Below are 57,671 nucleotides of genomic sequence, written 5' to 3' on the forward strand. Positions count from 1 at the left end.
GGGCGGGGGGGGGTGCTCCCCCCCGCTGGGGCGCCCCCCGCCCGCACCACCAAACCACCCACTCCTTTGTCGGGGCGGCCGGGCCCCGCGAAAGGAGGGCAAAGCCCTCCCCCAGGCTCAGGCCGGCTGCTGGGTGCGCAGCTTCTCGCTACGCCCGCGCAACCATTCCAAAGTCAGCAACAGAATTACCGAGAACGCGATCAGCAAGGTCGCCGCCGCGGCGATGGTCGGGCTCAGGTTCTCGCGGATACCGCTGAACATCTGCCGCGGCAAGGTCGCCTGCTCCGGGCCTGCAAGGAACAGCGTCACCACCACTTCGTCGAAGGAGGTGGCAAAGGCGAACAGCGCCCCCGAGATCACCCCAGGGGCGATCAGCGGCAAGGTCACCCGACGGAAGGTCAGCAACGGCGAGGCGCCCAGACTGGCCGCCGCCCGCACCAGGTTATAGTTGAAGCCCTGCAAGGTCGCCGACACGGTGATGATGACGAACGGCACGCCCAGCACCGCATGCACCAGGATCAACGAAATGAAGCTGTTGCCCATGCCCAGCGGGGCGAAGAACAGGTAGCTGGCCACGCCGATGATCACCACCGGCACCACCATGGGCGAAATCACCAGGGCCATCACCAGCGACTTGCCGGGAAAATCACCTCGGGTCAGGCCGATGGCGGCCAGGGTGCCGAAGACCATGGCCAGCACGGTGGCTGCCGGCGCGACGATGATGCTGTTCTTCAACGCCCGCATCCATTCGGCCGAGGCGAAGAAGTCCTGGTACCACTGCAGCGAAAAGCCCTGCAGCGGGTACACCAGGAAGCTGCCGCTGTTGAAGGAAAGCGGCACGATCACTAGCACCGGAAGCACCAGGAACAACAGGATCAGGCCACAGAGGATGCGCAGGCTGTAGAACCAGACCCGCTCCACGGGCGACATGTAAGGGCTCAGCATGACAAGGGCTCCTCAGCTCAGGCGCAGGCGGCTGGCTCCGACCAGCCAGCTATAGATCAGGTACAGCAGCACGGTCGCCAGCAGCAACAGCCCGCCCAATGCGGTGGCCATGCCCCAGTTGATGCTGGTGTTGGTATAGAAGGCCACGAAGTAGCTGACCATCTGGTCGTTCGGGCTGCCCAGCAATGCCGGGGTGATGTAGTAGCCGATGGCCAAGATGAACACCAGCAGGCACCCGGCGCCGACACCCGCATAAGTCTGCGGGAAGTACACCCGCCAGAAGCTGGCGAACGGGTGGCAGCCTAGGGAGATCGCTGCACGCATGTAGCTGGGCGAAATACCCTTCATCACGCTATACAGCGGCAGAATCATGAACGGCAGCAGGATGTGGACCATCGAGATGTATACGCCGGTCCGGTTGAACACCAGCTCCAGCGGCTCATCGATGATGCCCATGGCCATCAAGGCACTGTTGATCAGGCCGCCCGACTGCAGCAGCACGATCCATGCCGCCACTCGCACCAGGATCGACGTCCAGAACGGCAACAGCACCAGGATCATCAGCAGGTTGCTCTGCCGGGTCGGCAGGTTGGCCAGCAGGTAGGCCAGCGGGTACGCCAGCACCAGACAGATCGCGGTGATCACCACGCCCATCCACAGGGTACGGGTGAAGATGTCCAGATAGATGGACTGGTCAGGGGTCGCCTTGGCTATTTCGCCCAGATCATCGATGCGGTGATCCAGCGCCGCCAGCAGGTAGAAGGGCGTGACCGTGCTGGTGTTGCGACGGATCGCCTGCCAGTAGGCAGGGTCGCCCCAGCGCTCGTCGAGCGCCTGCAAGGCGTCCTTGTAGGAAGCGGGCTCGGCCTTGAACGGCAATGCCCGGGCAGTCTTGGCTAACAGGCTGCGGTAGCCGGCCAGTTCCATGTTCAGGCGCTTGGAAAGATCGCCCAGGGTCTGCTTCTTGCGCGACTCGGCCAGGTCCTCGCTGAGCACCTTGTATACGTCCTCGCCTGGCAGGCCCTTGCCATCCCATTGGGCGATGGCCTCGACGGTGCGCGGCAGGCCAGTCACCACTTCAGGGTTGCCGACGCTCTTGTACAACAGCGCCGCGATCGGCACCAGGAACACCAGCAACAGGAACAGCGCCAGCGGCGCGATCAACGCCTGCGCTTTCCAACGGTTGACCCGCTCGGCACGTTTGAGGCGCTGCTTGAGGCTTGGACCTGCACCTTCGTTGAGGGGCACTGCAATGGCCATGGCGAACTCCGCGATATGAACTGAAAATGGGGCTGCTGCGCAGCCCATCGCCGGGGCGCCCCCCCCCCCCCGGTCGCCGGCGGGGGGGGGGGGGGGGCCCCCCGGCGGTGGGCCGCAACGCGGCCCCTACGCTGGTCGTTTACTTCTTCGCCGCCCAGGCGTTGAAGCGTTGCTCCAGCTGCTCGCTGTTGTCGGCCCAGAAGGCCACGTCGATCTGCACCTGGTTGGCGATGTTCTCAGGCGTGGTCGGCATGTCCTTTTTCACCGCGTCCGACAGCAGGCTGACCGCCTTGGCATTGGCCGGGCCGTAGGCGATGTTCTCGGAGTAGGTCTTCTGCTGCTCGGGCTGCACGCTGAAGGCGATGAATTTCTTCGCCTCCTCGACATCCTTCGCGCCTTTCGGAATGGCCCAGGCGTCGAAGTCGTAGATACCGCCGTTCCATACCACCTTGAGGTTGCTTTCCTTCTGCACTGCGGCGATCCGGCCGTTGTAGGCCGAGCTCATGACCACGTCACCCGAGGCCAGGTACTGGGGCGGCTGGGCGCCAGCTTCCCACCACTGGATGCTCGGCTTGATCTGGTCGAGCTTCTTGAAGGCGCGGTCCTGGCCCTCTTTGGTGGCCAGTACCTTGTATACGTCCTTGGGTGCCACGCCGTCGGCCATCAAGGCGAACTCGAGGGTGTACTTGGCGCCCTTGCGCAGGCCGCGCTTGCCCGGGAACTGCTTGGTGTCCCAGAAATCGGCCCAGCTGGTCGGGGCGGTCTTGAGCTTGTCGGCGTTGTAGGCCAGCACGGTGGACCAGACGAAGAAGCCTACACCGCAGGGCTGGATGGCGCCCGGCACGTAATCGGCCTCGTTACCGAACAGCGCCGGGTCGAGCTCTTCGAACATGCCTTCGTCGCAGCCGCGGGCCAGTTCCGGCGACTCCACTTCCACCAGGTTCCAGGACACGCTGTTGGTGTCGACCATGGCCTTGACCTTGGCCATTTCACCGTTGTACTCGCCGGCGACGATCTTGCCCTTGCCCGCCTTCTCCCATGGCTCGTAGAACGCCTTGACCTGGGCGGCCTTGTTGGCGCCACCGAAGGACACCACGGTGAGGTCCGCGGCCAGGGCTTGGCCGGCGGCGAACAGGCCAAGGGCCAGGGCGGTCAGTTTCAACTGCTTGTGCATTATTGTTCTCTCCACAGTTCAGGGTTGGTGAAGCAAACCTTCAATGGGCTTCGGCAATCGGATCGAGCGCGCGGGCGTGCTCCACCTCCCAGCCAAGCGGTACCACATCGCCCACGGCCAGGGCCGGGTCGAGTTCGGCGATCGGCTGCTTCACGAAGAAGTCGCCCTTGCCGCACACCTCCAGGCGTACCCGCACGTGGTCGCCCAGGTAGATGAACTCGGCGACCCGACCGGAGAAACGGTTCACGCAGCTTTCGCTGTGACCATTGAGGCGCACGCGCTCGGGGCGGATCGACAAGGTCACCGGCTCGCCGGCCTGGCCGACATTCACCGCCAGGGCCTCGACCCGCTCCCCACGGGGCAATTGGACCTGGCAGCGATCACCGTCGCGCATCAGCAAGGTGCCGTTCAAACGGTTGTTCTCGCCGATGAAGTTGGCGACGAAGGTGTTGCGGGGTTCTTCATAAAGGGTGCGCGGATCGGCGATCTGCTGGATCTCGCCCTGGTGGAACACCGCCACCCGGTCGGACATGGTCAGCGCCTCGCCCTGGTCGTGGGTTACGTAGACCACGGTCACGCCCAGGCGCTGATGGATGTGCTTGATCTCCATTTGCATGTGTTCGCGCAGCTGCTTGTCGAGGGCGCCGAGCGGCTCGTCCATCAGCACCAGCTGGGGCTCGAACACCAGGGCGCGGGCCAGGGCCACACGCTGCTGTTGGCCACCGGAAAGCTGGCCCGGGTAGCGCTTGGCGAACGCATCGAGCTGGACCATGGCCAGTACCCGCTTGACCCGCTCACTGATGTCGGTCTTGCTGAGGTTGCGCACGGTCAGGGGGAAGGCCAGGTTCTCTGCCACGGTCATATGCGGGAACAACGCGTAGTTCTGGAACACCATGCCGATGTCGCGCTTGTGCGGCGGCACGTTGTTGATCGAGCGCCCGGCCAGCTGGATCTCACCTGCGGTGGGGGTCTCGAAACCGGCGAGCATCATCAGGCTGGTGGTCTTGCCCGAGCCGGACGGGCCGAGCAAGGTGAGGAACTCGCCCTTGCGGATGTCCAGGTTGAGGTTCTTGACGATCAGCGATTCGCCGTCGTAGCTCTTCTGCACACCGCGGAAGCTGACCAGTGTCTCGCCAGCGTTCGAATTCGCCTCGCTCATGCCTGCACCTTCTTGTTGGAATGACTGCGTAGGCAAAGACTAGACAAGGCGCAAGCCCCCGGAAATCGGGGGTACTGAGAGAATGCCATCATCCGGATGGAAGATTTGCTGTAGGGATTGCCCTACAAGCGTGACGCATTCAGAACCCTCCACGCCTCCTGTAATTAAATGGACTCGCCCCGTGCTTGCGTCCGCTCAGGCGACCAGGTCGAGCCTGCTGCCGCTATCGCGGGGCAAGCCTGCTTCTACAGAGGCCATGCGGGTCATCAACCGGACAGGTCGCAACCAGAACACTCACACCAACTTATGTTCCATGGCGTACTTCACCAACTCCGCCAGCGAATTCACCTTGAGCTTCTGCATCAACCGCGCCTTGTGGGTGCTGATGGTCTTGCTCGACAGCGCCAACTGCTGGGCGATGTCGTTGACGTTGGCGCCCTGGGCCAGGCGCTCGAACACTGAGAACTCCCGCTCCGACAACAGCGTGTGCAGCGGTCGGGTCTCGGTCAGGCCGACCTCGAAGACCATGCGGTCGGCCAAAGCCGGGTCGATATAGCGCCCACCACCGGCTACCCGGCGGATGGCGGTCAGCAGCAAGGCAGGGTCGCTGTCCTTGGTGGCGTAGCCCGCGGCACCGGCCTTGAGCGCCCGAGCGGCCATCTGCGCTTCGTCGTGCATCGACAGCATCAGGATCGCCGGCGGGTTGTGCTGGGCACGGATCCGCGGGATCGCCTCCAGGCCGTTCACCCCTGGCATGGAGATGTCCAGCAACACCACCTCGCATGGTGTCTGGCGCAAGGTTTCGAGCAGCTGTTCGCCGTTGCCGGCCTCCCCCACCACCTGCATGTCCTTGGCCAGGCCGATCAACTGCTTGATGCCCTCGCGGACAATGGTGTGGTCTTCAGCCACTAGCACACGTATCACGATCGTTCTCCCCTACCCCAATGCAATGGTCACGCTCAGGCTACAACCTTCACCCGGCTCGCTGTCCAGCTCCATGCTGCCACCGAGCATCAACACACGCTCGCGTACCCCCACCAGGCCGAACGAGGTGGGCCTGGCCTGGTCTTGCGCAAACCCCACGCCATCGTCGATGACGGTCATGCGCAAATGGTCGGCTTCACAGGCCAGCTCGATCTGCACGGTATGCGCCTGGGCGTGGCGCATCACGTTGGTCAGTGCTTCCTGAAGAATGCGGAACAGCCCGGTGGCCTTGGCGTCGCTCAACGCCGGCAGATGGTCCGGCACCTGCACCAGGCATGGAATCTGGGTGCGTGCCTCGAAACGCCGCGCCTGCCATTCGATGGCCGAGGCGATACCTGCGTCGAGGATCGGCGGGCGCAAGGCGGTGGCGACATCGCGCACCAACTGGAACAGCTGGGCGATCAGGCGTTTCATGCTGGCCAGGCGCTCGTTCAGGCCGGGGTCCAGTTCGGCATAGGCCAGTTCGCACATCGAGACCTCGAGCTTGAGCACGGTGAGCATCTGCCCCAGCTCATCATGCACTTCCCGGGCGATGCGGGCCTTTTCTTCCTCGCGCACACTCTCAAGGTGTGCCGACAGTTCACGCAATTGCTCCTGGGAGCGTGCCAGTTCGAGCTCGACCCGCTTGCTCTGGGTGATGTCCCAGACAATGCCATCCCAGACCACCCGGCCGTCGGCCAGCCGCCGCGTACTGGCCTTGATGTCGGCCCAGCGCTGCTCGCCCTGGCGCGTGAGTATCCGGCCTTGCCAGGACCAATCCTGGTCGGTGGCCAGGGCCAGGTCCTGGACCCGGTGATAGTCGGCGCGATCTTGCGGATGTACCAGGTTGCGCAAGCCCATGTCCGGTTGCTGGATCTGCGCTGGCGTGTACCCCACCAGCGCCTCGCTGCCCTCACTGATGTAGGGGAACTCCAGGTCACCTTCGGCCGGGTCGCGCTCCAGGCGGAACACCAGCCCCGGCACGTTGCCGGCAATCCCCTTGAGCCGGGCATCGCTCTCGCGCAAGGCCGCCAGAGCGCGGCGGCGCTCAGTGACATCGGTAAGGAACACCACCAGGTATTCGGCGTCACGAAAGCGCAGGAAACTCAGCGACAACTCCACCGGCAGCAGGCTGCCGTCGCTGTGCAGGCACTGGGTCTCGAACTGCTCGGCACTGCCATCACCGCTGCGCACCCGCTTCCACAGCTCCAGCCAGCGGTCCATGTGCAGGTTCGGTTCGAAATCGATCAGCGGGCGGTCGAGCAGCTCACCTTCGCCACGGCCCAACATGCGTTCGGCTGCATGGTTGGCGTAACGCACATGGCTGTCCCAGTTGACCCAGAGGATGCCGACCGTGCTCTGGTCGATCGAGAACTGGCTAAGGCGCAGCGCTTCCTCCCGGGCCTGGCGTTCGGCCAGGTTCTCCCGTGCTGCCAGCAGGTTGCGCTCCAGCTGATGCTGTTGCCGGCGCTGCCACAGCAACGTAGCCAAGGCGCAGATCAGCAGCAGGCCGAACAACAGCGCAAGGTTGCGCCAGAAGCCTGCGGTATCGCTCAGGCGTGGATACTTCGGCTGCAGCCAGCGCTGGTGCAACTGCTCCAGCGACTTGGCGGGGATGGCTTGCAGGCCTTGCTCCAGGACATCGGCCAGCATCGGCCAGTCGCGCCGCGAGCCGATGCGCAGCAGTTGTGGCAAGCCGATGTCGCCGACCACGGCCAGGTCGCCGAACTCGCTCTCCCGAGACAAGCCGCTGAGCCTTGCTTCATCCAGTACTGCGTAGCTCGCCTGACCGCCCAGCACCAGCTGCAGGGCCTGGCGTTCACTGGGTACCCCTTGCAGGTTCAGGTTGCCGTAGTTGGCCCGCAGGTAATCGGCCAGGGCACTGGGCATGCGTACCGCGACGCGGTCATTGGCGCCGAGTTTTTCCAGCTCGACCGCCAGCGCCCCGGTGCGCAGCCCGACCACCAGTTGCGGCACGCGCATGTAGGGGTCGCTGAACGACCATAGGCGCAGGCCGGCCGGCGTCTGCGTAAGGCCAGGGGCAAAATCGACTTCGCCAGCGCGCAAGGCCTGTTCCAAGGTGGCCTGGTCGGGGAAGTTGCGCCAGGTGAGGTCCAGTTCCAAGGTGCGTGCGAGCTGGTTCACCAGTTCCACGTTGGCGCCATAGAACTGTTGCAGGCGCCGATCGAACTGGGCATAGGGCGCCTGTAGGACCAGGCCGACCCGCAGGCTGCGATGGCTGTCCAGCCATTGCCGCTGGCCCGGTTCGAGCACCACCGAAGGCGCAGGCTCAGGCCGGGCCAGGGCGATCAAGGGCAGCAACATCCAGCCGATAACCAACAGGCGACGCACTCGCTTCATCTATACGCTCGTCTTGGCAAGGGCGGCCATCATGCATGGCCGTCACGGACAAATACTATTAGGCTGCCGGTATCACTCTGGCCTTGGGTAGATCCATGTTCACACTTTATCGCACGACGCTGGCAGTGTTCTGCCTCGCTTCGCTCCTGCCGCTCGGCACACAGGCCGCCGACGCGCCAGCGCCCCAACCCGCCGAGGAATCGGCCACCGCCCCTGCACCCCGCCCGCCCCTGGCCGAACGCAGCCAGGAAGATGCCCAGGCGCTCGAACGTACGGTGCCCAAGGCTGAACAGCAAACCTTGCAGGCCGGCGCCGATAGCTTTCTGGCCCTATGGAAACCGGCCAATGACAGCGACCCCAAGGGGGCCGTGATCATCGTCCCGGGCGCCGGCGAGAATGCCGACTGGCCCAATGCCGTGGGCCCGTTGCGCCGCAAGTTTCCCGATGTCGGCTGGCACAGCTTGAGCGTGAGCCTTCCGGACCTGGTCGCCGACCGCCCGCAACCACGGGCCGACAGCACGCCTCCCGCCGAGCCTGACAAAGGCAAGGGCGAAGCGGCACCGGCCAAGGACACCCCGGAAGATGCCAATGCCAATGTCGCCCAGGCCACCGCACCCGATGCCGACACGGCCGAAAGCACCGACGCCAAGGAGGCCAGCGAACAGAACGACCAGGCCGATGCCGAACGCGTCTTCGCCCGCCTCGATGCCGCCGTGGCCTACGCCCAGCAGCACGACGCGCGTAGCATCGTACTGATCGGCCACGGCAGCGGGGCCTATTGGGCCGCCCGCTACCTCAGCGAACGGCAACCACCGCAGGTGCAGAAACTGGTGATGGTCGCGGCACAGACACCGGCGCGGGTCGAACACGACCTCGAGAGCCTGGCGCCGACGCTCAAGGTGCCTACTGCCGATATCTACTACAGCACCCTGCCACGCGACCGACGCGCCGCCGAGCTGCGCCTGCAGGCCAGCAAGCGGCAGAAGGACACCCCCTACCGGCAATTGTCGCTGATCGCTGCGCCGGGCAACGCAGCGGCCAAGCAGGAGCAGCTGTTCCGGCGGGTACGCGGGTGGTTGATGCCTCAGGAATGAAGGGGCCACCTCCCCCTGTAGGAGCGCATGTCGTTTGAACGCCAACAAAGGGCCCGAGCAAGCCTAGAGTCCCCGCCGTTTTCGAACCATGGCATACGCCTGGTGCAGCTCACGCGTGCGCTCGGTCGCTTCCCGCACCCGCGCCTCGCTGGCACCACTGCCGGCCAACTTGTCCGGATGGTGCTTGCTGACCAACCGCCGGTACGCCTGCTTCACCTGGTCGATGTCGGTGTCCGCCTCGATGCCGAGCAAGCGCAAGGCCGCCGAATACGTCATCACGCCACGTTCCGGAAGGGGTTTGCGCGGCTCGTATTCCAGCGCCAGCCCAAGGACCTGGGTTCGGCTCAGCCCCAGCTCGCGGCCCCACTCCAAAAGCAACTCGCGCTCGCGGGTCCCGGCCTTGCCATCGGCCCAGGCCATCCGGCAGCAGGCGCGCAAAGTGCCTTCGGCCGCATGGGGTTGCTGCCTGATCCGCTGCAGGTAACGCCCGAGCCGATCCTTGCCCGACTTGCCGCGATTGAACGCTGCAATCGCCCGCAGCTTCGCAGGCTCGGCCATAGCCAACCGAGTCATTTCCTGGCGGGCCTGCTGGATATGCCCCTCGACCACCCGGCCATCGCTTTTCGCCAGGCGCCCGAGCAGCACGAACAACAACTCCTCGTCCCGCAGCGCCGGGCGCCCGCCCAGGCGTTCGCGTACATCGTCCCAGCTCTGCAGGCGCAGGCGCCGGTCCATGGCCTGGCCAAGCAAGGCGCCAAGCAGCGCGCCGGGAATGCTGGCGATGGCGAAACCGGCGCCGGCCCCGATCACTGTGCTCGGCCACCACATCTCAGGCGCGCTCAGCGATCAGGCGCTCGACTTCGGCCAGGCGCTCGAGAGTCCCGACATCGACCCAGTGGCCCGTGTAGTGCTCGCCACTGACCTGTCCCTGGCCCATGGCCTGGCGCAGCAGGGGCGCCAGCTTGAAGGCGCCGGGTTGGCAGCCGTCGAACAACGCGGGGTCGAGTACCGAGATACCGCTGAAGGTCAGGGTGCCAGGAGCTTCGTCGCCATCCACGACCTGCTCGCCGGCCAGGCGGAAATCGCCCCGGCCATGATGGCCTGGGTTGTCCACCAGCACGAGGTGCGCAAGACCCGCCAACGGCGCGCGCAATCGGGCGAAATCGTAGTCGGTCCAGATATCGCCGTTGACCAGCAGGAACGGTGCCTCCCCGAGCAATGGCAGAGCCTTGAAGATGCCGCCACCGGTTTCCAGCGGCTCGCCTTCGGGCGAATAGCGGATGCTCAGGCCAAAGCGGGCGCCATCGCCCAGGTGGTCTTCGATCTGCTGGCCAAGCCAGGCATGGTTGATCACCACGTCGGTGAAGCCTGCACGGGCCAAGGCCCGCAGGTGGTATTCGATCAAGGGTTGGCCAGCCACCGGCACCAAAGGCTTGGGCGTGTGCAGGGTCAGGGGGCGCATGCGCTCGCCCTTGCCTGCCGCCAGGATCATCGCCTTCATGGTCGGGCTCCGGCCTGGAGCTCGGCGATCAGCTGGCCCAGCTCGGCCAGTTCAGGGCGACGGCTGATGACCTCGTCGATGTAGGCGAAGAAGCGCGGCACGTCGGACAGGTAACGCGGCTTGCCGTCACGGTGGCAGATACGGGCAAAGATACCGATCACCTTGAGGTGGCGTTGCACACCCATCAAGTCGCTGGCCCGGTGGAAGGCCTCGAAATCGGCCTGCACCGGGATACCCACCGCGCGCGCTTTTTGCCAGTAGTCGCGCAGCCAACCTTCGACGCGCGCCTGAGGCCAACTGACGAAGGCGTCCTTGAACAGGCAGGTGATGTCGTAGGTCACCGGGCCGTACACGGCGTCCTGGAAGTCCAGCACGCCCGGGTTCGGCGCGCTCTGCATCAGGTTGCGCGGCATGTAGTCGCGGTGCACCAGCACCTTGGGTTGGGCCAGGGCGCTGTCGATCAGCAGTTGGCTCACACGCTGCCAGCTCGCCTGCTGCGCCTCGGTGAACGCCAAACCCAGCTCACGCCCTACGTACCATTCCGGGAACAGTTCCACTTCGCGACGCAGCAAGGCGTTGTCGTAGCTGGGCAGCGGCGCGGTCATCGGCAGACGCTGGAAGGCCAGCAGGGCCTCGATGGCATCGGCGAACAGGGCGTCGGCATTGTCCGCATCGATGATTTCCAGGTAGGTCTTGTGCCCCAGGTCACCCAGCAGCAAGAAGCCACGCGCCAGGTCCTGGGCATGGATGGCAGGGACATGCACACCGGCGCTGGCCAGCAAGTGGTCGATATCGACGAAGGGGCGGCAGTTCTCCTGGGGAGGCGGCGCATCCATGATCACGAAGCTGCGACCATCGCCCTGCCAGCGGAAGTAACGACGGAAGCTCGCATCGCTGCTGGCGGCGGTCAGGCTGCCTTCGGGCACCTTGCCCCAGGCGTTTTCACGGTAGAGAAGGTCAAGCTGCTCAGCGAGCCAGGCGGTCAGTTGTTGCAGGCGTACATCGTGATCGGGCATTACAAGGGTCTCCGACGGCCCTAGCCGTCAAGCGGGTCATGCTTTATTATCCAGCATCTTTTTCAGACCATCGAGAGGCGTGCGGCCCCACACGCGGGCAGATGGCACGCAGGAAGCCCGGACTAATAAGATGGCATTGAAATCCCCCGCGTTTCGTAGAAAGTTTCCGTTGCTGGTGACTGGCGGTCTGCTGGCCCTGCAACCTCTGGCCACGTCATACGTGGTGGCTGCCGAGCAGTTCGACTGCCAAGTGTCCGCCTCCGGTGGCTGGGACTGCAAGCCCAAAACCACTGTCAGCAACCTGCCACCGCGCCCGGTGCATGAAGGTGCTGCGCTGAGCTCCGGCGGTGATGGCCAGGTGGCCGAAACCGATGCCGACGGCGAAGCCAAGCCGGTGCTGGTCACCGAGAGCAAGGGCCGTGGCCTGAAATCGCGCAGCGAAGACTACAGCCACCTGGACTGGGTCCCGCGTGACAAGCTCACCGCTGCCCAACTAGCCGAGACCGGCCCGTACTGCGGTGGCGCGTACATCGAGCCGTCGCGCCCAGGCATGGACGACACCACGCCCCAGGACGAGTCGCCGACCTACCTGAACGCCAAGGTTTCCCGCTACCAGCAGGAACAGCAGATCGCCACCCTCGCCGGTGACGTGGTCATGCGCCAGGGCAGCATGCAGGTCGAGGCCGACGAAGCCAACCTGTACCAGGCCGAGAACCGCGGCGAGCTCAAGGGCAACGTCAAGCTGCGCGACAAGGGTTCGCTGGTCGTCGGCGACCAGGCCGAGATCCAGCTGGACACCGGCGAGGCCAAGGTCGACAACGCCGAATACGTGATGCACCAGTCGCACATCCGCGGCAATGCGCTGTACGCCAAGCGTGGTGAAAACGCTATCATCCGCCTCAAGGACGGTACCTACACCACCTGTGAGCCGGGCAGCAACGCGTGGCAGCTCAAGGGCAACAACATCACCCTGAACCCGGCCACCGGCTTCGGCACCGCGACCAACGTCACCCTGCGGGTCAAGGATTTCCCGGTGTTCTATACACCGTACATCTACTTCCCGATCGACGACCGTCGCCAGTCCGGCTTCCTGCCGCCGTCGTTCAGCACCAGCAGCGACACCGGCTTCATGCTGGTCACGCCGTACTACTTCAACCTGGCGCCGAACTACGACGCCACCTTGTATCCGCGCTACATGGCCAAGCGCGGCTTGTTGATGGAAGGCGAATTCCGCTACCTGACCAAGTCCAGCGAAGGCCAGTTCGGTGCTGCGTACCTGAACGACAAGAACGACGATCGTAAAGAGCAGACCGACTACAAAGAAAAGCGCTGGATGTACAACTGGCAGCACAAGGGCGGGCTGGATTCGCGCTTGATGACTGAGGTGGACTACACCGATATCAGCGATCCGTTCTATTTCCAGGATCTGGAGACGGGGCAGATTGGGGTCGAGAGCCGCGACGTAGTGGATCAGCAGGGCGCTATTACCTATCGAGGTGATAGCTATCGCGCGCGGCTGAATGCACATGCGTATGAAATGGCGACCATTTCGCGCGTCACACCATACGACAAGCTTCCCCAGATCACGCTGGACGGTATGCTGCCGTACCATCCGGGCGGGTTTGATTTCACTTATCAGACAGAAGCTGTTCGCTTTGATCGTGACCTGAAGGACGACTTTGTTAAGGATGAAGATGGAAATCCCGACAGCTCTGCTGGTGCACCGGGCAAGCGTCTCGATGAAAACATCTCCGGCATTGCACGCGCAAACGGCACGCGTTTGAATTTGGCTCCCGCTATCAGCCTGCCGATGGAAGCCAGCTATGGTTTCTTAACGCCGAAGCTGAAGTACGTCTCCACACACTATGACCTAGACTTGGATAGCCAAGGGAAAGCGCAGGCCGCACGCCAGGCTTCGCAGCCTGGATATGGTAGCTACAGTAGCTCCCTGAACCGAAACGTTCCGATCTTCAGCATCGACAGCGGCCTCTATTTCGACCGCAACACCCAATGGTTCGGCAAGAATTACCGCCAAACCCTCGAGCCGCGCCTGTTCTACCTCTACGTCCCCTATGAGGACCAGAAGGACATTCCGGTCTTCGACACCAGCGAGTCCTACTTCAACTATGCCTCGCTGTTCCGTGACAACCGCTTCAGCGGCTCTGATCGCATCGGTGACGAGAACAAGCTGTCGCTGGGCGTGACCAACCGCTGGATCGAGGAAAACGGCTTCGAGCGCCAGCGCTTCAGCATCGGTCAGGCGTTCTATTTCAAAGACCGCAAGGTGCAGATGCCCGGTATCGACTATCGCGACCGCGACGACGCTCAATCGGATGTATCGCCATACGCACTCGAATACCAGTACGCCTTCAACCGCGACTGGCGCTTCAACTCCGACTACAACTGGGACCCGGACAGCCGCAGCCCACGTTCCGGCAGCGCCATGTTCCATTACCAGCCGGAAGACAATCCGAACAAGATCGTCAACCTGGGCTATCGCTACCGCAACGACTTGGTACGCTTCGACTCGCTGACCGGCCGCTGGCAGGTAGGCGGTGGCGACTACGGCACCCCAGGCAGCCCGAACTACGTGAAGGACTACTACAAGATCGAGCAGCACGACTTCTCGGTCATCTGGCCAATCGTCCCTCAGTGGAGCGTGATCGCCCGCTGGCAGCATGACTACAACCGCAACCGTACCCTGGAAGCCATGGGCGGTTTCGAGTACGACAACTGCTGCTGGAAGCTGCGCCTGATCAACCGCTACTGGCTCGACTACGACGACTTCAGCCAGGCCGTTCCGCAAAACGAGAAAGGCGACCACGGCGTCTTCCTGCAAATCGTGCTCAAAGGCCTCGGCGGCGTTGTGGGCAACAAGGTCGAGTCGTTCCTCGACGAAGGCATTCAAGGTTACCGTACACGTGAAGACCAAGCTTATTGATCGCCTGCGCCCGCTGATGCTGGGCGCCGTATTGCTGAGCAGCGCGGTGCATGCCGCTGTTCCCCTGGACCACATCGTGGCCATCGTCGACAACGACGTGGTCATGCAGAGCCAGCTGGACCAGCGCGTGCGCGAAGTGCAGCAGACCATCGCCAAGCGCGGCGGCGGCGTGCCGCCGGCCGGCGCCCTGGAACAGCAGGTGCTGGAGCGCCTGATCGTCGAGAACCTGCAGCTGCAGATCGGCGAACGCTCCGGCATTCGCATCACCGACGAGGAACTCAACCAGGCCATCGGCACCATTGCCCAGCGCAACGGCATGTCCCTGGACCAGTTCCGCGCCGCCCTGGCCCATGACGGTCTTTCGTTCGACGACGCTCGCGAGCAGGTCAAGCGCGAGATGATCATCAGCCGCGTGCGCCAGCGCCGCGTGGCCGAGCGTATCCAGGTGTCCGAGCAGGAAGTGAAGAACTTCCTCAACTCCGACCTGGGCAAGATGCAGATGTCGGAGGAATACCGCCTGGCCAACATCCTCATCCCGACCCCGGAAGGCGCCAGCTCCGATGCCATTCAGGCCGCTGCACGCCAGGTCGGCGATGTCTACCAGCAGCTTCGCCAGGGCGCCGACTTCGGCCAGATGGCCATCGCCCGCTCCGCTAGCGAAAACGCCCTGGAAGGCGGCGAGATGGGCTGGCGCAAGGCCGGCCAGCTGCCGCCTGACTTCGCCAAGATGCTCAGCAGCATGTCGGTGGGCGACATCACCCAGCCGATCCGCATCCCCAACGGCTTCATCATCCTCAAGCTCGAGGAGAAGCGCGGTGGTGGCGAGAACGTGCTGCGTGACGAAGTGCACGTACGCCACATCCTGATCAAGCCAAGCGAGATCCGCAGCGAAGCTGCGACCGAGCAACTGGCCGAACGCCTGTACGACCGCATCCAGAACGGCGAAGACTTCGCCGAGCTGGCCAAGAGCTTCTCGGAAGACCCAGGTTCCGCGCTCAATGGCGGCGACCTCAACTGGGTCGACCCGAACAGCCTGGTGCCGGAGTTCCGCGAGCAGATGGCCAATGCCCAGCAGGGCGTGGTGACCAAGCCGTTCAAGACCCAGTACGGCTGGCACGTGCTGGAAGTGCTGGGCCGCCGCGCCACCGACAGCACCGAGAAAGCACGCGAACAGCAAGCGCTGACCGTGCTGCGCAACCGCAAGTACGACGAAGAGCTGCAGACCTGGCTGCGCCAGATCCGCGACGAAGCCTACGTTGAAATCAAGCTGCCTGGCGCCGACCAGGCCGCCCAGTGAAGCCCCTGCGCTTCGCCGTCACGCCCGGCGAGCCGGCCGGCATAGGCCCTGACCTGTGCCTGCTGCTGGCCGCCGAGGCCCAGCCTTACCCCCTGATCGCCATTACCAGCCGTGACCTGCTCGCCGAGCGGGCCACGCAGCTGGGGCTGGCTGTCAGCCTGCTGCCTGTCAGCGCCGATGCCTGGCCCGACCAGCCGGCCCCCGCCGGCAGCCTGTACGTGTGGGATACGCCACTGGCGACGCCGGTGGTGCCCGGGCAACTGAACAAGGCCAATGCCGCCTTCGTCCTGGAAACCCTGACCCGGGCCGGCCAAGGCTGCCTGGACGGGCATTTCGTCGGCATGATCACCGCCCCTGTGCACAAGGGCGTGATCAACGAGAGCGGCATCGCCTTCTCCGGCCATACCGAATTCTTGGCCGACCTGACCCACACCAGCCAAGTGGTGATGATGCTGGCCACCCACGGCCTGCGCGTGGCGCTGGTGACCACTCACCTGCCCCTGCGAGACATTGCCGACGCCATTACCGCCGAACGCCTGGAGCGGGTCACGCGCATCCTGCACGCTGACCTGCAGGGCAAGTTCGGCATCGCCCAGCCCCGTATTCTCGTCTGCGGCCTCAACCCGCATGCCGGCGAAGGCGGCCACCTGGGCCGCGAAGAAATCGACATCATCGAGCCAGCACTGCAACGCCTGCGCGCCCAAGGCATGGACCTGCGCGGCCCGCTGCCGGCCGATACCCTGTTTACCCCCAAGTATCTGGAGCACTGCGATGCAGTGCTGGCGATGTACCACGACCAAGGCCTGCCCGTACTCAAGTACAAAGGCTTCGGCGCCGCCGTCAACGTGACCCTGGGCTTGCCGATCATCCGCACGTCGGTCGATCACGGCACCGCCCTCGACCTGGCCGGCACCGGCAAGGTCGACACCGGCAGCCTGCGCGTGGCCCTGCAAACCGCCTACCAGATGGCCGAGAACCGACCATGAACGAGCAATACCAACACCGGGCGCGCAAGCGCTTCGGCCAGAACTTCCTGCACGACGCCGGCATCATCGACCGCATCCTGCGGGCGATCAACGCCAAGCCCGGCGAGCACCTGCTGGAAATCGGCCCGGGCCAGGGGGCCCTCACCGAGGGCCTGCTGGGCAGCGGCGCACAGCTGGACGTCGTCGAGCTGGACAAGGACCTGGTGCCGATCCTCCAGCACAAGTTCGCCGGCCGCGACAATTTCCGTCTGCACCAAGGCGACGCCCTGAAGTTCGACTTCAACCAGCTGGGCGTGCCGGCACGCAGCCTCAAGGTGGTCGGCAACCTGCCCTACAACATCTCTACCCCGCTGATCTTCCACCTGCTGAACCATGCCGACCTGATCCGCGACATGCATTTCATGCTGCAGAAGGAAGTGGTCGAGCGCCTGGCCGCAGGCCCGGGTGGTGGCGATTGGGGCCGGCTGTCGATCATGGTGCAGTACCACTGCCGGGTCGAGCACCTGTTCAACGTAGGCCCGGGCGCCTTCAACCCACCGCCCAAGGTGGACTCGGCCATCGTACGCCTGGTACCCCACGAGACCCTGCCGCACCCGGCCAAGGATCCACGCCTGCTCGAACGCATCGTTCGAGAAGCCTTCAACCAGCGCCGCAAGACCCTGCGCAACACCCTCAAGGGCCTGCTCGACAGCCAGGCCATCGAAGCCGCCGGCGTCGACGGCAGCCTGCGCCCCGAACAGCTGGACCTCGCCGCCTTCGTGCGCCTGGCCGACCAGCTGGCCGAACAGCCCAGCGCCAGCTGAGTACGCCTGAGCGGCCCAATCGCGGGGCAAGCCCGCTCCCACGGAACGCATAACGATTTGATTTTGCGGGCTTTGTGGGAGCGGGCGGGGCCCGTGATCAGGCTGGGCCTGGTATCGCCCTAGATCGCGGGCAAGCCCGCTCCCAAAGGGCGGGATGATCTCCCAGGTCTACCGCCGCCCTCGAAAAGACGAGGAATCTGTGGGAGCCGGCTTGCCGGCGATAGGGTCGGTACAGTCTGCAAACGACTCGAAGCCCTGTACAACTGGCCTATCCCCCCGCCAATGGCCTAGACTGCAACCATTGCAGTATTTGCGTCCGCTCCTCCAAGGCCCTTGCATGTCCGACCCCCGCTATCAGATCGACGTCAGCGTCGTGACCCGCTACCTCAAAGAACAATCCGACCCCGACAACAGCCGCTTCGCCTTCGCCTACACCATCACGGTGCAGAACAATGGCACGCTCAAGGCCCGGCTGGTTTCGCGCCACTGGCTGATCACCAACGGTGACGGCGAAGTGGAGGAAGTGCGCGGTGCCGGCGTTGTCGGCCAACAGCCGCTCATCGGGCCAGGCGACAGCCATACCTACAGCAGCGGCGCGGTGCTCACCACCCGCGTCGGCACCATGCAGGGCAGTTATCAGATGCTGGCCGGAGACGGCCAGCACTTCGACGCCACCATTGCGCCATTCCGCCTGGCCGTGCCCGGAGCGCTGCACTGATGGCGGTGTACGCCGTCGGCGACCTGCAGGGCTGCCTGCAGCCGCTCAAGTGCCTGCTCGACCGCGTGCATTTCGACCCGGCCGTGGACCGCCTGTGGCTGGTGGGTGACCTGGTCAATCGCGGCCCGGAGTCGCTGGAAACCCTGCGCTTCCTTTATTCCATCCGCAACGCGCTGGTGTGCGTGCTGGGCAACCATGACCTGCACCTGCTGGCCGCTTGGCACAACGTCGAGCGCCTGAAGAAGGGCGACACCCTGCGCGAGATCATCGAAGCGCCAGACGCCGACCAGCTCTTCGACTGGCTGCGCCAGCAGAAACTACTGCACTACGACGAAACGCGTGGCGTGGCGCTGGTGCATGCCGGCATCCCTCCGCAATGGACCCTGGGCAAGGCGCTGGAGCTGGCCGCCGAAGTCGAGGAAGTACTGCGCGACGACACCCGCCTGAAGCTCTACCTGGACGGCATGTACGGCAACGAGCCGAAGAAGTGGAGCAAGCACCTGACCGGCATCGAACGCCTGCGGGTCATCACCAACTATTTCACCCGCATGCGCTTCTGCACCGCCGAAGGCAAGCTCGAGTTCAAGAGCAAGGAGGGCCTGGACAGCGCACCGAAGGGCTACAAGCCTTGGTTCGCCCACAAGGACCGCCGCTCGCGCCACGTGAAGATCATCTTCGGCCACTGGGCCGCCCTGGAGGGACGCATCAATGTCCCCGATGTGATCGGCCTGGACACCGGCTGCGTCTGGGGCGGCGCCATGACCCTGTACAACGTCGACAGCGGCCAGTACCACCGCTGCGATTGCGCCGACGACGGTACCCTGCGCCAACCGGCATAACCGACTAGACTCAACGATCAGCCCCGAAGGAAAACCACCCCCATGAGCGAATTCAAGCGCATCCCTCCCGAGCAGGCCCAGGCCCTGCGTGAGCAAGGTGCAGTGGTCGTCGACATTCGCGATCCCCAAGCGTATGCCGCAGGCCATATCAGCGGCGCCACTCATCTTGATAACCATTCGGTGGCCGAGTTCATTCGCAACGCCGACCTCGACGCACCGACCCTGGTGGTCTGCTACCACGGCAACTCCAGCCAGAGCGCGGCCGCCTACCTGGTCGGCCAGGGCTTCTCGCAGGTCTACAGCCTCGATGGCGGCTTCGAGCTGTGGCGCAGCACCTACCCGGGCGAAACCGCCCAGGGCAGCGCCGAATAATTTTTTTCATTTTCCCGCAGCCCGCGCCACGTGTGGGCTCGGGCCTTACCTGACGAACGGTCGTGAGTATCTTCTCGACCCCGCGCCCTTGACCTCTCGTATAACCAACTATCCTTAAGCCCAGGCCATCCAAAAAAGGGGAGAGCCGGTACACCGGCGTGCGGGTCATCGGTAGCGTTTCTACGGGTGTTCTGGGGGGTATACAGCAATCGGCCAGCCCGGTTGCATGCCAGCATCATGCTGACTGATCCGGCGTCGGCTCCACGTATCGAGCGAGGTGACGTCATGAGCATTTTTAGCCACTTCCAACAACGTTTCGAGTCAACCCGCCAGGAAGAACTCTCGCTGCAGGAGTACCTCGAGCTGTGCAAAGAGGATCGCAGCGCCTACGCTTCGGCGGCCGAACGCCTGTTGCTGGCCATCGGCGAACCGGAGCTGGTCGACACCTCAACGAACTCCAGGCTGTCGCGGATCTTCTCCAACAAGGTGATCCGTCGCTATCCGGCCTTTGCCGACTTCCATGGCATGGAAGAGTGCATCGACCAGATCGTGTCCTACTTCCGCCATGCCGCCCAAGGCCTGGAGGAGAAGAAACAGATCCTGTACCTGCTGGGCCCGGTGGGCGGCGGTAAATCGTCCCTGGCCGAGAAGCTCAAGCAGCTCATGGAGAAGGTGCCCTTCTACGCCATCAAAGGCTCACCGGTGTTCGAATCGCCCCTCGGGCTGTTCAATGCCGCCGAGGACGGCGCCATCCTGGAAGAAGAGTTCGGCATCCCGCGGCGCTACCTGAACACCATCATGTCGCCTTGGGCCACCAAGCGCCTGCAGGAATTCGGCGGCGACATCTCCAAGTTCCGGGTGGTCAAGCTCTACCCGTCCATCCTCAACCAGGTCGCCATCGCCAAGACCGAGCCGGGCGACGAAAACAACCAGGACATCTCGGCCCTGGTGGGCAAGGTGGATATCCGCAAGCTCGAGGAATTCCCGCAGAACGACGCCGACGCCTACAGCTATTCGGGCGCGCTGTGCCGGGCCAACCAGGGCCTGATGGAATTCGTCGAGATGTTCAAAGCGCCGATCAAGGTCCTGCACCCGTTGCTCACCGCCACCCAGGAAGGCAACTACAACAGCACCGAAGGCCTGGGCGCGATCCCTTATTCCGGCATCCTGCTGGCCCACTCCAACGAATCGGAATGGCACACCTTCCGCAACAACAAGAACAACGAGGCGTTCATCGACCGGATCTACATCGTCAAGGTGCCGTACTGCCTGCGCGTCAGCGACGAGGTGAAGATCTACGACAAGCTGCTGGTCAACAGCTCGCTGTCCAAGGCCCATTGCGCGCCGGACACCCTCAAGATGCTCGCGCAGTTCACCGTTCTGTCGCGCTTGAAGGAGCCTGAGAACTCCAACATCTATTCGAAGATGCGCGTCTATGACGGCGAGAACCTCAAGGACACCGATCCGAAGGCCAAGTCGATCCAGGAATACCGCGACGCCGCCGGTGTCGACGAGGGCATGAACGGCCTGTCGACCCGCTTCGCCTTCAAGATCCTGTCCAAGGTCTTCAACTTCGACCCGCACGAGATCGCGGCCAACCCGGTGCACCTGCTGTATGTGCTGGAGCAGCAGATCGAACAAGAGCAGTTCCCCGCCGAGGTCCGCGAGCGTTACCTGCGCTACCTCAAGGAGTACCTGGCGCCGCGCTACATCGAGTTCATCGGCAAGGAAATCCAGACCGCCTACCTGGAGTCCTATAGCGAATACGGCCAGAACATCTTCGACCGCTACGTGCTGTACGCCGATTTCTGGATCCAGGACCAGGAATACCGCGACCCGGAAACCGGCGAGATCCTCAACCGCATCGCCCTCAACGAGGAGCTGGAGAAGATCGAGAAACCGGCCGGCATCAGCAACCCGAAAGACTTCCGCAACGAGATCGTCAACTTCGTGCTGCGTGCCCGAGCCAACAACAACGGCAAGAACCCGAGCTGGCTGAGCTATGAAAAGTTGCGGGTGGTGATCGAGAAGAAAATGTTCTCCAACACCGAAGACCTGCTGCCGGTCATCAGCTTCAACGCCAAGGCCAGCAAGGAGGACCAACAGAAACACAACGACTTCGTCACCCGGATGGTCGAACGTGGCTACACCGACAAACAGGTTCGCTTGCTGTCGGAATGGTATCTGCGGGTCAGGAAATCGCAGTAAAAGCGGCAAGCTGCGAGCCGCAAGCCATGAGCCGGACGCGGTGTGCCCTGGCGCACCGCACGGCTCACGGCGGCGGCGACTGCTTTTACTTGCAGCTCGTAGCTTGAAGCTTGCAGCTGTACCCAGCTACCGGAGGGCCCATGAGCTACGTAATCGACCGACGCCTGAACGGCAAGAACAAGAGCACGGTCAATCGCCAGCGCTTCTTGCGGCGGTACCGTGAGCACATCAAGAAAGCCGTCGAAGAGGCCGTGAGCCGCCGCTCCATCATGGACATGGAGCATGGCGAGCAGATCAGCATCCCGTCTCGGGACATCGACGAGCCCGTGCTGCACCATGGTCGCGGCGGCAAGCAGACCATCATCCACCCCGGCAACAAGGAATTCACCGCCGGCGAGCACATTCCCCGCCCCCAAGGCGGTGGAGGCGGCGGCGGCCGTGGCAAGGCCGGCAATTCCGGCGAAGGCATGGACGACTTCGTGTTCCAGATCACCCAGGAGGAATTCCTCGAGTTCATGTTCGAGGACCTGGAGCTGCCCAACCTGGTGAAACGTCACCTCACCGGGGCCGACACCTTCAAGACCGTGCGTGCCGGTATCGCCAACGAAGGCAACCCGTCGCGCATCAACATCGTCCGTACCCTGCGCTCGGCCCACGCCCGGCGCATAGCCCTGACCGGCAGCAGCCGCGCCCTGTTGCGCGAAGCCCAGGCCGAGCTTGCGCGCCTGAAGGTCGAGGAGCCGGACAACTTCACCGATATCCAGGCGACCGAAGCCGAGATCGAGCGCCTGAAGGCACGTATCAACCGCCTGCCCTTCCTCGATACCTTCGACCTGAAGTACAACCTGTTGGTCAAACAGCCCAACCCGAGCTCCAAGGCGGTGATGTTCTGCTTGATGGACGTCTCGGGCTCGATGACCCAGGCCACCAAGGACATCGCCAAGCGCTTCTTCATCCTGCTGTACCTGTTCCTCAAGCGAAACTACGACCGCATCGAGGTGGTCTTCATCCGCCACCACACCAGCGCCCGAGAAGTGGACGAGGAAGAATTCTTCTATTCCCGCGAGACCGGCGGCACCATCGTGTCCAGTGCACTCAAGCTGATGCAGGAGATCATGGCCGATCGCTACCCGGCCAGTGACTGGAACATCTATGCCGCCCAGGCCTCCGATGGCGACAACTGGAACGACGATTCGCCGATCTGCCGTGAAATCCTCTCCAAGCAGATCATGCCCCATGTGCAGTACTACACTTACGTCGAGATCACCCCTCGCGAGCATCAGGCGCTGTGGTACGAATACGAGCGCATCGGCGAAGCCTTCCCCGACACCTTCGCCCAACAGCAGTTGGTATCGGCCGGTGATATCTACCCGGTCTTCCGTGAACTCTTCCAGCGCAGGTTAGCCACATGACCGCCAGAGAGCAGAGACGCCAGCCCATTTCCACCGGGTCCGAGTGGACGTTCGAGCTTATCCAGGCCTATGACCGCGAAATCAGCCGCCTGGCCGAGCGTTACGCCCTGGATACCTACCCCAACCAGATCGAAGTGATCACTGCCGAGCAGATGATGGACGCCTACGCATCCGTCGGCATGCCGCTGGGCTATCACCACTGGTCCTACGGCAAGCAATTCCTCAGCACGGAGAAGTCCTACAGCCGTGGCCAGATGGGCCTGGCCTACGAAATCGTGATCAACTCCGACCCCTGCATCGCCTACCTGATGGAAGAGAACACCATGTGCATGCAGGCACTGGTGATCGCCCATGCCTGCTACGGCCATAACAGTTTCTTCAAGGGCAACTACCTGTTCCGCACCTGGACGGACGCCAGCTCGATCATCGACTACCTGGTATTCGCCAAGCAGTACATCGCTCAATGCGAAGAGCGCCACGGCATCGATGCCGTCGAGGACCTCATCGACTCCTGCCATGCCCTGATGAACTACGGCGTGGACCGCTACAAGCGCCCCTACCCCATCTCCGCCGAGGAAGAACGCCGCCGGCAGAAGGAGCGCGAGGAACATCTGCAGCGCCAGATCAACGACCTGTGGCGTACCATTCCCAAGGGCTCGGAAAAAGGCAACGAACGCGATGATGTACGCTTCCCCGCTGAACCTCAGGAAAACATCCTGTATTTCATCGAAAAGCACGCCCCCTTGCTCGAACCCTGGCAACGGGAAGTGGTGCGCATCGTGCGCAAGATCGCCCAGTATTTCTATCCACAACGCCAGACCCAGGTGATGAACGAAGGCTGGGCCACGTTCTGGCACTACACCCTGATGAATGACCTGTACGACGAGGGCCTGGTGACCGACGGCTTCATCATGGAATTCCTGCAATCCCACACCAGCGTCGTGTACCAGCCGGGCTTCGACAGCCCCTACTACAGCGGCATCAACCCCTATGCCCTGGGCTTCGCCATGTACACCGACATCCGCCGCATGTGCGAGAACCCCACCGAAGAAGACCGACGCTGGTTCCCCGATATCGCCGGCAGCGACTGGCTTTCCACCATCAAGTTCGCCATGAGCAGCTTCAAGGACGAAAGCTTCATCCTGCAGTACCTGTCACCGAAGGTGATCCGCGACCTGAAGCTGTTCAGCATCCTGGACGATGACCAGCGCGATGACCTGCTGGTACCGGCGATCCACGACGAAGCCGGTTACCGCATCATCCGCGAACAATTGGCCGCCCAGTACAACCTGGGCAACCGCGAACCCAACGTGCAGATCTGGAGCATCGACCGCCGCGGCGACCGCTCCCTGACCCTGCGCCACCAGCAACACAACCGCAAACCGCTGGGCGACTCTACCGAGGAAGTGCTTCGGCACCTGCATCGGTTGTGGGGCTTCGATATCCACCTGGAAACCGTCCAGGGCGACCAGGTCATGAAAACCCACCACATGCCCCCGCGAGGCGAGCAGAACGAAGCGGGCGAGTACGGCCGCATGGACCTGGCCGTGGTGCATCACCTGTAGAGCAGGCAGCCCTCCATCGCCGCCGACAGGGTATCCTGTCGGCAGTAATGGAGGTTTTCACATGCAGATCTACAAAGTCGGTGGCGCCGTGCGCGACCGCTTGCTCGGGCGCCCGGTCAGCGATATCGACTGGCTGGTGGTCGGCGCCACCGTCGAACAGATGCAAGCCTTGGGCTATCGCCCGGTCGGGGCTGACTTTCCCGTATTCATTCATCCCCATACCGGCGAGGAATATGCCCTGGCGCGCACTGAGCGCAAGAGTGGACGCGGCTATGGCGGTTTCACCTTCCATGCCAGCCCCGAGGTCACCCTCGAAGAAGACCTGATTCGCCGGGACCTGACCATCAATGCCATGGCCGAAGATGAGCATGGCACCCTATGCGACCCCTACAACGGCAAGGCGGACCTCGATCAGCGCATACTTCGCCATGTTTCCCCCGCGTTCGCAGAAGATCCTCTGCGAGTCTTGCGTGTTGCCCGCTTCGCCGCGCGCTATGCACCGCTGGGGTTTCATGTCGCCGACGCCACCCTCGAGCTGATGCGCCAAATCAGTGCCTCAGGCGAGCTGCAGGCACTGACCGCCGAACGCAGCTGGAAGGAAATCGAGCGCGCGCTGATGGAAGACCAGCCCCAGGTGTTCGTCCAGGTGTTGCGCGATTGCAATGCACTCAACGAATTGATGCCGGAGCTGGACGCCCTCCTGGACAAACCCGGAGCTGACCCGTTGGCGGCATTGCAGCACGCGGCCCAGGCGCAGCTGGCATTGAGCGTGCGCTGGGCCTGCCTGCTGCATGGGCTGGATGACCTGAACCAGGTCAAGGCGCTCAACCAGCGCTTCAAGGCACCGCGGGAATGCCAGGAGCTGGCGGCGCTGGTCGCCGAGAACCAGTCGCTGTGCCATCGCGCCCAAACCCTGAGCGCTGTCGCCTTGCTGAACCTGTTGCAGAAATTCGACGTGTACCGTCGGCCACAACGCTTCGAGGATTTCATCGCAGCCTGTGAGATGGATGCGCGCGGTCGGTGGGAAAACCAGGCTTATCCACAGGCCGATTACCTACGGGGCGCGGCGTCCGTGGCCAAAGGCGTCGATGTGAAAGGTCTGGTGGACAAAGGCCTGACAGGGCAGGCACTGGGCGAGGCACTCAAGGATGAGCGCCTGAAAGCGCTCCAGGCCTACCAGGACCGCGCCTAGCACTGCGGCGCACCATCGCGGGACAAGCCCGCTCCCACAAGGCCCAAATTATTCGCTGTACCTGGGGGCAGTCCATATCTGTGGGAGATCACTCTGCCCTTCAGTGGCAAGCGCTGACCTCTGTGGGAGATTACCCAGCCCTTCGGGCTGCGCTGTCGCGCAGAGAACAAGCGGCTAGCGCCGCCCCCTGTGGGAGCGGGCTTGCCCCGCGATGGGCCAGCCCGGGCAACCACTAAATCCGGGTCAGCTGCAACCCGCGCCATTCGAACGGCACCGGCGCCAGCACCTGGTCGATGCTTGCTTCCTGCCACAGTTGCGCCATGGGTTTGCCCACACCCGGGTGCACCAGGTGCGGCGCGATCAACGACAACGGCCAGAGCACGAACGCATTTTTGAGAATCTCGGCCCTGGGCAGCACCAAGCCATCGAAAGTACCCAGCAGGTCGTCATACATCAGCACGTCGATGTCCAGCGGCAAGCCCTTGCGATCCGGCGCATAGCGGCCGTTGTCGGCTTCGATGAACTTGAGCCGGCGATCCAGTTCCAGCAGCGGCAGGTCGGTCTGCCCGGTCACCACCAGGTTGTAGAACGGCCCGCTCTTGATGCCCACCGCCTGGCTTTCGAACACCGGCGAGCAGCGCATGCCTTGCAGGAAGCCCGCCAGCGCATCGAGCCCGGCGCACAGATGCGCCTGACGGTCGATGTTGCTGCCCAGCCCCAAGTAAACCGTGCTCAAAGACATCCGCGCTCGATCTCCACGCCAACACCGCCACGGGCCGCCGGTACGGCGCCCGGCTTGGTCAGCTTCAGACGCACCCACGGAATGTTGAATTCTTCCATCAGCACCGCGACCAGGCGCTCGGCGAACGTTTCCACCAGCTCGAAGCGGGCCTGCTCGGCGAACGCCTGGACGCGTGCCGAAACACTGGCGTAGTCCAGGGCCAGTGCCAGGTCATCACCGGCAGCCGCCGGGCGGTTGTCCCAGGCGAAACTCAGGTCCAGGCGCAGGCACTGGCGAATATCCCGCTCCCAGTCATAGGCACCGATAACGGTATCGACTTCCAGGCCTTCGATGAACACTCTGTCCAAGCACTTCTCTCCACAGCACGACAAGGGCGACTGGCGCCGTTAGAATCAGGGCGTCCTCGCCCGGAATAGTTAGCATGTTTTGGTTATTGGCGCTGCTTGCCTACCTGCTCGGCTCTCTGTCCTTCGCCATCGTCCTCAGCCGCCTCAGCGGCAGCCCGGACCCGCGCTCCAGTGGCTCGGGCAACGCCGGCGCAACCAATATGCTACGCCTGGCAGGCCGCAAGCTGGCGATCCTGACCCTGCTGGGCGACCTGTGCAAGGGCTTGTTGCCCGTACTGCTGGCCCAACTGGCCGGCCTGGGCCTACAGGAGCAAGCCTGGGTCGGCCTCTGCGCGGTGATCGGCCACCTGTTCCCGCTGTACTTCTGCTTCAAGGGCGGCAAGGGCGTGGCGACCGCGGCCGGCATGCTCATGGGCCTGTACTTCCCCGCCGCGCTGCTGGCCATCGCCGCCTGGCTGCTGACCTTCTACCTCACCCGCACCAGCTCCCTGGCTGCGCTGATCGCCACCCCGCTGACCCTGCCCTTGCTAGCCTGGCGCGAGCCGGAGGCGCTGTTGCCGATCACCGTGCTCACGGTACTCATCGTCTGGCGCCATCGCAGCAATCTACGCGACCTGTTTGCCGGTCGCGAACGGCATTTCTGACCTTACAAGCCAGCGTTACACCGCTGGCAGTTGCTCCATCGGCCAGCGCGCCTGCACGGCGATGGCAAGGTCCTGGCGCTGCCCGGCCAGCAGACGCTGGCAACCGGCGTAGGCGATCATGGCGCCGTTGTCGGTGCAAAATTTCGGCCGCGCGTAGTACACGTTGCCCTTGAGGCTGGCCAGCATGCTTTCCAGCGAGGCCCGCAGGGCCTTGTTGGCGCTCACGCCGCCGGCGATGACCAAGCGCTTGAGGCCGGTCTGCTTGAGGGCGCGCTTGCACTTGATGGTCAGAGTCTCCACCACCGCCTGCTGGAATGCCAGGGACAGGTCGCAACGGGTTTGCTCGCTGTCGTCACCGGCATCGCGGCATTGCTGCCAGGTGTTCAGGGCGAAGGTCTTGAGGCCGCTGAAGCTGAATTCCAGACCGGGGCGGTCGGTCATCGGCCGCGGGAACACGAAGCGTCCGGGCACGCCCTGCTCGGCCAGGCGGGCGATTTCGGGCCCGCCTGGGTAATTCAGGCCGATCAGCTTGGCCGTCTTGTCGAATGCCTCGCCCGCCGCATCGTCCAGGCTCTCGCCCAACAATTCGTACTGGCCGATGCCGTCGACCCGCACCAGTTGGGTGTGGCCGCCGGACACCAACAAAGCGACGAACGGAAACTCCGGTGGCGTTTCCTCGAGCATGGGCGCCAGCAGGTGGCCTTCCATGTGGTGCACACCGATCGCCGGGATGTCCCAGGCGAACGCCAGTGCCTGGGCGCACGAAGCGCCGACCAGCAGGGCGCCGACCAGGCCAGGGCCGGCCGTGTAGGCAATGGCGTCGATCTCGGTGGCGACGCAGCCGGCCTCGGCCAGCACCTGGCGAATCAGGGGCAGCATGCGCTTGACGTGATCACGCGAGGCCAGCTCCGGCACGACGCCGCCATAGACGCGGTGCAGGTCGATCTGGCTGAACAGCGCGTCGGCCAGCAGGCCGCGTTCGCTGTCGTATAATGCGACGCCAGTTTCGTCGCAGGATGTTTCCAATCCCAGTACTAGCATGGGTCCGTGCCTTGTGGAGGCTGAATTCGAAGGCGCGCATGATAGTCTCCGTACCACATGCCGACCAGCGGTTTTCGATCAGAGGCTTTGCATTCCGGCCAGCTAAGGGTTAACATCCGCAACCCTTGAAAACCGACGTTCTCCAGCACACCTTTTGTTTTGCCAGGAGCACGTCTACCCCGGTAATGAATTAAGGTAGCCCTGGATGCCAGCCGTCAAAGTTAAAGAGAACGAACCCTTCGACGTAGCTCTGCGTCGTTTCAAGCGCTCCTGCGAAAAAGCCGGTGTACTGGCTGAAGTTCGTAGCCGCGAGTTTTACGAGAAGCCGACTGCCGAGCGCAAGCGCAAAGCCGCTGCCGCTGTAAAGCGTCACGCCAAGAAGGTTCAGCGCGAACAGCGCCGCGCCGTTCGTCTGTACTGATACAGGCGTTCAACGCAAAGCTTCTGCCCGCCCGGCCTCGTGCCGGGCTAATGGCAGCAGTTGTTTCAAACCTCCGGCCTCGGCCAGAGGTGCCCTTCGCAACAGCGCATGGGCAACCTGCCTGAACACGTCAGAGCTGGTCCTCGACCAGTCGTGCGCGTCCTGACTGACGAGCCATTCGTGGCTGACGAGCACACTCTTCCTCACACTTCCCGCATCAACTGCTCGCCCTCAACCGGCGCGTAGCGATTAGACTTGCCAGCTGCCAGATGATGAGACTGCCATGGCCGGGCTGATTCCCCAAAGCTTCATTGACGACCTTCTCAACCGCACCGACATCGTCGATGTGGTGAGCTCGCGCATCCAGCTCAAGAAGACCGGCAAGAACCTTTCCGCCTGCTGCCCGTTCCACAAGGAGAAAACACCCTCCTTCACCGTCAGCCCCGACAAGCAGTTCTACTACTGCTTCGGTTGCGGTGCCGGCGGCAACGCGCTCGGTTTCGTCATGGACCACGACAACCTGGACTTCCCCCAGGCGGTCGAGGAACTGGCCCGGGCCGCCGGCATGGAAGTCCCCCGAGAAGAAGGCCGCCGCGGGCAGAAGCCCCGTCAACCCACCGACTCGCCCCTCTACCCGCTGCTGGAAGCCGCCGCCGAGTTCTATCGCCAGGCCCTGCGCGGGCACCCGACCCGCAAGGCAGCGGTGGACTACCTCAAGGGCCGCGGCCTCTCCGGCGAAATCGCTCGCGACTTCGGCCTGGGCTTCGCCCCGCCGGGCTGGGACAACCTGCTCAAGCACCTGGGCGCAGACAGCCTGCAACAAAAGGTGATGATCGACGCAGGCCTGCTGATTGAAAACGCCGAGAGCGGCAAGCGCTACGACCGCTTCCGTGACCGGGTGATGTTTCCCATCCGCGACAGCCGTGGCCGGGTCATCGCATTCGGCGGACGAGTCCTGGGAGACGACAAGCCCAAGTACCTGAACTCCCCGGAAACCCCGGTGTTCCACAAGGGCCAAGAGCTCTACGGCCTGTACGAGGCGCGCAAGCATAACCGCAACCTCGACGAGATCATCGTGGTCGAGGGTTACATGGATGTCATCGCCCTGGCCCAGCAAGGCCTGCGCAATGCGGTAGCGACCTTGGGTACGGCAACCAGCGAAGAGCACCTCAAGCGTTTGTTCCGCGTGGTGCCGAGCGTGCTGTTCTGCTTCGATGGCGACCAGGCCGGCCGCAAGGCTGCCTGGCGCGCCCTGGAGTCCACGCTGGCCAGCCTGCAGGACGGCCGCCGTGCCCGCTTCCTGTTCCTGCCCGAGGGCGAGGACCCGGACAGCCTGGTCCGCGCCGAAGGCACCGATGCCTTCATGGCCCGCATCAACCAGCACGCCCAACCGCTGGCCGACTATTTCTTCGAGCAGTTGGGCAACGAAGCCGACCCGCGCTCGCTGGAAGGCAAGGCGCACATGGCGACCCTGGCCGCACCGTTGATCGAAAAGATCCCCGGCGCCAACCTGCGCCAGCTGATGCGCAACCGCCTGAAGGAAATCACCGGGCTCGACCCTCAGCAGGTCGAACAGCTGGCTCAGCACGCACCGGCACCCAGCACCCCGGATTACGACCCCGGCTATGACTACGACGCCATGGCCAGCTACACCCCTGACTACGGCGAAGCGCACCTGCACGACTATGCACCTGCCCAGCAGGAGCAGCGCCCATGGACGCCGAACAAAGGCGGCAAGAAACAATGGGATGGCAAACCCTGGGACAAGAAAGGCGGCAAGCCCTGGCAGCGTGACGGCCAGCGCGGCGAAGCGCCACCCAGGGTGCCCGCACCGGTGGAGCCGCCGACATTGTCGGCCCTGCGCACCCTGCTGCATTACCCGCTGCTGGCCGGAAAGGTGGAAGATGCCAGCCACTTCGCCGACGAAGACCACCTCTACAGCCAGCTGCTGGTGGCCTTGATCGAAGCCGCGCAGAAGAATCCTAAGCTAAGCTCAATGCAGTTGATCGCGCGTTGGCACGGCACCGAACAAGGCCGCCTGCTGCGGGCCCTGGCGGAAAAGGAATGGTTGATCGATGCCGACAACCTTGAACAACAGTTTTTCGACACTATAACTAGTTTGTCCGCCCGCCAACGCGAGCGCAGCCTGGAACATCTGCTCAGGAAAGCACGTCAAAGCGAGTTGAGCAGCGAGGAAAAATCGCAGCTCCTTGCCCTGCTGAGCCGGAATGTTCCCGCACAAACCCCGACCTCATCTGGCGCGTGAGGTCCATGCTCGGGTATAATCCTCGGCTTGTTTTTTGCCCGCCAAGACCTTCAGTGGATAGGGTGTTATGTCCGGAAAAGCGCAACAGCAATCTCGTATCAAAGAGTTGATCACCCGCGGTCGTGAGCAGGGCTACCTGACTTACGCGGAGGTCAACGACCACCTGCCTGAGGATATTTCAGATCCGGAACAGGTGGAAGACATCATCCGCATGATCAACGACATGGGGATCAACGTATTCGAGAGTGCTCCGGATGCGGATGCCCTGCTGTTGGCGGAAGCCGACACCGACGAAGCCGCAGCCGAAGAAGCTGCCGCAGCGTTGGCGGCAGTTGAAACCGATATCGGCCGCACGACCGACCCGGTGCGCATGTACATGCGCGAAATGGGTACCGTCGAGCTGCTGACCCGCGAAGGCGAGATCGAAATCGCCAAGCGCATCGAGGAAGGCATTCGCGAAGTCATGGGCGCCATCGCCCATTTCCCGGGTACTGTCGACTATATCCTCAGCGAATACGACCGCGTCACCACCGAAGGTGGCCGTCTGTCCGATGTCCTCAGCGGTTACATCGACCCTGACGACAACATCGCCGCCCCGACCGAGGAAGTGCCGATCCCTGGCGCCAAGGCCGCGGCTGCCAAGGAAGAGGAAGACGAAGAGGAAGACAGCGAAGAAAGCGGTGACGACAGCGAGGACGAGGGCGAAAGCGGCCCGGATCCGGAAGTTGCCCGTCAGCGTTTCGGCGCCGTCGCCGACCAGCTCCAGGCCACCGGCAAGATCCTGAAGAAGCACGGCCGCAGCGGCAAGGAGAGCGTCGAAGCCCTCCAAGCCCTGGCAGACCTGTTCATGCCGATCAAGCTGGTGCCCAAGCAGTTCGACGCCCTGGTCGAGCGCGTGCGCAGCGCCCTGGAGCGCCTGCGCGCTCAGGAACGCGCCATCATGCAGCTGTGCGTGCGTGATGCCCGCATGCCGCGTGCCGACTTCCTGCGCCTGTTCCCGAGCAACGAGACCGACCAGACCTGGTCCGGCGACTTGGCCAAGCGCAACACCAAGTGGGCTGCCGCCCTGGGTGAAAAGGACGCCGCCATCGTCGCCTGCCAGCAGAAGCTGATCGACCTCGAGACCGAGACCGGCCTGACCGTCGCCGAAATCAAGGAAATCAACCGTCGCATGTCGATCGGCGAGGCCAAGGCCCGCCGCGCCAAGAAGGAAATGGTCGAGGCCAACCTGCGTCTGGTGATCTCCATCGCCAAGAAATACACCAACCGTGGCCTGCAGTTCCTGGACCTGATCCAGGAGGGCAACATCGGCTTGATGAAGGCGGTGGACAAGTTCGAATACCGTCGTGGCTACAAGTTCTCGACTTATGCCACCTGGTGGATCCGCCAGGCGATCACCCGTTCGATCGCCGACCAGGCACGCACCATCCGTATCCCGGTGCACATGATCGAGACGATCAACAAGCTCAACCGTATTTCCCGCCAGATGCTGCAGGAAATGGGCCGCGAACCGACCCCGGAAGAGCTGGGCGAGCGCATGGAAATGCCTGAGGACAAGATCCGCAAGGTATTGAAGATCGCCAAGGAACCGATCTCCATGGAAACCCCGATCGGTGACGACGAAGATTCGCACCTGGGCGACTTCATCGAGGACTCGACCATGCAGTCCCCGATTGACGTGGCCACGGTCGAAAGCCTCAAGGAAGCCACCCGTGACGTGCTCTCGGGCCTGACCGCACGCGAAGCCAAGGTGCTGCGCATGCGTTTCGGCATCGACATGAACACCGATCACACCCTCGAAGAGGTCGGCAAGCAGTTCGACGTGACCCGTGAGCGGATCCGTCAGATCGAGGCCAAGGCGCTGCGCAAGCTGCGCCACCCGACGCGAAGCGAGCATCTGCGCTCCTTCCTCGACGAGTGATGACGAACCCCGGCCCAGGCCGGGGTTTTTCTTTTCAGCCATTGCGCCCTGCAACTGCAGGCGCCGCGATGATTGACCCGCAAGCCTGAATCACCCGTCGCGCTTTGCCCGTCTACACTCGTTTCATACCCCTTGAACGAGAGGCCGCTATGTCCTTTGTGCCGGCCATTCTGTTGTCGATCCTGCTCGCCTGGACCACAACGGCCGGCGCCTTGACCCTGACGGATGAAGAGAAAGCCTGGCTCGGCGCCCACCCCCAACTACGCCTGGGTATAGACGCCACCTGGCCACCTTTCGAGTTCCGCGACCAGGAGGGCCGCTACCAGGGACTGGCCGCCGATTACATCGCCCTGATCCAGGAACGCCTGGGCATCGTGCTCGAGCCTATCGAACCCAGGAGCTGGACCGAAATCCTGCAGCAAGCCAGGGAAAGCCGCCTGGACCTGCTTCCAGGCATCATGTCGACCCCGGAACGCCAGAACTACCTGTACTTCACCCGCCCCTACCTGGATTTTCCCATTGTCATTCTCGCTCATGAGGGTGGGCCGCAACCCCGCACACTCAAGGACCTGTATGGCCTCAAGGTCGCCGTGGTGGAGAACTATGCGCCCCACGAGCTGCTGCGCACGCATCACCCGGACCTGAACCTCGTCGCATTGCCCAACGTCAGCTCCTCTCTCCAGGCCCTGGCCACCGACGAGGTCGACGCCGTGGTCGGCGACCTCGCCTCGAGCATCTGGGCCCTGCGCCAGCTCAAGCTGGATGGCCTGTACGTCAGTGGCGAGACGCCCTACCGCTACCAGTTGGCGATGGCCGCACCCAGGGGCAACAAGGTCCTGGTCGGCATTCTCGACAAGGTCATGGCCGACATGAGCCCCGGCGAAATCAGCCAGATCCAGCAGCGCTGGGTCGGCAATGTCGTCGACCAACGCTCGTTCTGGAGTGACATGCTGCTCTATGGCTTGCCCGCAGTCTTGCTGCTCATGGCCATCCTCGCCGTGGTGATCCGTATCAACCGGCGGCTGAGCTCGGAAATCTCCCGGCGTATCGCCCTCGAGCAGGAACTGCGCAGCAGCGAATACCACTACCGCAGCCTGGTCGAAAGCCTGTCCGCCATCGCCTGGGAGGCCGATGCCAACGATTTTACCTACAGCTATGTCTCACCCCATGCCGAGGACCTGCTCGGCTACCCGCTGGGCGATTGGCTCAAGCCGGGGTTCTGGCGCAGCATCCTGCACCCTGAGGATGCACTCTGGGCCCAGGCCTTCTGCGACAGCGAGACCGCCGCCGGGCGCGACCACAGTCTCGACTACCGGGTGATCCGCGCCGATGGCCAGGCTCTGTGGGTGCGCAATATTGTCAGCATGATCGAACACGGGCACCGCCCGCTGCTGCGTGGCCTGATGATCGACATCAGCGAAACCAAACGCACCGAAGATGCCCTGCGCCTGTCGGAGCAGAAATTCGCCTCGGTGTTCCAACAATGCCCGGACATCCTGGTAATCGCCCGACACAGCGACGGCTGCCTGCTGGAAGTCAACGAAGCCTTCGAAGAACAGATCGGCCTGAGCCCGAGCCAGGTGATCGGTCGCACCGCCACCGAACTGGACCTCTGGGCCGTCGCGGGTGCCGGGGCCGCCCTGCTGGAGCGCCTGCAGCGTGGCGCCATCCGTAATCTGGAGACCAAATTCCGACGCAGCAACGGCCAGATGTTCACCGGCCTGATCTCCGCCGAAACGTTCGAACTCGACGGCACCCGGGCGCTGGTAGTGGCCGTGCGGGACATCAGCCAGCTGAAGGAAACCCAGCAACAACTGCAAACCTCCGAGGAGAAGTTCGCCAAGGCGTTCCACGCCTCCCCCGACGGCCTGCTGCTGTCGCGCCAGAGCGATGGCCTGTTGCTGGAGGTGAACGAAGGCTTCTGCCGCCTGACCGGCTACGACATCAACCCCGCCAGCGACCAGACCTCCCTCGACCTGGGCATTTGGGTCGACCTCAACGAACGCAAGCGCCTGGTCGACCAGCTCCAGCGTGACGGCTTCGTGCGCGACTTCAGTTGCCACATTCGCCGCAGTGACGGACAGATCCGCCTGTGCGAGCTGTCAGCCCGGCCGCTGCCGATCGCCGGCACCGACTGCATGCTCACCATCGTCCGAGACATCACCGAGCGCAACCTGATGCAGGAAAAACTGCAACTGGCTGCCACCGTGTTCGAGAACACCGCAGAAGGCGTACTGATCACCGACCCGGAGCAACGCATCAGCGCGGTGAACCGCGCCTTCAGCGAAATCACCGGCTACAGCGAAATCGAAGCCCTCGGGCAAACCCCGCGCCTGCTTGCCTCCGGCCAACACGACAGCGCGTTCTACGCCGCCATGTGGCACCAGCTCACCGCAGAAGGCCACTGGCAGGGCGAGATCTACAACAAGCGCAAGAACGGCGAGCTCTACCCTGGCTGGTTGACCATCAGCGCCGTGCGCAACCGCGAGCATGAAATCACCCACTTCGTCGCCGTGTTCGCCGACATCTCCAGCCTCAAGCTTGCCCAGGCCAAGCTCGACTACCAGGCCCACCACGACCCCCTCACCGGCTTGCCCAACCGCGCCCTGTTCGAAAACCGGCTGCTGGCCGCCCTTACCTGCCCCCAGGAAGCCAACCGTCAGGGCGCGGTTCTATTCCTCGACCTGGACCGCTTCAAGCACATCAACGACAGCCTCGGCCACCCCGTGGGCGACCTACTGCTCAAAGGCATCGCCCACCGCCTGAAGGAACAGGTGCGCGACCTCGACACCGTGGCCCGCCTGGGCGGCGACGAATTCATCATCCTCCTGCCCGGCCTGCATCGCCCCAGCGATGCCAACGCCATCGCCAACAAGTTGCTGGCCTGCTTCCATGCCCCTTTCCAGGCCGGCGAGCATGAGTTCTTCACCAGCGCGAGCATCGGCATCAGCCTTTATCCACAGGACGGCAGCGACGTCGCCAGCCTCATCCGCAACGCCGATGCGGCCATGTATCGCTCCAAGGCCAAGGGCCGCAACCGCGTCGAAGCCTATACTCGCGACCTCACCGCCCAGGCCAGCGAGCGTATCGCCCTGGAACACGAACTGCGCCGCGCCATCGAGCGCAACGAAATGAGCTTGTGCTTCCAACCCAAGTTCAGCCTCAAGACCCAGAGCCTGGTAGGCGCCGAGGCCCTGGTTCGCTGGCGCCACCCAACCTTCGGCAAGGTGCCGCCGGAACAGTTCATCCACCTGGCCGAGGAGAACGGCACCATTCTGCAACTGGGCGATTGGGTAATGGAGCAGGCCTGCCGTCAGATGTTCACCTGGAAGGCCCTCTACAAACCGTTCGGCCCCCTGTCGATCAACCTCGCCGGCGCCCAGTTACGCCAACCGAGCCTGGCCAGGCGCATCGAACACCTGCTCAAGGTATACCAACTCAAGGCCGGCGACCTGCAACTGGAAATCACCGAGAACTTCATCATGAGCCAGGCCGAGGAAGCCCTGGCCATCCTTCATCAGCTCAAGGACCTGGGCGTGCAACTGGCCATCGACGACTTCGGCACGGGCTATTCGTCGCTGAGCTACCTCAAGCGCTTGCCGCTGGACATCCTCAAGATCGACCAATCCTTCATCCGCGGCCTGCCCGACGACCCTCACGACGCCGCCATCACCCGCGCGATCATCGCCCTGGGCCGCAGCATGCAGTTGACCATCATCGCCGAGGGCGTCGAGAACCAAGACCAGCAACGCTTCCTGGCCATCGAAGGCTGCGAGCAGATCCAAGGTTACATCGTCAGCCCGCCCCTGCCCCCGGAGGAATTCGCAGCGACCTTTCTTCGTATAGCACTATCAGATCTTTCAGATGGCACCCACCTCAAACCCTCGTTATAATCCCCGCCACCTCTGGGGCCTATAGCTCAGTTGGTTAGAGCAGAGGACTCATAATCCTTTGGTCCACGGTTCGAGTCCGTGTGGGCCCACCAACCTTAAAGCCGCGCTAATGCGCGGCTTTGCCGTTTTTGCGGCCTCACATTTACGCGGATATAGCCTTTTCACAAACGGGCAAGCATCCACAATGTGTCCACGGCGGCCCGCGATCAAGCTCAAGTCAAAACGCATTCGCCGACGAAGAAAGACAACAGAGTCCTATCATCCGGAAAGCCAAACGATCGGGCTTCAAATTAGACAGTGAGCCGATTAGCCGGCATTATCGGCTCATCATATGAGCCGAATAGGCTCGCTAATCGGCTCACAGACGAAGCCCCCTTATGAACGACCCGCTCTGGATCTGGCAACGGCCCGACTGGCCACACTTCAGCTGGCAAGCAGAAGCGCTTGCACCGCTGCTGCGCGCTTGCGCTCAGGTCCAGGGACGCTTGTTAGGCATGCTCGACGCGGTGGGAGGCGACACCGAAGTGCAGAGCAGCCTGGACACCATGCTGCAAAACATCGTCACCTCTTCAGCCATCGAGGGTGAGCAACTGAATGTCGGCTCGGTGCGTTCATCACTGGCACGGCGCTTAGGGCTGAACGAAGAAGGCCGCACTACCTCACGCTCCGAAGGCTTGGCGGAACTGCTGTTCGACGCCACCTTTGCGTATCAACAACCGCTAGACGAACAGCGACTGTTCACATGGCACCGTTGGCTATTCCCCAGCGATGACCAACTGCTGACACGACCATTACACATCGGCGCACTGCGCGGCGAAGAGCCCATGCAGGTGGTTTCCGGTCGAATCGACCGCCCTACCGTCCATTTCGAAGCCCCTCCCCGCGCAGGACTGGAAACGCAACTGGCCGACTTTCTTGCCTGGTTCGAGGGCAGCCGCAGCGATGCCACCCTGGACCCCTTTCTGCGCGCCGGCATCGCTCATTTCTGGTTCGTTACCCTGCACCCCTTCGATGACGGCAATGGTCGCCTCACGCGCGCCATTACCGACCTGGCATTGGCTCAGGGCGAACAGCAGACCATTCGTTTCTACACCATGTCCTCGAGCATCCTCGACGACCGTGCCGGTTATTACCGCATCCTCGAAGCCAGCCAGAAAGGCGCCCTGGACATCACCGCGTGGCTGCAATGGTTTCTTGCGACGTTGTTCAACAGTCTGGAGCAAGCCCTTGCTCGAATAGATCGGGTACTGGTGAAAGCGCGCTTCTGGCAGGCACATCGCAACCAAGCGCTATCGGCAGAGCAAGTCAAAGTGCTCAACCGCCTACTCGATGGCGGCGAACGGGGTTTCGAGAACGGCATCAGCGCCGCTCAATACCAAACCGTGGCCAAGGTATCCAAAGCCACCGCGACCCGTCACCTGAGCGACCTACTGGAAAAGGGTTGCATTGAGCGACTGCCTGGTGGCGGGCGAAGTACGCGTTACCAGATAGCGCGCTGAATACCTGGGCCGAGCTCATCAATGGCCTGCGTACTCCCGCCGATCTGAAGCGCGCCAAACCCTTAATCGAGCGTAGTTATCTAGAACACTAAGTGCGAGCGCTTGCGCTTCAGCCACGACTTATAAATCAGAATCTCAGACGCAACACTGTCCGCCACAGATTCTTGAGCGCCGAACGAATATGCTTATCCCAATTCCGCTCCCACCAGATGTCTTCATTACGTACGACCGTTTCTAAATCACTACCGGTCACACATGCCGCATGCTGACGAAACATCATCGGAAACGCACAGTGTTGCTTGACCTTCTTCTTGATCATCACATCCACCGGCTGGCCGTCATAAGGCGCCTGCGCGACGATCTGGCAGCCCTCTCGGGAAAGAATATAGGCATGCAACGCCACGACGCGACCACGCGCGATGAAAGGAAACCAAGTCAGCCAGATCGAGCCCATGCTGTAGCCTAGGTGCAATGCCTGAAATCTACGGGTGCGCAGGAAGCAGTTGATCCAGCGGACCTGACGGGCCTTCAAGGCATAGGGCTTTACATCATCCTCGAAAATGAGGACGCGCTCCAGGCCCTCGTCCAGGGCCCGTTGCGCAAGCTGCTGGTGCGATTCGTAACAACCACGCTGCGGGTCCTGGTTTTTCTCGACGAGATGGAAGATGACAGGATTATCGATGAGTGCGGAAACGGTTTTCTCGAACAATTCACGTCGATCATTACGCGCTTTCAGCGAGATGCAATAAACCGCATCGACATCAAAATGCACCTTGCTCACTACGGCCCCTTTCAATCTCGTTCCTGCCACCTCAATGTGGCAAGCATTGGCTGCATGATACTGGGGACATGCAATATCACAAAGAATCAAAGGCACCTCGACAACAAAACTCAACCAAGCGCCATTACCAGATGCCACCACCACCGCGCGCTTGCTAGCCAGTCGAGCGACAGATAGTCTGGCGGACCCAATGCCGAGACCCACCATGTCCGACATCCGCCCCATCGCCCTCGACGAAATCGACCGCCAGTTGATCGCCCTGCTGCAGATCAACGCGCGCGAAAGCGTCGCCACCCTCGCCCGTCAATTGGGCATCGCCCGCACGACCGTGAACTCGCGCCTCGAGCGCCTGGAAAAGAGCAAGGTCATCACCGGTTATGGCGTGCGCCTGGGTCAGCGCCTGATCGGCGGCGGCCTGCAAGCGTATGTGGGCATCAAGGCACAACCTCGCTCGGGTAAAGACATCGTGCGCCGGCTTACCGCCATGGGGCAGGTGCAGCAGTTGTGTGCGGTCAGCGGCGAATTCGACTACGTCGCCTGGCTGAGCAGCGACTCGCCGGAGCAACTGGACCAACTGCTCGATCAGATCGGCAGCCTGGAAGGGGTGGAGAAGACCACCACCTCCATCATTCTCAGCAGCAAGGTAGACCGCGGGCAGCCGGGCTGAGTTTGACGCGCAGGCTCATGGCGGTCGTCAATCTGTACAGGAGACCGAACATTTAGACGACTCTCCACACACAACGACACCACTCTGCACCTTAATTACGAACACCCCACTCCCTAAAATGGCCTCCAGGCATTTCCTATACTCAGGCTCCGCCCCCTGCGCAGCCCCTGGCAAGGTCATCACATGAACAAGAACAACCGCCATCCCGCCGACGGCAAGAAACCCATCACCATCTTCGGCCCGGACTTCCCCTTCGCCTTCGATGACTGGCTGGAGCACCCCGCCGGCCTGGGCAGCATCCCGGCCGAGCGCCACGGTGAGGAGGTCGCTATCGTCGGTGGCGGCATCGCGGGCCTGGTGGCGGCCTACGAGTTGATGAAGCTGGGCCTCAAGCCCGTGGTGTACGAGGCCTCGAAGCTGGGCGGGCGCCTGCGTTCGCAGCCGTTCAACGGCACCGACGGCATCGTCGCCGAGCTGGGCGGCATGCGTTTCCCGGTCTCGTCCACAGCCTTCTACCACTATGTCGACAAGCTGGGCCTTGAGACCAAGCCATTCCCCAACCCGCTGACGCCAGCTTCGGGCAGCACCGTGATCGACCTAGAAGGCCAGACCTACTACGCCGAGAAGATCTCCGACCTGCCGGCGCTGTTCCAGGAAGTGGCCGATGCCTGGGCCGATGCCCTGGAGAGCGGCGCCCAGTTCGGCGATATCCAGCAGGCCATCCGCGACCGCGACGTGCCGCGCCTCAAGGAGCTGTGGAACACCCTGGTACCGCTGTGGGATGACCGCACCTTCTACGACTTCGTCGCTACCTCGCGCTCGTTCGCCAAGCTGAGCTTCCAGCACCGTGAAGTGTTCGGCCAGGTGGGTTTCGGCACCGGCGGCTGGGACTCGGACTTCCCCAACTCGATGCTGGAAATCTTCCGTGTGGTGATGACCAACTGCGACGACCACCAGCACCTGGTCGTCGGCGGCGTGGAGCAGGTGCCGCAGGGTATCTGGCGCCACGTGCCGGAACGCTGCGCCCACTGGCCGGCCGGCACCAGCCTCAGCTCGCTGCACGGCGGCGCACCACGTGCCGGGGTCAAGCGCATCCACCGCGCCAGCGACGGCAGCCTGGCGGTCACCGACAACTGGGGTGACACCCGCCACTATGCAGCCGTGCTCGCCACCTGCCAGACTTGGCTGCTGACCACCCAGATCGACTGCGAGGAGTCGCTGTTCTCGCAAAAGATGTGGATGGCCCTGGACCGCACCCGCTACATGCAGTCGTCCAAGACCTTCGTCATGGTCGACCGGCCGTTCTGGAAGGACAAGGACCCGGAAACCGGCCGCGACCTGATGAGCATGACGCTCACCGATCGCCTGACCCGCGGCACCTACCTGTTCGACAACGGCGACGATAAGCCTGGCGTCATCTGCCTGTCCTACGCCTGGATGAGCGACGCCCTGAAAATGCTGCCGCACCCAACCGAGAAACGCGTGCAGCTGGCCCTCGACGCCCTGAAGAAGATCTACCCGAAGACCGATATCGCCGGCCATATCATCGGCGACCCGATCACCATCTCCTGGGAAGCCGACCCGTACTTCCTCGGCGCCTTCAAGGGCGCACTGCCAGGGCACTACCGCTACAACCAGCGCATGTACGCGCATTTCATGCAGCAGGACATGCCGGCCGAGCAGCGCGGCATCTTCATCGCCGGCGACGATGTGTCCTGGACGCCGGCCTGGGTGGAAGGGGCAGTGCAGACTTCGCTCAACGCGGTGTGGGGTATCATGAACCACTTCGGTGGCAAGACCCACCCGGAGAACCCAGGCCCAGGTGACGTCTTCCACGAGATCGGGCCGATCGCCCTGCCCGACTGAAGACAAGGAGGCACCATGCGCATCGCTCTCTACCAGGGCACGCCCAGGCCACTGGACGTCGCCGGCAACCTTGAGCGCCTGCACCAGCAGGCCCAGCTGGCAGCCGGCCGCGGCGCGCAGTTGCTGGTATGCCCGGAGATGTTCCTGACCGGCTACAACATTGGCTTGCAAGCCGTGCAACGCCTGGCCGAGGCCGATGATGGCGCGTCGGCCATGGAGGTGGTGAAAATCGCCCAGGCCAACCGCATCGCTATCGTCTACGGCTACCCCGAACGGGCCGAGGATGGCGCGATCTACAACAGCGTGCAGTTGATCGACGCCCAGGGTCGCAGCCTGTGCAACTACCGCAAGACTCACCTGTTCGGCGACTTGGACCGTGCCATGTTCAGCCCCGGTCCCGACCACTTCCCGGTGGTCGAATTGGGCGGCTGGAAGCTCGGCATGCTGATCTGCTACGACATCGAGTTCCCGGAAAACGCGCGTCGCCTGGCCCTGGCCGGCGCCGAGCTTATTCTGGTGCCGACCGCGAACATGGAGCCCTACGATTTCATCTGCCAGGTCACCGTGCGGGCACGGGCGCAGGAGAACCAGTGCTACCTGGTGTACGCCAACTATTGTGGCGCTGAGGGTGAAATCCGGTATTGCGGGCAGAGCAGCATCGTCGGGCCGGATGGGGACGTGTTGGCGCTGGCTGAGCGAGATGAGAACGTGCTGCTGGCGGAGCTGGATCGAGAGCGGGTAGTGCGCGGGCGCGCGGCGTTTCCCTACCTGACGGATCTGCGGCAAGAGCTGCATTCGCGTAACGGGTGAGATCGATCCGGGCCGCTATGCGGCCCAATCGCGGGGCAAGCCCGCTCCCACAACGGGTAGCAATCTCTGTAGGAAACCCGGGCCGCTGGGCCGCCCAATCGCGGGGCAAGCCCGGACGCAATCCGTGTGGGAGCGGGCTTGTCCCGCGATTGGGCCGACAAATGCGTTAGCATTACCCCATGCCAGACACCACCCGCCACCTCACCCTCGCCAACGGCTTGCAGCTCACCCTGCGCCATGCCCCGCGCCTCAAGCGCGCAGCAGCAGCACTGCGGGTGCATGCCGGCAGCCATGACGCCCCAGCCAGGTGGCCTGGTCTGGCGCATTTCCTGGAGCACCTGTTCTTCCTCGGCAACGCCCGTTACCCCCTGGAAGACGGCCTGATGCGCTACGTTCAGGGCTTGGGCGGCCAGGTCAACGCCAGCACCCGTGAACGCACCACCGATTTCTTCTTCGAAGTCCCGCCCGCCGCACTGGCAGGAGGGTTGGAGCGCCTCTGCCAGATGCTCGCCGAGCCCGACCTGGGTATCGAACGCCAGCACCGTGAGCGGGAAGTGATCCATGCGGAGTTCATCGCCTGGTCACGCAGCCCCGAGGCCCAGCAGCAGTTCGCCCTGCTTCAGCGTGTATCCGCCCATCATCCGTTGCGCGGTTTCCAAGCTGGCAACCGGTATACCTTGCCTATCCAGGACCCGGCGTTTCAACAGGCGCTTGGACAGTTCCACCAGACGTACTACCAGGGCGGCCAGATAATCCTGAGCCTGTGCGGCCCACAACCGCTGGACGAATTGCAGGTATTGGGCACTCGTTTCGGGGGGCTGTTTCCAAGCGGCAAGCGCGCAATGGCAGCACCTGCACCACCCCTGCTCGAGGAGCCGCTGGGCGAGCCGGTGGCGTTAAACGGAAGATGGGTCCTGCTGTTCGCCCATGAGGGCCTGCCACAGCCAGCCGAGCAGGCTTTAGAACTGTTGCACGCCTGCCTCAGCGACAATCGCGCCGGCGGCTGGCTGGGCTACTTGCGCGGGCAAGGCTGGCTACGGAGCTTCAAGGCCGAGTCCCTGTACGCCCATGCCGGTCAACTGCTCTGGGCCCTGTACCTGCAACTGAGCGAAAACGCCCCACCTGAGCAGATCCAAGCTTCGTTGCACGGCTGGCTAGGCTTCCTGCGCAAGGCAGATCCGCAGGGCTTGAACGAGCTGTTCGCTCGCCTGCAATCCACCCGCGAACAAGCGGCCAGCGCCCTGCAGCTGGCGCGTCGGGACAGCATGAACCTGCCTTTCCAAGGGCTGGACGAACGAGGCTTGCAGGCATTCAGCGCATTGCTGCACAGCCTTCCAGCAATCGCGCACGGTCAATGGCAACTCCCTCCCGCCGAGCCGTTGTTCCAGCCCGCCCTTATCCAGCATGAGGAGGTACCGTTGCCCACGGGGCTGGCCATCAGTACCAGCCTGCCCGCATCGCGCCGGTTCGCCGCGCTCTACTTGCGATGGCATGTGTCGCCGACTGCAAGCCGGCGCTTGCAGCCGGTGCTCATGGACAGGCTACGGCCATTGATCGAACGCGCCGAACGCGCTTCAGTACAACTGGGCTTCACTGCCATTGGCAATCGTTGGCAGCTCACTTGCGCAGGGCTGCAGGATGCCGTGGTGCATACGCTCGATGAAGCCCTGCCGCTGCTGGAGGCCGCCGCGATGAATCCCCATGCGCTGCCCTGCGCGCCGGAGCCCAAGCTGATCCCGATCCGCATGCTCCTCAAGGCCTTGCCCGAGATCGTTCAGGACATGACCCAGCCCGCCCCTGCAAAAGCGCATCTGCCGGGCGAGGTATGGCAAATCGCTCGTCGGTACGGGTTACTGGTGGGCTTCGACAAGGCTGCACAGTCGGCCTTGGGAGCGACCTTGAAAACATTGCCGGGCCTGCCGAGCAACCCTGCATCCCCCAAACCCTTCAAGGGTCGCACGTGGCAGCGAATAGAGGCCCACGGCAATGAACACGCTCTGCTGCTGTTCTGCCCCGTGCCCGCGCCATCGCAAGCCGCAGGCCGGCTGCTCGCCCATCTGCTGCAAGGGCCCTTCTACCAACGCCTGCGCGTCGAGCTGCAGCTCGGTTACGCCGTGTTCAGCGCCTTTCGTCAGGTCGAAGGGGTCGGCGGTCTGCTCTTCGGCGTTCAGTCACCCAGCGCCAGCCACGGGCAGATCCTTGGCCATCTGCTGCAACTGATGGCAGAGGCACTGCCGTTGGCCACCGAAGCGCGCCAGGCGCTGGCCACGCAATTCGAGGAAAGCGCCATGGACAACGCCGAGGTCGCCGAATGGGCATGGCAGACATACCTGGCGACACAAACCGATGACCTAGATCTCACGCGGCGGTCTATCCTGAACACAACGCAAGCACAGCTGGATGGCCTCCGGCACGCCCTGCTCGCGGCCGAGCATGGCTGGCTGTGCCTGGCCAATGGCCCGGCACCCGATGAGCGCTGGCACTGATACTCCTAGGGATTGTTACGGAGACTGCAATGGCACTTTTCGAATAATTAACCTTTCAGTACAAATTTTTCTTGTAAGATAGCGCAATCTCAGCCAATGGAACCTCCTTCGACAGGCGGCGCCAAACAAGTAGCTGACCAACCCAACCCCATCCGGAAGGAGAACGCCCATGTGGACCAAACCTGCATACACTGACCTGCGTATCGGCTTCGAAGTCACCATGTACTTCGCCAGCCGCTGATTACCGCTGCGCTTCAACGCCTCGGTTCGCCGGGGCGTTTTCGTTTTCTGCATACGGCTTTGCACAGAGAGGGGCCATGTACATCCAGATCCTCGGTTCCGCCGCCGGCGGCGGTTTTCCCCAGTGGAACTGCAACTGCGTCAACTGCAAGGGCTATCGCGACGGCACCCTGCGCGCCACGGCACGTACCCAGTCGTCCATTGCCCTGTCCGACGACGGTGAGCACTGGGTCCTGTGCAACGCCTCGCCCGACATCCGCGCACAGCTGCAGGCCTTCGCGCCCATGCAGCCGGCCCGCGCCCTGCGCGATAGCGGCATCGATGCGATCGTTCTGCTCGACAGCCAGATCGACCACACCACTGGCCTGCTCAGTCTGCGTGAAGGCTGCCCGCACCAGGTCTGGTGCACCGACATGGTCCACCAGGACCTGACCACCGGCTTCCCGCTGTTCAACATGCTCAGCCACTGGAACGGCGGCCTGGTGTGGAACCGTATCGAGCTGCAAGGCAGCTTCGTCATCCCAGCCTGCCCGAACCTCAGGTTCACCCCGTTCCCCCTGCGCAGCGCCGCACCGCCCTATTCGCCGCACCGCTTCGACCCGCACCCGGGCGACAACCTTGGCCTGCTGGTGGAAGACCTGCGTACCGGCGGCAAGCTGTTCTACGCCCCGGGCCTGGGCCAGGTCGACGACAGCCTGCTGCAGATGATGCAGGACGCCGACTGCCTGCTGGTCGACGGCACGCTGTGGGAGGATGATGAAATGCAGCGTCGGGGCGTTGGTACCCGTACCGGTCGCGAGATGGGCCACCTGGCGCAGAATGGCCCAGGCGGCATGCTTGAGGTGCTGGATGGCTTCCCCCGCCAGCGCAAGGTGCTCATCCACATCAACAACACCAACCCGATCCTCGACGAAGCGTCGCCCGAGCGGGCCGAAGTGCAGCGCCGGGGCGTCGAAGTCGCCTACGACGGCATGAGTATCGAGTTGTAAGGGTACTGCCCGCCCCCTTGTAGGAGCGGCCTCGTGCCGCGACAGGGCCAGCCCCGGCAAAACGCCGGAACAGGGCAAGGGCTTCGCCCTTGATCGCGGGGGCAAGCCCACGCCTACAGAGACCTCGCCATAACAGGAGTCCGCTGAATGAGCGATGCACTGCCAATGTCCCCTGCCGAATTCGAGCAGGCCCTGCGCGCCAAGGGCGCCTATTACCACATCCACCACCCCTACCACGTGGCGATGTACGAAGGCCGCGCCACCCGCGAGCAAATCCAGGGCTGGGTGGCCAACCGCTTCTACTATCAGGTCAACATTCCAATGAAAGACGCCGCGATCCTGGCCAACTGCCCGGACCGTGAAGTGCGTCGCGAGTGGATCCAGCGCCTGCTCGATCACGATGGCGCCCCGGGCGAGGACGGTGGCATTGAGGCCTGGCTGCGCCTGGGCCAAGCCGTCGGCCTGGACCCGGAGCAGCTGCGCTCCCAGGAGCTGGTGCTGCCAGGCGTGCGTTTTGCCGTGGACGCCTACGTCAACTTCGCCCGCCGCGCCAGCTGGCAGGAAGCTGCCAGCAGCTCGCTGACCGAACTGTTCGCCCCGCAGATCCACCAGTCGCGCCTGGACAGCTGGCCCCAGCACTACCCCTGGATCGACCCAGCCGGCTACGAATACTTCCGCACCCGCCTGGGCCAGGCCCGGCGTGATGTCGAGCACGGCCTGGCGATCACCCTGCAGCATTACACCACCCGCCAGGGCCAGGAGCGTATGCTGGAGATCCTGCAGTTCAAGCTGGATATCCTGTGGACCATGCTCGACGCCATGACCATGGCCTATGAACTGAACCGCCCGCCCTACCATACCGTCACCGGCGAGCGCGCCTGGCACAAGGGGATCGCCCTATGAGTTTTGACCGTCAACAGGTGCCGAACTGGCGCCCGGGCTATCGTTTCCAGTATGAGCCGGCGCAGAAGGGGCATGTATTGCTCTACCCCGAGGGCATGATCAAGCTCAATGAAAGCGCCGGCCTGATCGGTGCGTTGATCGATGGCCAGCGCGACGTGGCAGCGATCATCGCCGAACTGGAGCGCCAGTTCCCCGGTGTCCCGGAAGTAGCCGACGACATCGAGCAGTTCATGGAGGTGGCCCGTGCCGAACACTGGATCGTCCTCGCCTGACGTGCCGGCCAAGCCCGAGGTGGGCTTGCCGCTGTGGTTGCTGGCCGAGCTGACCTATCGCTGCCCGCTGCAATGCCCGTACTGTTCCAACCCACTGGACTTCGCCGCCCAAGGCCAGGAGCTGTCCACCGAACAGTGGTTCCAGGTGATGGCACAGGCCCGCGAGCTGGGCGCTGCCCAGCTGGGCTTTTCCGGCGGTGAGCCGCTGGTGCGCCAGGACCTGGCCGAGCTGATCGGCGAGGCGCGACGCCTCGGCTACTACACCAACCTGATCACCTCCGGCATCGGCCTGACCGAGCAGAAGATCGCCACGTTCAAGCACGCGGGCCTGGACCACATCCAGATCAGCTTCCAGGCCAGCGACGAGCAGGTGAACAACCTGCTGGCCGGCTCGAAGAAAGCCTTCGCCCAGAAGCTTGAGATGGCGCGGGCGGTGAAAGCCCACGGCTACCCGATGGTGCTGAACTTCGTCACCCATCGGCACAACATCGACAAGATCGACCGCATCATCGAGCTGTGCATCGCCCTGGAAGCCGATTTCGTCGAGCTTGCCACCTGCCAGTTCTACGGTTGGGCACACCTCAACCGCCTGGGATTGCTGCCTACCCGTACACAACTGGAACGGGCCGAGCGCATCACCAACGAATACCGCGAAAAGCTCAAGGCGGCCGGCAACCCCTGCAAGCTGATTTTCGTCACGCCGGATTACTACGAGGAGCGTCCCAAGGCCTGCATGAACGGCTGGGGCAGCCTGTTCCTCACCATCACCCCCGACGGTACTGCCCTGCCCTGCCACGGCGCACGCCAGCTGCCGGTGCAGTTTCCCAATGTGCGCGAACATGACCTGCGGCACATCTGGTATGACTCCTTCGGCTTCAACCGCTTCCGCGGCTACGACTGGATGCCCGAGCCGTGCCGCTCGTGCGACGAAAAGGAAAAGGACTTCGGCGGCTGCCGCTGCCAGGCCTTCATGCTCACCGGCGATGCCAGCAATGCCGACCCGGTGTGCGCCAAGTCGGCCGACCACGGCATCATCCTCAAGGCCCGCGACGAGGCCGAAACCGCCCAGCAGACCATCGAAGAGATGACCTTCCGCAATGAGCGCAACTCCCATGTCATTGCCCGAGGCTGATTTCAGCGCGGCCCAGGCTGTGGCCGCCGGTACCGACTTCGCCGAACTCAAGGTCGGCGCCGCCGGCCTGTTCTGGAACGAGTTCCGCCCCGCCGATGGCGCCTGCCGCATCTGGCACTGGCGCAACGAACAGGCTCATTGCCTGACGCCCGACGGGTTCAGTGCGCGCAGCCGGGTCTATGAATATGGCGGCGGCAGCTTCTGCCTTGGCGGCGATGGGCTGGTGTTCGTCAACGAAACCGACCAGCAGCTGTATACCCAGGCCCTCGACGGCTCAGCGCCACGTTCGCTGACCCAGGCTTCGCAGTGCCGCTATGGCGATGTGCTGTGGCATGAGGGCTGGGTGTTCGCGGTGGAGGAAACCCATGCCGACCAGGTGGAGCACCGGCTGGTCGCGATCAGCGCCGGGGGCCGGGAGGTATTGGCCGAAGGCGCGGATTTCTATGCCTCGCCCACCCTCAGCGACGATGGTCGGCGCCTGGCCTGGATCGAATGGGACCGCCCCGCGCAGCCCTGGACCGCCACGCGTCTGATGTATCAGGAGCGCAACCGCCAAGGTGGCTGGGGCCCGGCCCGCTGCATCGCTGGCGATGGAGGCCGGCAGGCGTCCTTGCAGCAACCGCGCTTCGCCCCCCAGGGCAGGCTCTATTGCCTGTCCGACCGCAACGGCTATTGGCAACCCTGGGGTGAGCTCGACGGCACCTGGCAGCCCTTGCCAGCCGCAGTTGCGGATCATGCAGCGGCGCCTTGGCAACTGGGCGCGAGCACTTGGCTGGCGCTCGGGCCGAACGCGTACCTTGCCAGTTGGTTCGAGGACGGTTTCGGGCTGTTGGGGTTGCGCAGCGAGGGCCAGCAGGTTCAGCGCCTGGGCAAGGACTACACGCGTTTTCGTAGCCTGGCCTTGGATGAGCGGCACGTCTATGCCGTCGCCGCCTCGCCAGTGAATCCACCGGCTGTCATCGCCTTCGACCGGCAGACCGGGCACGCCCGAGTCTTGGCCGGCGGTGGCCTACCGCTCCCAGTCGCGCGGGTCAGCCGCCCGCGCCCGATTCGCTACCCCAGCGGTGATGGCGAGGCCCATGGTTTCTATTACCCGGCCAGAGGCCATGAGGGGCCATCACCGCTGGTCGTATTCATCCATGGCGGCCCGACCTCGGCCTGCTACCCCGTCTTCGATCCGCGCATCCAATACTGGACCCAGCGCGGCTTCGCCGTGGCCGACCTCAACTACCGTGGCAGCAGCGGTTATGGCCGTGCCTACCGTCAAGCCTTGCACTTGCGCTGGGGCGAACTCGATGTGCAGGACGCCTGCGCCGCTGTCGATCACCTGGCCGGGTTAGGCCTGGTCGACCCGCACAAGGCGTTCATCCGGGGTGGCAGCGCCGGCGGCTATACCACCTTGTGCGCCCTGGCCTTTCATGACGTGTTCCGCGCTGGCGCCAGCCTCTACGGCGTCAGTGACCCGGTGGCCCTGGGCCGGGCCACCCACAAGTTCGAAGGCGACTACCTGGACTGGCTGATCGGCGACCCCGAGCGTGACGTCGAGCGCTACCGGCAACGCACGCCCTTGCTGCATGCCGGGCGGATCAAGGCGCCGGTGATCTTCTTCCAGGGCGAGTTGGATGCCGTGGTGGTACCGGAGCAGACCCGCGCCATGCTCGACGCGCTCAAAGCCAACGGCGTCGAGGCCGAGGGGCATTTCTATGCCGGTGAGCGGCATGGGTTTCGCCAGGCAAGGCACCTGGCCCATGCATTGGAAGAAGAATGGAAATTCTATTGCCGAGTGTTGAGCAAATAGCCGTCCCTACAGCTATTTCGCAAAATTCTGTAGGAGCGGCCTTGCGCCGCGAAAGGGCCGCAACGCGGCCCCCGCAGTCTCAGCGCTTGGCGATGATATAGACCGCATGCACGATGCCAGGAATGTAGCCGAGCAAGGTCAGCAGGATGTTCAGCCAGAACGCACCGCCGAACCCCACCTGGAGGAACACGCCCAGCGGCGGAAGAATGATGGCGATGATGATACGAATGAAATCCATGCGATGCTCTCCTTGATAGGTTTCACAAGAGACTAGCCGCACTGGCCAAGGGTTCCACAGCCAAATCGCAGACAAAAAAACGCCCCGGGCCAAAAACTGCTGGCCAAGGGCGATGCGCAGGAACGCGAGACGGTTCGTTGAAATTCGTTACGCCGCGGCGGCCATTCAGGCCGATACCTCGCGACGATTGTGTTGCTGGGCGTGTAGACGGGCGAAAGCCCGGGCCAGGCGCAGGAGCATCTCGTCGATGTTGCCCTTGCTCACGGTCAGTGCCGGGGAGAATCGCACCACATCCGCCTGCGGTGCATTGAGCAACAAGCCCTCCTGCAACGCGGCTTCGACCAGTTCTCTGGCCAGCTCGTCGCGCAGTTGCAAGGCCCACAGCAGCCCCTGGCCACGCACCTCGCCCTGGCCATACCGGCCAGCCAGGCGGCTGAGGCCTTCACGCAGGTGGCGACCGCTGTCCTGCACGTGCTCGAAGAAACCTGGCTCCAGCACGGTCTTGAGCACCGCCAGGCCAGCAGCGCTCATCAATGCATTACCGTGGTGGCTCCCCTCCAGTTCGCCAGGCTCTGCGCAGCACGCCGTGCCACGGGCCAGCAGGGCCGCCAGCGGCACGCCACCGCCCAGGCCTTTGCCCAAGGTGATGATGTCGGCGCGCACGCCGTAGGTCTGTTCGGCGAGCAAGGCGCCACAACGACCGATGCCGGTCTGCACCTCATCGAGGATCAACAGAATGCCCAGTTCGCGGCACAGCTGCTCGACACCCTTGAGGTATTCGACCGTGGCCGGGATCACGCCGGCCTCGCCCTGGATCGGCTCGAGCATGATCGCCACGGTGCGCGAATCCACCGCCGCGTGCAGGGCTGCCAAGTCATTGAACGGCACCTTGCTGAACCCCGGCAGGCCGGGCTCGCAGCGGTTGCACGGCAGCGGGTCGGAGGCCGACAACGCGCCCAGGCTACGGCCATGGCAGGCCTGGCTGGCCGTGATGATGTGATAGGCGCCGTTGCGGTGCAGTTGGCCCCATTTGCGCGCCAGCTTGATTGCGCCCTCGCAGGCTTCGGCACCGCTGTTGAGCAGGTAGGCCTGGTCGCTGCCCGTGCTCTGGCACAGCCGGTCCACGAGGGTCAGCAGGCCACGGCTATGGAAACCCGCGCCCGGGTTGACCAGCGCCTGGGCTTGGTTGGCCAAGGCCTTGACCAGCACGCTGGGGCTATGGCCCAGGCTGTTGACCGCACAACCCTGGGTGAAGTCCAGGTAGGCGCGCCCCTGGTCATCCCACAACCAAGAGCCCTGCCCCCGGACGAATACCTGCGGTGCCCGCTCCGCGCTTGGCATCAGCCGCTCGCGAGACACGGACGCTATCAGCGGCTCGCTGACGGACGCGCGTTTGGGCTCGGCGACCACAGGGGCCGATCGGCGCAGGTTGAACAGGTTCATTGGGGCTCCAGCCATGCACGGTAGAAGGCAGCCAAGGCTTCTGGAAAATGTTTATTTTGCCTGGCCTATCAAAAGTCTTTTTCCTGGCGGGTAACAATAGGCTCAAAGGTTGCTGTAAGCCGCCGGAATACAGCGATAGACTAGGCCTGTCGCGGGTTCGCGGCCATTTGGTTTTTCCAGCATTTTCGATAAGTGGATCTTATGGATTTTCGTCAGTTGCGTTATTTCGTCGCGGTGTACGAAGAAGGCCATGTAGGCCGGGCCGCCGAACGCCTGTCACTGTCCCAACCCGCATTGTCCCAACAGATCCGCCAGCTTGAGCACAGCCTCGACCTGAACCTGTTCGAGCGCAGCAACAAGCGCCTGTTGCCCACCCTGGCCGCCCATACCCTGTACAACCATGCCTTGCCATTGCTCGATGGCCTGCAACGTGCCCACGAGGCCATGCGCAACTTCAAGGGCCAAGCCCTGCGTACCTTGGCCATCGGCGTCATGCGTACCCTGCGTCCAAGCCTGGTACCGCAGCTGCTCGAACGGGTGCGCAAGGCCCAGCCGCACCTGGTGGTGCAGATCTACGAATTGTCGGGGATGGAAATCGAACGGCGCCTGCTCAATGGCAGCCTGGATATCGGAATCAGCTACCTGCCGCCCCGCCAACCTGGCTTGCATGGCCTGTTGCTGTATGAAGATGAGCTCCAGCTGGTCATCCCCAATACCCACCCGCTGAAGGATTTCAAGAAGGTCTCGGTACGCCAGGCGGCGGAGTTGCCCATGCTGATGCTGGGCGAGGAGTTCCAGATGCGCCAGATCTGGCAGGCGCAGTTGGCCAACCTGGGGCGCAGGCCGCAGGTGGAGGCAGAAATGAACAATATGGCGGGGATTCTCGACAGCCTGGCGCACACCGCGCTGGCGACCATCCTACCCGGGCGGGCCAAGGATGCTACAGAAGATGACCAGACACTGCTGTGGAAGCCCTTGAGCGAACCGCGTGTGCCGTTGAAGGTTGGCTTGGTATTCCGCGATGCCCAGCGCCAGCAGGCCTCGGTGGAGTTGCTGCGCACATTGCTGGAAGAAGAGGCCGATGTGCGCCAGCCCGGCATGTCACCCTTGGACGTGCTTGGCTGAAAAATACGCACACAAAGAAAACCCCGCCTAAGCGGGGTTTTCCAGACTGTTTCCCTTCAACATCCTTATCACCCCGCCATCCTGGCAGGAATCCTACGTGTCCTTTGTTCTGTCCTTTGCGCTTCCTGCGCTACGTCCATGTGAGAAAGATTAACTGTGGATCCAATCTTAGGAAAGAGGAAAAACGCCGTCACGTCGTGTAGGAGATAGCTTACAAAGCGACACTGGAATGTGACTTTTTATTAATAGCTGCCCACAAAAAAGCCCGCTCCTACACAACCGCCAAGGTCTTGTAGGAACGGGCTTGCGCCCCAGCCGGGTCAGAACTGCGCGGCGTCGAGCAGGTACAACGTCTCGCTGCCCGCTTTGACCGAAGCCACCAGCGAACCCACCCGCGGCAAGAGGCGAGCGAAATAGAAGCGTGCAGTGCCCAGCTTGGCGGCGTAGAACGCTTCGTCGCCCTCACCTGCCCGCGCAGCGCGGGCCATCAGGGCCCACATGTAGGCGTAGGCGACGTAACCGAAGGCATGCAGGTATTCCACCGACGCCGCCCCGATTTCGTTGGGGTTGCCCTTGGCTTGCTCCAGTACCCATTCAGTCAGCCCGTCGAGTTGCTCGAGCGATGCGGCCAGCGGGGTGGTGAACTCGCCCAACTCCGCATCGGCGCTGGCAATGAACTGACGGATCTCGTCGGAGAACAGGCGGTAGAACGCACCGCCACTGCCCACCACCTTGCGACCCATCAGGTCCAGGGCCTGGATGCCGTTGGTGCCTTCGTAGATCTGGGTGATGCGCACATCACGTACCAACTGTTCCTGGCCCCACTCGCGGATGTAGCCATGGCCGCCGAATACCTGCTGGCCGTGCACCGTGCACTCAAGGCCCAGATCGGTGAGGAACGCCTTGGCCACAGGCGTCAGCAGTGCCACCAGGTCCTCGCTGCGCTTGCGCGTCGTGGCGTCTTCGCTGTACTTGGCGCTGTCCAGCTGCATGGCCACGTAGGTGGAAAACGCACGACCGCCTTCGATCAGCGCTTTCATGGTCAGCAACATGCGGCGCACATCGGGGTGGACGATGATCGGATCGGCCGCCTTGTCCTTGGCCTGGGGCCCGGTGGGCGCACGGCTCTGCAAGCGCTCGCGGGCGTATTCCACAGCGTTCTGGTAGGAACGCTCGGCCGAGGCCAGGCCCTGGATACCGACCCCCAGGCGCTCGTAGTTCATCATGGTGAACATCGCCGCCAGGCCCTTGTTCGCCTCGCCCACCAAGTAGCCGGTGGCACCGTCGAAGTTCATCACGCAGGTCGCCGAGGCCTGGATGCCCATCTTGTGCTCGATCGACCCGCAATTGGCCGGGTTACGCGCCCCCAGGCTGCCGTCCTCGTTGACCAGGAACTTCGGCACCAGGAACAGCGATATACCCTTGGGGCCAGCCGGTGCGTCTGGCAGCTTGGCCAGCACCAGGTGGATGATGTTCTCGGTCAGGTCGTGCTCGCCGCCGGTGATGAAGATCTTGGTGCCGCTGACCTTGTAGCTGCCATCCGCCTGAGGCTCGGCCTTGGTGCGGATGATCCCCAGGTCGGTGCCGGCATGGGGCTCGGTCAGGCACATGGAGCCGGCCCAGACCCCGGCGTACATGTTGGGCAGGTATTTTTCCTTCAGCGCTTCGCTGGCGTGGGCGTTGATCGACAGGCAAGCCCCTGCGGTCAGCATCGGGTACAGGCCGAAGGCCAGACTCGAGGCGTTGATCATTTCCTCGACTTGGGCCGAGATGGCTTTTGGCATGCCCATGCCACCGAACAGCGGGTCACCTCCCACACCCACCCAGCCACCTTCGGCGTAGGTCTTGTAGGCATCGATGAAGCCTGCCGGCGTGCGCACAGCGCCGTTATCCCAATGGCAGCCCTCTTCGTCGCCGCTGCGGCTCAGCGGAGCGATGGTCTTGCCGGTGACCTTGCCCGCCTCTTCCAGCACGGCCATGGCGGTCTCTTCATCGACAGCTTCGGCCAGGGCAGGCAATTGCTGCCAGAGCTTGGCCACCTCGAAGACTTCATTCAATACGAAACGCATATCGCGCAGGGGCGCTTTGTAGTCAGCCATGACAACCTCTCGCTATCAGGGTCGGGGCGATCCGGCAGGACCGCGGCACTAGATGAAAACGAGTGTACCCGAACAACGTTTGTGAGACATAGGGTCATCACGCGACCAATCAGTCAATCCTGGTCACGCCGTACGTACCGCACCACGCCTGGAATGCTCGCCGAACACCACGACACAGTTACGTCCCGCGCCCTTGGCGCTGTAGAGCGCTTGGTCGGCAGACTTGAGCACATCGTCCGGCGTGCGATGGGCCATCTGGCGCTCGGCGACGCCGATACTGATGGTCACCGAAACCGTATTGCCCGACGCCCCGGCACGGCGCTGCCTTCCTGCCGAGTCGTCTTGTGGGCGGTTGCTTCGGTCACGCAGCTGGATGGCATAGTTGGCGATCATCTCGCGCACGGCCTCCAAGTGCGGCGTGCATTCTTCGGCGGTCTTGCCGGCGAACACCAGGGCGAATTCCTCACCACCGTAGCGATAGGCACGCCCACCCCCGGTCACCCTGCCCAGCCGGCTGGCCACCAGACGAAGCACCTGGTCACCAACATCGTGCCCATGGGTGTCGTTGAATTTCTTGAAGTGGTCCACGTCGGTCATGGCGATCACATAGTTGCGCCCCAGCCGCTGCAGGCGCTCGTTCAGCGCGCGACGGCCCGGCAGGCCCGTCAGCTCATCGCGAAACGCCATCTGGTAGGCCTCGTGGGACACCGCTGCGGCGATCATCAACATCACCTGGCTGCACATGATGTTGAGGGTGAACGGCAGGATGAAGGTCTTGGGCAGCATCCAGAAGATGCCCAGCAGGCCGATGATCTGCGCCGCATGCAACGGCCTCGGCTGGCGCAGGTACTGCACCACCAGGAGAATGAACATGCCCAGGAACACCGGGTACGCCAGTTGGACAAGGCTCATCCATTGCCCATGCAGCGAAGGCCAGCGAATCTCGGCCAGCCACCCCAGCAGAGCATCTGGGTAGCTCTGCTCCAGCGCCAGCGCCACGCTGCCCACCGCGAACAGGACCGCGAAACGCGCCAACAGGTCCTGGGCCAGGTGGGTGCGCTCCTGCCAGGCCGCGTACAGGCCGAACAATGCGGGCAGCAGCAGGCAGACCATGTGGAACACCACCGCCGCGTCCTCGCGCACCTTGCCGTTATCGCGGTAGAAGTCGGTCTGTGTATCGAGCAGGAAATAGGCGATATACACAGTGACCATCAAAAACAGCTCGCGCTGCCTTCGATACACCGCGCAATAGGCACCGCCCAGCAATAGCACCAGGGTAGGCAGGACGTTGAACAGTGATGTGAAGAACACATTGAGGTCCTTCACATAGGCCGCCGCCAATCCCCCCAGCAACAGAAACAACGAGGGCAGGAAGTGGCTCGCGCGTACAGCGGATAGACGAAACAAAAGGCAATCTCCGACCCGGCAGATCAATAATGGCATTGTGCCTTCAGTTCATCGGCAGCGCACATGAATAGATGAATATGCGCATCGGTAAGGAGCTGACGGGCGGGCCAACTCGCCCCCAGAACCACCATTTGATTTTGCGTCTCCCCTGTAGGAGCGGGCTCGTCCCGCGATTGGGCCGGGCCCGATATCACCGTCGCCTGGCAAGGGCTTCGCCCTTGATCGCGGGACAAGCCCGCTCCTACAGGGGGAGGGCAGCACAGTTCGCAGGGCTGGCTTTTCTCCCACAAAAAAACCGCCTGCCGATGAGGGCAGGCGGTTTCTTGTGCAGCCGGGCGGTTTAGCAGGACAGGCCGAAGTCTTCTTCCTTCATCGCCATCAGGTTGTCGGCACCGGACAGGATCGCGGCCACATGGGCGCGGGTGCGCGGCAGGATGCGCTGGAAGTAGAAGCGCGCGGTCTGCAGCTTGGCGGTGTAGAACGCTTCTTCGTTGGTACCGGCGGCCAATTTTTCCGCAGCCAGGCGGGCGATATCGGCCCAGAAGTAGGCCAGGCAGGCATAGCCGGAGTACATCAGGTAATCCACCGAAGCGGCACCGACTTCCTCACGGTCTTTCATCGCCGCCATGCCGATCTTCATGGTCAGCTCGCCCCACTCCTTGTTCAGGGCGGCCAGCGGCGTGACGAACTCCTGCACGGCTTCGTTGCCTTCTTGGGCCTGGCAGAACTTGTGGACGATCTTGGTGAAGCCCTTGAGCGCCTCGCCCTGGGTCATCAGCACCTTGCGGCCGAGCAGGTCCAGGGCCTGAATGCCGGTGGTGCCTTCGTACAGCAT

The 57,671-nt window shown here is 63.3% G+C and carries 47 protein-coding genes and 1 tRNA gene (1 of these 48 running past the window's edge); 30 read left to right on the forward strand and 18 right to left on the reverse strand.

The features are described from left to right. Positions 1-117: 117 nt before the first annotated feature. From ACNFG0_RS03265 to ACNFG0_RS03290, 6 genes are all read right to left on the reverse strand, one after another. On the reverse strand, positions 118-945 hold the full coding sequence (locus tag ACNFG0_RS03265) for an ABC transporter permease (protein ID WP_196155691.1): 828 nt from the start codon (positions 943-945) through the stop codon (positions 118-120). A gap of 12 nt (positions 946-957) precedes the next feature. Then, positions 958-2,205, reverse strand: coding sequence for an ABC transporter permease (locus tag ACNFG0_RS03270; RefSeq protein WP_196146114.1), 1,248 nt, complete (start codon positions 2,203-2,205; stop codon positions 958-960). Positions 2,206-2,344: 139 nt separating this feature from the next. Then, on the reverse strand, positions 2,345-3,379 hold the full coding sequence (locus tag ACNFG0_RS03275; RefSeq protein ID WP_416764005.1) for an ABC transporter substrate-binding protein: 1,035 nt from the start codon (positions 3,377-3,379) through the stop codon (positions 2,345-2,347). Between the two features lie 40 nt (positions 3,380-3,419). Then, positions 3,420-4,538, reverse strand: a complete 1,119-nt coding sequence (locus ACNFG0_RS03280; RefSeq protein WP_196146116.1) for an ABC transporter ATP-binding protein — start codon at positions 4,536-4,538, stop codon at positions 3,420-3,422. Between the two features lie 294 nt (positions 4,539-4,832). Beyond that, entirely contained in the window at positions 4,833-5,465 is a 633-nt protein-coding gene (locus ACNFG0_RS03285; protein WP_196146139.1) for a response regulator, read from the reverse strand. 9 nt (positions 5,466-5,474) lie between these two features. Next, complete coding sequence (locus tag ACNFG0_RS03290) at positions 5,475-7,862, reverse strand: PAS domain-containing sensor histidine kinase (protein ID WP_196155689.1); 2,388 nt, start codon at positions 7,860-7,862, stop codon at positions 5,475-5,477. A 95-nt stretch (positions 7,863-7,957) separates the two neighbouring features. Here ACNFG0_RS03290 and ACNFG0_RS03295 point away from each other — a divergent pair, with 95 nt between their 5' ends. After that, positions 7,958-8,956 carry an alpha/beta hydrolase family protein gene (locus tag ACNFG0_RS03295; protein WP_416764006.1) on the forward strand — a complete coding sequence of 333 codons (999 nt, stop codon included), beginning with the start codon at positions 7,958-7,960 and terminating at the stop codon, positions 8,954-8,956. Between the two features lie 63 nt (positions 8,957-9,019). On the opposite strand, the gene ACNFG0_RS03300 is transcribed toward ACNFG0_RS03295, so the two are convergent. Genes ACNFG0_RS03300 through ACNFG0_RS03310 form a run of 3 tightly spaced genes read right to left on the reverse strand, consistent with a single transcriptional unit; the run spans position 9,020 to position 11,473 of the window. Further along, the gene (locus tag ACNFG0_RS03300) at positions 9,020-9,784 is read right to left on the reverse strand and encodes a TerB family tellurite resistance protein (RefSeq protein WP_196165819.1); all 765 of its coding nucleotides are present in this window, start codon (positions 9,782-9,784) and stop codon (positions 9,020-9,022) included. Between the two features lies 1 nt (position 9,785). After that, complete coding sequence (gene murU / locus ACNFG0_RS03305; RefSeq protein ID WP_196155686.1) at positions 9,786-10,457, reverse strand: N-acetylmuramate alpha-1-phosphate uridylyltransferase MurU; 672 nt, start codon at positions 10,455-10,457, stop codon at positions 9,786-9,788. After that, on the reverse strand, positions 10,454-11,473 hold the full coding sequence (locus ACNFG0_RS03310) for an aminoglycoside phosphotransferase family protein (protein WP_416764007.1): 1,020 nt from the start codon (positions 11,471-11,473) through the stop codon (positions 10,454-10,456). Before ACNFG0_RS03310 ends, murU begins: the two co-directional genes overlap by 4 nt. Positions 11,474-11,603: 130 nt before the next feature. Between ACNFG0_RS03310 and ACNFG0_RS03315 the strand changes: the two genes are divergently transcribed. From ACNFG0_RS03315 to ACNFG0_RS03365, 11 genes are all read left to right on the forward strand, one after another. Beyond that, positions 11,604-14,414: an LPS-assembly protein LptD gene (locus ACNFG0_RS03315; RefSeq protein ID WP_416764008.1), complete on the forward strand. Its 2,811-nt coding sequence runs from the start codon at positions 11,604-11,606 to the stop codon at positions 14,412-14,414. Beyond that, a complete protein-coding gene (locus ACNFG0_RS03320) occupies positions 14,395-15,711 on the forward strand; it encodes a peptidylprolyl isomerase (protein WP_196146123.1) in 1,317 nt (438 codons plus the stop codon). The genes ACNFG0_RS03315 and ACNFG0_RS03320 overlap by 20 nt, the downstream gene beginning before the upstream one ends. Then, positions 15,708-16,697 carry a 4-hydroxythreonine-4-phosphate dehydrogenase PdxA gene (gene pdxA, locus ACNFG0_RS03325; RefSeq protein ID WP_416764009.1) on the forward strand — a complete coding sequence of 330 codons (990 nt, stop codon included), beginning with the start codon at positions 15,708-15,710 and terminating at the stop codon, positions 16,695-16,697. Before ACNFG0_RS03320 ends, pdxA begins: the two co-directional genes overlap by 4 nt. After that, positions 16,694-17,500, forward strand: a complete 807-nt coding sequence (rsmA, locus tag ACNFG0_RS03330) for a 16S rRNA (adenine(1518)-N(6)/adenine(1519)-N(6))-dimethyltransferase RsmA (protein ID WP_196146125.1) — start codon at positions 16,694-16,696, stop codon at positions 17,498-17,500. The genes pdxA and rsmA overlap by 4 nt, the downstream gene beginning before the upstream one ends. Positions 17,501-17,837: 337 nt before the next feature. Beyond that, complete coding sequence (gene apaG, locus ACNFG0_RS03335) at positions 17,838-18,218, forward strand: Co2+/Mg2+ efflux protein ApaG (protein WP_416764010.1); 381 nt, start codon at positions 17,838-17,840, stop codon at positions 18,216-18,218. Next, a complete protein-coding gene (locus ACNFG0_RS03340) occupies positions 18,218-19,057 on the forward strand; it encodes a symmetrical bis(5'-nucleosyl)-tetraphosphatase (RefSeq protein WP_196146126.1) in 840 nt (279 codons plus the stop codon). Before apaG ends, ACNFG0_RS03340 begins: the two co-directional genes overlap by 1 nt. A gap of 42 nt (positions 19,058-19,099) precedes the next feature. Next, the gene (glpE, locus tag ACNFG0_RS03345) at positions 19,100-19,429 is read left to right on the forward strand and encodes a thiosulfate sulfurtransferase GlpE (RefSeq protein WP_196165815.1); all 330 of its coding nucleotides are present in this window, start codon (positions 19,100-19,102) and stop codon (positions 19,427-19,429) included. 285 nt (positions 19,430-19,714) lie between these two features. Next, positions 19,715-21,637, forward strand: coding sequence for a PrkA family serine protein kinase (locus ACNFG0_RS03350; RefSeq protein WP_084856186.1), 1,923 nt, complete (start codon positions 19,715-19,717; stop codon positions 21,635-21,637). Positions 21,638-21,777: 140 nt separating this feature from the next. Further along, positions 21,778-23,049, forward strand: coding sequence for a YeaH/YhbH family protein (locus tag ACNFG0_RS03355; RefSeq protein ID WP_084856188.1), 1,272 nt, complete (start codon positions 21,778-21,780; stop codon positions 23,047-23,049). After that, positions 23,046-24,614 carry a SpoVR family protein gene (locus tag ACNFG0_RS03360; protein ID WP_196146128.1) on the forward strand — a complete coding sequence of 523 codons (1,569 nt, stop codon included), beginning with the start codon at positions 23,046-23,048 and terminating at the stop codon, positions 24,612-24,614. Before ACNFG0_RS03355 ends, ACNFG0_RS03360 begins: the two co-directional genes overlap by 4 nt. Before the next feature lie 61 nt (positions 24,615-24,675). Further along, positions 24,676-25,806: a multifunctional CCA addition/repair protein gene (locus ACNFG0_RS03365; protein WP_416764011.1), complete on the forward strand. Its 1,131-nt coding sequence runs from the start codon at positions 24,676-24,678 to the stop codon at positions 25,804-25,806. 232 nt (positions 25,807-26,038) lie between these two features. Here the strand turns inward: ACNFG0_RS03365 and folK are convergent, their stop codons facing one another. Both folK and folB read right to left on the reverse strand, forming a co-directional pair. Beyond that, positions 26,039-26,548, reverse strand: a complete 510-nt coding sequence (folK, locus tag ACNFG0_RS03370) for a 2-amino-4-hydroxy-6-hydroxymethyldihydropteridine diphosphokinase (RefSeq protein WP_196146130.1) — start codon at positions 26,546-26,548, stop codon at positions 26,039-26,041. Continuing rightward, positions 26,539-26,895, reverse strand: coding sequence for a dihydroneopterin aldolase (gene folB / locus ACNFG0_RS03375; RefSeq protein ID WP_084856197.1), 357 nt, complete (start codon positions 26,893-26,895; stop codon positions 26,539-26,541). Before folB ends, folK begins: the two co-directional genes overlap by 10 nt. Positions 26,896-26,969: 74 nt before the next feature. Between folB and plsY the strand changes: the two genes are divergently transcribed. Next, positions 26,970-27,539 (forward strand): glycerol-3-phosphate 1-O-acyltransferase PlsY, encoded by a 570-nt coding sequence (gene plsY / locus ACNFG0_RS03380; RefSeq protein ID WP_084856199.1) that lies wholly within the window; start codon positions 26,970-26,972, stop codon positions 27,537-27,539. 15 nt (positions 27,540-27,554) lie between these two features. Here plsY and tsaD read toward each other — a convergent pair whose 3' ends face one another. Then, complete coding sequence (gene tsaD / locus ACNFG0_RS03385) at positions 27,555-28,580, reverse strand: tRNA (adenosine(37)-N6)-threonylcarbamoyltransferase complex transferase subunit TsaD (protein WP_196146131.1); 1,026 nt, start codon at positions 28,578-28,580, stop codon at positions 27,555-27,557. A gap of 205 nt (positions 28,581-28,785) precedes the next feature. Between tsaD and rpsU the strand changes: the two genes are divergently transcribed. The 6 genes from rpsU to ACNFG0_RS03415 all read left to right on the forward strand — a co-directional run bounded on the left by rpsU (position 28,786) and on the right by ACNFG0_RS03415 (position 38,580). Further along, on the forward strand, positions 28,786-29,001 hold the full coding sequence (gene rpsU / locus ACNFG0_RS03390; RefSeq protein ID WP_003255575.1) for a 30S ribosomal protein S21: 216 nt from the start codon (positions 28,786-28,788) through the stop codon (positions 28,999-29,001). Positions 29,002-29,284: 283 nt separating this feature from the next. Beyond that, positions 29,285-31,267 (forward strand): DNA primase, encoded by a 1,983-nt coding sequence (gene dnaG, locus ACNFG0_RS03395; protein WP_196155681.1) that lies wholly within the window; start codon positions 29,285-29,287, stop codon positions 31,265-31,267. Between the two features lie 67 nt (positions 31,268-31,334). After that, positions 31,335-33,188 carry an RNA polymerase sigma factor RpoD gene (gene rpoD, locus ACNFG0_RS03400; protein ID WP_196146133.1) on the forward strand — a complete coding sequence of 618 codons (1,854 nt, stop codon included), beginning with the start codon at positions 31,335-31,337 and terminating at the stop codon, positions 33,186-33,188. Between the two features lie 149 nt (positions 33,189-33,337). Continuing rightward, on the forward strand, positions 33,338-37,081 hold the full coding sequence (locus ACNFG0_RS03405; RefSeq protein ID WP_416764012.1) for a bifunctional diguanylate cyclase/phosphodiesterase: 3,744 nt from the start codon (positions 33,338-33,340) through the stop codon (positions 37,079-37,081). A 15-nt stretch (positions 37,082-37,096) separates the two neighbouring features. Then, positions 37,097-37,173 (forward strand) — tRNA-Ile (locus ACNFG0_RS03410). A gap of 285 nt (positions 37,174-37,458) precedes the next feature. Next, positions 37,459-38,580, forward strand: coding sequence for a Fic family protein (locus tag ACNFG0_RS03415; protein WP_416764013.1), 1,122 nt, complete (start codon positions 37,459-37,461; stop codon positions 38,578-38,580). A 127-nt stretch (positions 38,581-38,707) separates the two neighbouring features. Here ACNFG0_RS03415 and ACNFG0_RS03420 read toward each other — a convergent pair whose 3' ends face one another. Then, positions 38,708-39,568 carry a hypothetical protein gene (locus ACNFG0_RS03420; RefSeq protein ID WP_416764014.1) on the reverse strand — a complete coding sequence of 287 codons (861 nt, stop codon included), beginning with the start codon at positions 39,566-39,568 and terminating at the stop codon, positions 38,708-38,710. Here ACNFG0_RS03420 and ACNFG0_RS03425 point away from each other — a divergent pair. The 10 genes from ACNFG0_RS03425 (at position 39,567) to ACNFG0_RS03470 (ending at position 50,524) form a co-directional block, all read left to right on the forward strand. After that, positions 39,567-40,028 carry an Lrp/AsnC family transcriptional regulator gene (locus ACNFG0_RS03425; RefSeq protein ID WP_084856216.1) on the forward strand — a complete coding sequence of 154 codons (462 nt, stop codon included), beginning with the start codon at positions 39,567-39,569 and terminating at the stop codon, positions 40,026-40,028. The genes ACNFG0_RS03420 and ACNFG0_RS03425 overlap by 2 nt on opposite strands. A gap of 183 nt (positions 40,029-40,211) precedes the next feature. Beyond that, entirely contained in the window at positions 40,212-41,894 is a 1,683-nt protein-coding gene (locus ACNFG0_RS03430; protein WP_416764015.1) for a flavin monoamine oxidase family protein, read from the forward strand. Between the two features lie 15 nt (positions 41,895-41,909). Beyond that, entirely contained in the window at positions 41,910-42,704 is a 795-nt protein-coding gene (locus ACNFG0_RS03435; protein ID WP_416764016.1) for a carbon-nitrogen hydrolase family protein, read from the forward strand. A 179-nt stretch (positions 42,705-42,883) separates the two neighbouring features. Beyond that, positions 42,884-45,190 (forward strand): pyrroloquinoline quinone biosynthesis protein PqqF, encoded by a 2,307-nt coding sequence (gene pqqF, locus ACNFG0_RS03440; RefSeq protein ID WP_416764017.1) that lies wholly within the window; start codon positions 42,884-42,886, stop codon positions 45,188-45,190. Positions 45,191-45,359: 169 nt separating this feature from the next. Then, on the forward strand, positions 45,360-45,431 hold the full coding sequence (pqqA, locus tag ACNFG0_RS03445) for a pyrroloquinoline quinone precursor peptide PqqA (protein WP_008365141.1): 72 nt from the start codon (positions 45,360-45,362) through the stop codon (positions 45,429-45,431). A gap of 76 nt (positions 45,432-45,507) precedes the next feature. Continuing rightward, on the forward strand, positions 45,508-46,419 hold the full coding sequence (gene pqqB / locus ACNFG0_RS03450) for a pyrroloquinoline quinone biosynthesis protein PqqB (RefSeq protein WP_196155675.1): 912 nt from the start codon (positions 45,508-45,510) through the stop codon (positions 46,417-46,419). A gap of 147 nt (positions 46,420-46,566) precedes the next feature. After that, complete coding sequence (gene pqqC, locus ACNFG0_RS03455; RefSeq protein ID WP_196144005.1) at positions 46,567-47,322, forward strand: pyrroloquinoline-quinone synthase PqqC; 756 nt, start codon at positions 46,567-46,569, stop codon at positions 47,320-47,322. Next, positions 47,319-47,594 (forward strand): pyrroloquinoline quinone biosynthesis peptide chaperone PqqD, encoded by a 276-nt coding sequence (gene pqqD / locus ACNFG0_RS03460; protein WP_196155674.1) that lies wholly within the window; start codon positions 47,319-47,321, stop codon positions 47,592-47,594. Before pqqC ends, pqqD begins: the two co-directional genes overlap by 4 nt. Continuing rightward, the gene (gene pqqE, locus ACNFG0_RS03465) at positions 47,566-48,726 is read left to right on the forward strand and encodes a pyrroloquinoline quinone biosynthesis protein PqqE (RefSeq protein ID WP_416764018.1); all 1,161 of its coding nucleotides are present in this window, start codon (positions 47,566-47,568) and stop codon (positions 48,724-48,726) included. The genes pqqD and pqqE overlap by 29 nt, the downstream gene beginning before the upstream one ends. Further along, positions 48,692-50,524, forward strand: coding sequence for a S9 family peptidase (locus ACNFG0_RS03470; RefSeq protein ID WP_416764019.1), 1,833 nt, complete (start codon positions 48,692-48,694; stop codon positions 50,522-50,524). The genes pqqE and ACNFG0_RS03470 overlap by 35 nt, the downstream gene beginning before the upstream one ends. A gap of 79 nt (positions 50,525-50,603) precedes the next feature. Here ACNFG0_RS03470 and ACNFG0_RS03475 read toward each other — a convergent pair whose 3' ends face one another. Both ACNFG0_RS03475 and ACNFG0_RS03480 read right to left on the reverse strand, forming a co-directional pair. Next, positions 50,604-50,762 carry a YqaE/Pmp3 family membrane protein gene (locus tag ACNFG0_RS03475; protein WP_009681539.1) on the reverse strand — a complete coding sequence of 53 codons (159 nt, stop codon included), beginning with the start codon at positions 50,760-50,762 and terminating at the stop codon, positions 50,604-50,606. Positions 50,763-50,927: 165 nt separating this feature from the next. Next, positions 50,928-52,205: an aspartate aminotransferase family protein gene (locus ACNFG0_RS03480; RefSeq protein WP_416764020.1), complete on the reverse strand. Its 1,278-nt coding sequence runs from the start codon at positions 52,203-52,205 to the stop codon at positions 50,928-50,930. 201 nt (positions 52,206-52,406) lie between these two features. Between ACNFG0_RS03480 and ACNFG0_RS03485 the strand changes: the two genes are divergently transcribed. Beyond that, complete coding sequence (locus ACNFG0_RS03485) at positions 52,407-53,330, forward strand: LysR family transcriptional regulator (RefSeq protein ID WP_196144001.1); 924 nt, start codon at positions 52,407-52,409, stop codon at positions 53,328-53,330. Between the two features lie 320 nt (positions 53,331-53,650). Here ACNFG0_RS03485 and ACNFG0_RS03490 read toward each other — a convergent pair whose 3' ends face one another. The 3 genes from ACNFG0_RS03490 to ACNFG0_RS03500 all read right to left on the reverse strand — a co-directional run. Further along, the gene (locus tag ACNFG0_RS03490; RefSeq protein ID WP_416764021.1) at positions 53,651-55,429 is read right to left on the reverse strand and encodes an acyl-CoA dehydrogenase C-terminal domain-containing protein; all 1,779 of its coding nucleotides are present in this window, start codon (positions 55,427-55,429) and stop codon (positions 53,651-53,653) included. A gap of 123 nt (positions 55,430-55,552) precedes the next feature. Continuing rightward, positions 55,553-56,836: a sensor domain-containing diguanylate cyclase gene (locus tag ACNFG0_RS03495; RefSeq protein ID WP_196155670.1), complete on the reverse strand. Its 1,284-nt coding sequence runs from the start codon at positions 56,834-56,836 to the stop codon at positions 55,553-55,555. A 340-nt stretch (positions 56,837-57,176) separates the two neighbouring features. After that, on the reverse strand, positions 57,177-57,671 hold the end of the coding sequence (locus tag ACNFG0_RS03500; protein WP_196143998.1) for a phenylacyl-CoA dehydrogenase. Its footprint extends 1,311 nt past the window's final position; only the last 495 of its 1,806 coding nucleotides appear in the window; its start codon lies off the right edge, out of view; its stop codon occupies positions 57,177-57,179.

This window comes from Pseudomonas sp. NY15372 (genome assembly GCF_048068215.1).
GTDB classification, from domain to species: Bacteria; Pseudomonadota; Gammaproteobacteria; order Pseudomonadales; family Pseudomonadaceae; genus Aquipseudomonas; species Aquipseudomonas guariconensis_A.

What these genes read in the sequence shown, in the direction of transcription:
- ACNFG0_RS03265 (WP_196155691.1), bottom strand. Translation starts at nt 945, where the DNA reads ATGCTGAGCCCTTACATGTCGCCCGTGGAGCGGGTCTGGTTCTACAGC.
- ACNFG0_RS03270 (WP_196146114.1), bottom strand. Translation starts at nt 2,205, where the DNA reads ATGGCCATTGCAGTGCCCCTCAACGAAGGTGCAGGTCCAAGCCTCAAG.
- ACNFG0_RS03275 (WP_416764005.1), bottom strand. Translation starts at nt 3,379, where the DNA reads ATGCACAAGCAGTTGAAACTGACCGCCCTGGCCCTTGGCCTGTTCGCC.
- ACNFG0_RS03280 (WP_196146116.1), bottom strand. Translation starts at nt 4,538, where the DNA reads ATGAGCGAGGCGAATTCGAACGCTGGCGAGACACTGGTCAGCTTCCGC.
- ACNFG0_RS03290 (WP_196155689.1), bottom strand. Translation starts at nt 7,862, where the DNA reads ATGAAGCGAGTGCGTCGCCTGTTGGTTATCGGCTGGATGTTGCTGCCC.
- ACNFG0_RS03295 (WP_416764006.1), top strand. Translation starts at nt 7,958, where the DNA reads ATGTTCACACTTTATCGCACGACGCTGGCAGTGTTCTGCCTCGCTTCG.
- ACNFG0_RS03300 (WP_196165819.1), bottom strand. Translation starts at nt 9,784, where the DNA reads ATGTGGTGGCCGAGCACAGTGATCGGGGCCGGCGCCGGTTTCGCCATC.
- murU (WP_196155686.1), bottom strand. Translation starts at nt 10,457, where the DNA reads ATGAAGGCGATGATCCTGGCGGCAGGCAAGGGCGAGCGCATGCGCCCC.
- ACNFG0_RS03310 (WP_416764007.1), bottom strand. Translation starts at nt 11,473, where the DNA reads ATGCCCGATCACGATGTACGCCTGCAACAACTGACCGCCTGGCTCGCT.
- ACNFG0_RS03315 (WP_416764008.1), top strand. Translation starts at nt 11,604, where the DNA reads ATGGCATTGAAATCCCCCGCGTTTCGTAGAAAGTTTCCGTTGCTGGTG.
- rsmA (WP_196146125.1), top strand. Translation starts at nt 16,694, where the DNA reads ATGAACGAGCAATACCAACACCGGGCGCGCAAGCGCTTCGGCCAGAAC.
- apaG (WP_416764010.1), top strand. Translation starts at nt 17,838, where the DNA reads ATGTCCGACCCCCGCTATCAGATCGACGTCAGCGTCGTGACCCGCTAC.
- ACNFG0_RS03340 (WP_196146126.1), top strand. Translation starts at nt 18,218, where the DNA reads ATGGCGGTGTACGCCGTCGGCGACCTGCAGGGCTGCCTGCAGCCGCTC.
- glpE (WP_196165815.1), top strand. Translation starts at nt 19,100, where the DNA reads ATGAGCGAATTCAAGCGCATCCCTCCCGAGCAGGCCCAGGCCCTGCGT.
- ACNFG0_RS03350 (WP_084856186.1), top strand. Translation starts at nt 19,715, where the DNA reads ATGAGCATTTTTAGCCACTTCCAACAACGTTTCGAGTCAACCCGCCAG.
- ACNFG0_RS03355 (WP_084856188.1), top strand. Translation starts at nt 21,778, where the DNA reads ATGAGCTACGTAATCGACCGACGCCTGAACGGCAAGAACAAGAGCACG.
- ACNFG0_RS03360 (WP_196146128.1), top strand. Translation starts at nt 23,046, where the DNA reads ATGACCGCCAGAGAGCAGAGACGCCAGCCCATTTCCACCGGGTCCGAG.
- ACNFG0_RS03365 (WP_416764011.1), top strand. Translation starts at nt 24,676, where the DNA reads ATGCAGATCTACAAAGTCGGTGGCGCCGTGCGCGACCGCTTGCTCGGG.
- folK (WP_196146130.1), bottom strand. Translation starts at nt 26,548, where the DNA reads ATGTCTTTGAGCACGGTTTACTTGGGGCTGGGCAGCAACATCGACCGT.
- plsY (WP_084856199.1), top strand. Translation starts at nt 26,970, where the DNA reads ATGTTTTGGTTATTGGCGCTGCTTGCCTACCTGCTCGGCTCTCTGTCC.
- tsaD (WP_196146131.1), bottom strand. Translation starts at nt 28,580, where the DNA reads ATGCTAGTACTGGGATTGGAAACATCCTGCGACGAAACTGGCGTCGCA.
- rpsU (WP_003255575.1), top strand. Translation starts at nt 28,786, where the DNA reads ATGCCAGCCGTCAAAGTTAAAGAGAACGAACCCTTCGACGTAGCTCTG.
- dnaG (WP_196155681.1), top strand. Translation starts at nt 29,285, where the DNA reads ATGGCCGGGCTGATTCCCCAAAGCTTCATTGACGACCTTCTCAACCGC.
- rpoD (WP_196146133.1), top strand. Translation starts at nt 31,335, where the DNA reads ATGTCCGGAAAAGCGCAACAGCAATCTCGTATCAAAGAGTTGATCACC.
- ACNFG0_RS03405 (WP_416764012.1), top strand. Translation starts at nt 33,338, where the DNA reads ATGTCCTTTGTGCCGGCCATTCTGTTGTCGATCCTGCTCGCCTGGACC.
- ACNFG0_RS03415 (WP_416764013.1), top strand. Translation starts at nt 37,459, where the DNA reads ATGAACGACCCGCTCTGGATCTGGCAACGGCCCGACTGGCCACACTTC.
- ACNFG0_RS03425 (WP_084856216.1), top strand. Translation starts at nt 39,567, where the DNA reads ATGTCCGACATCCGCCCCATCGCCCTCGACGAAATCGACCGCCAGTTG.
- ACNFG0_RS03420 (WP_416764014.1), bottom strand. Translation starts at nt 39,568, where the DNA reads ATGGTGGGTCTCGGCATTGGGTCCGCCAGACTATCTGTCGCTCGACTG.
- ACNFG0_RS03430 (WP_416764015.1), top strand. Translation starts at nt 40,212, where the DNA reads ATGAACAAGAACAACCGCCATCCCGCCGACGGCAAGAAACCCATCACC.
- ACNFG0_RS03435 (WP_416764016.1), top strand. Translation starts at nt 41,910, where the DNA reads ATGCGCATCGCTCTCTACCAGGGCACGCCCAGGCCACTGGACGTCGCC.
- pqqF (WP_416764017.1), top strand. Translation starts at nt 42,884, where the DNA reads ATGCCAGACACCACCCGCCACCTCACCCTCGCCAACGGCTTGCAGCTC.
- pqqB (WP_196155675.1), top strand. Translation starts at nt 45,508, where the DNA reads ATGTACATCCAGATCCTCGGTTCCGCCGCCGGCGGCGGTTTTCCCCAG.
- pqqC (WP_196144005.1), top strand. Translation starts at nt 46,567, where the DNA reads ATGAGCGATGCACTGCCAATGTCCCCTGCCGAATTCGAGCAGGCCCTG.
- pqqD (WP_196155674.1), top strand. Translation starts at nt 47,319, where the DNA reads ATGAGTTTTGACCGTCAACAGGTGCCGAACTGGCGCCCGGGCTATCGT.
- ACNFG0_RS03470 (WP_416764019.1), top strand. Translation starts at nt 48,692, where the DNA reads ATGAGCGCAACTCCCATGTCATTGCCCGAGGCTGATTTCAGCGCGGCC.
- ACNFG0_RS03475 (WP_009681539.1), bottom strand. Translation starts at nt 50,762, where the DNA reads ATGGATTTCATTCGTATCATCATCGCCATCATTCTTCCGCCGCTGGGC.
- ACNFG0_RS03480 (WP_416764020.1), bottom strand. Translation starts at nt 52,205, where the DNA reads ATGAACCTGTTCAACCTGCGCCGATCGGCCCCTGTGGTCGCCGAGCCC.
- ACNFG0_RS03485 (WP_196144001.1), top strand. Translation starts at nt 52,407, where the DNA reads ATGGATTTTCGTCAGTTGCGTTATTTCGTCGCGGTGTACGAAGAAGGC.
- ACNFG0_RS03490 (WP_416764021.1), bottom strand. Translation starts at nt 55,429, where the DNA reads ATGGCTGACTACAAAGCGCCCCTGCGCGATATGCGTTTCGTATTGAAT.